The organism is Mesorhizobium sp. M0768, from assembly GCF_040320195.1.
Taxonomy (GTDB): domain Bacteria; phylum Pseudomonadota; class Alphaproteobacteria; order Rhizobiales; family Rhizobiaceae; genus Mesorhizobium.
The window spans coordinates 110,207-163,092 of sequence record NZ_JAMYPD010000011.1 but is presented as its reverse complement, the minus strand read 5'-3'; the positions used below and the strand labels follow the sequence as shown (position 1 = coordinate 163,092).

Genomic DNA, 52,886 nt, shown 5'->3' with positions numbered 1-52,886 from the left:
ATCGATCATCCAGGCCGGAGCGGTAATGACATGCCCGGGCGCGACGACGAGATGAATGATCCGGCCGTTGGCGCGCTCTTCGCTGTTCTCGCAGCGAAGCCGACGTCCGAAATACGGGTGCCAACGGTAATGGACCTCGACCTCCTGCCCAACATGGGCAGAATGACCCCGAGATGTCGAAGTCTCGCAGACAGTTCCTATTCGCGCTAAATGACACGAAGGATCTTCAGCCCGGATTGAGCCTCGCTCACCGGAGGCCGCAGTTCTAGCTGTTGACGAACGCCATCAGCAATTCCGGTTCGGGTACGGGCGCCCGTACTACATTCAATTGACCTCGGTACCGGCGTTCGCCGGCCCCGATTACAAAGCCGCTGGCGATCGGTACTTCGCCGTTGGCGTCGAGTTGGGCAAAAATGTCGGCGACAGGGAGATCCAGCGCCAGCTTGAGATCTAGTCGTGCATCATTGTTTGGTCCGATCGGCAACTGACGCTTGACGAATTGCTGGAAAGAAGCATTGAAAGTCAGGATCTTCTTCGATGACGCCAAGGCAAAAGCGGGCGAGGGGCAGGCAAGCAATATGGCATTGATCGTCCTGATCGATGCAAGCTTCCGCAGGGCCATGTTTTCATCCGCCAGCCCGTGTATGCAAGCCACCCGAATCGCCGATGTCAGGTTACCAGTCTTGGTCGGGCTATCGGCGATCTCCTCGATCAGCATGCCGATTGTGCATTTCCTACTTTCAGCCATCTGCTTCAGAGATATCCAGAAAGCCTTTTCCAGACGAATGCCGCGGCGTATGCCGCCACGCGCGACGACCCGGAATTCCAGCCCGAAATCCTCTTTTGTGATCGTTAGAAGCAGCCGATCACGATTGATGGGAGGAGAGGTGGCGCTAGCGCTCACTCATGGTCTCCTGACGCGCCTTGTTGATCGGCTTTAAAAGGTAACTCAGAATCGCCTTGCGTCTTGATGTCTACTGAGCACATTATGCCCGGGATGGTTGAATAAGTCTCGCCATCCCTCGCGAGCGCCGATTTGTCCGCCGCGACACGAACCTGGTAAAAGGCTCCCCCGTTTTTCTGATCGACCAAACTGTCGGCGATCATGCTAGAGACCTTGCCTTCGATGCCGCCGGAGATCGAGAGGTCGTAAGCGGTGACCTTTATCAGCGCCTCGCGGTGGTCGGGACGAATAGACGACATCGCGTAGCGAGACCCACACTTCGATCAGCAAGGTTTCGTGGGTTGGCACGATGTCAGCCACGAGCACCAGGCTGGACGAAGGCACCGTCGTCCACCCGACAAAAACGACGAAAAGCGCTCCCAGAACGAATATGGACGCCGACGCGCAAAGCGGCGGACGATCTTCTCTGGCAAGCATTCTCCACGCCCCCTTACCCCGCTTCTAATCGATCTTGCGGTAATAGACCTTGCCGTCAGGCTGCTCTATGCGCCGGTAGGAGGAGCTTGGGGCAGGGGGCACCGCTGCTGCGATCTTCCTTTTGGGCGGGCGTGGTGCTTCGACGATATTGCGTTCGGTCGCTTCTTCACCATCGAGATCGCTGACCGGCTCCGCCGTGGCGCTGGTCGTCTCAACAAAAGGCTCCGCCACGGTAGAAACGTCGTCGTTGACCAGCGGCAAGTTCTGTTCTATCCGAGCAATGCTGCCGTTGATCTGGATGAAGCTACCCTGCAGTTGATTGTCCAGTTTTTCAAACCGGCTTTGAAAGCCGTTATTGACCATGTCGAGCCGGGCCGCAATCCGTTGCTCGAACGATCCGAGCTGTTCCAGCCTCCCTTCGACAGAGCGCAGGTCGTTGATGCCGCGGAAGAGATAGACCGCGCCTATTAAATTTGCGGCTGTGATCAGCAAGGTGCCTGCAGCAACAACCCCGATCATCCTGGCATTGCTCGGTTTCCCAGCGACAACTTGCTCTATAGCTTGGGTCGCCGGCCCAATGTCGATCGCCGGCATGTCCGGGTCGCTAATCATCGTCATTGGACCACCACCTTTGCACCGACCGAGACGCGCCTGAAAAGATCGATCACATCGGTGTTGGTAAGACGAAAGCATCCCGATGTGCCGTCGAAGCCAACGCCTGAAGGGTCGTTGGTGCCGTGTATGCGATAAAGCGTGTCGTGCCCGTCTCGGGATAAGTAGAGCGCCCGTGCGCCGAGCGGATTGTAGGGACCGGCCGGCACCATCTCCGGCAGCTCCGGCTGGCGCGCGCGCATTTCTCTCGGTGGGCGCCATTCCGGCCATTCGGTCTTCGCCCCCACTTCCACGGTGCCGGTCCAGCCAAATCCGTCACGCCCGACGCTGATTTGATAGCGCAGCGCCTCACCCTCTCGGGTCACAAGATAGAGCGCCTTCTCCTGCTTGCGGATAATGATCGTGCCCGGCTGTTCCGCGGTTTGGAAAAAAACGAACTTGCGCAGGCTGGGGCCCATGGCTGGCAGCGGCGGCTGGTCCGATAGCCCGGATCGGGCATGGGCGCAGTCCCAGGACGATGCCGCCAATGCCAGGCCCATGATGCAGGCGCCCGCCAGCGTTGGAACGAAGCGATATCTACCGGGCAGTGTCATCGAGCCGCTCTTTGAACATCCGCTTCAGATCCTTGTTGAAGCGTGCCCGCCCGTCCACTTCGGAAGGCATGATGGCTCGGTTCAGCGCATCGGTCAGCAGCGCATTGTCCAAGGCAACCGATTTGATGTGCGGTGCCTTGAATATCTTTTCGAGTTCGCCGCGCGAAAAGTGATTGCCGAACCATTTGCTCTTGTGCTTGTTGGCGACCAGCGTGATGTTCACCGAATTGCCGCGCAAATCGCGGATCTTCTTGTAGAGCCGCTTGCCCTGCCGCAGCGAGGCGACGTTGAGCTCGAACACGATGAAGATCGCGTCGCTCGTGGAAAGCACAGGATTCTGCCAGGGAGTTTCGATGTTGGGCAGGTCGATGACGATGTCATCGAAGCGATAGGCGACGAGGTCCAGCAGCCGGAACACGAAATCTGCGCCCTGCGGCTCGAATGGCAGTTGCGGCCTTTCGAAGGCGTACAGCGTCAGGCCGGACGGGCGCGAGAGCTTGATGACATCCATCAGTTCGACATCGAGCCGTTCCGGCTGGCCGATGATGCCGGCAAGGTCGAACTGGTTGAACAGGTTGAGATAGGCGCCACAATTGGCGCTTTGGAAATCGAGGTCGACGAGGCAGGTCGAAGCTGCACGTTCGGTGGATTTCGAGGCCAGGAACTCCGCCGCTGATAAAGCGAGCGTCGTAGCGCCGGCGCCGCCGCTAGCGCCGATAAAGGTGATGATGCGGCTCTTGGTGCCCTGGTTGCCGGTGTCGTGGAAGGTGACCGCGTTCAGAAGCTCCTTGGCATCAAGTGGTTTGTGCAGCCAGTCCGAGGCGTTCATTCGCACCAGGATGCGCGTCTGTTCAGAGGTCAGTTCGTCGGAAACCGCAATCAGCGGCACGGCCGCCCACAGGGCGCGCCCTTCGATAATGCCAGGCTTGCCAAGCAGCTCGCCATTGGCAAGGTCGAGGATTACGATGCCCGGCCGCGTGTCGGGGGTCGGGCCTTTGAGAAAATCATCCGTTTCGGAAATCCGGACGTCATAGATCGCCAGCGCATCGAGCCGCGTCGCCACGTCATGCTTGAACTGCGAATCAGACGAGAACAGGGCGACCTGCTTTCGTTTGGTTGGGAGAACCTTCGTGTTGATGGCGTTCATGGTGATGTGCTCTTCAGGTCTTCGCCCGTAACCGTGCTTAGCATGGACGGCATGGTGAGGTTCGCAAAGCCCATCAGCCCTTGCAGAAAGAAGAACTGAAAGGTCACGTTTTGAAGACTTACGGTGATTGTTGGCACCGGTCCGCCCAGCCGGGTCTGATAGCTCAAGCCAGTGGCGCTGTAGGTGACCACCACGTTATCGCGGCGCAAGCGCGGAAAGAAATGGCACATCCCGGGCCGTTGATTTGCTGCGAGTGGGGGACAGGCATCATCGTTGGTGTTTGCCGTGTCCCCGCGGAAGATACGGCTGAAGTTGGCGGCATTGAATGTGCCGCCGTTGGTGCAAGCTCCTGTGCCAGCAGTATATCTGCAGACGAAGGGGCCATATGCCGCGGCAACGACTGGCGCACCCGGCGTCGTCGTCGGCGCCGCAGTTGCAAGGGCCGTCGCAATTGGGTCTGAAATCGAGGCCAGCCGGGCGCCGAGTTGGACCGCCTTGGTAGCAGCGTTCCATTGGTAGAAGGCGTGACCGAAATCGATGAAACCGAGGACAAGGGCAAACAGCAGCGTCGAAACGATGGTCATTTCGACCATCGCCGCGCCGTCGTCCGAATCCGCAAAACGCTTGAACATGGTCAGAACCGGATCAGCCGCTCCTCGTGAGAGCCGTTCAACGTGATCGGGCCGATGCCGATGATCGATAGCATGCCGACCCCGCCGTACGCCAAGGTACCCGCAGCCCTGACGATACAGACCTGCGCGGTGGTTGATCGATATTGCGCGACGCCGGCAACCACAGCGTCATGGCAGGAACCGGAGGCGGCGATTGTCACCGTCACATTCGATTTCTGCCAGCCGCTGACGCGTGCACTGCCTGTTCCCGCGGCATTGCCGAACACAGCGATGTTTGCAGCGATGTCGGCGCAGTTGATCGCCGCAAGCCCGGCTTGTGTATACAATTGGCTGTTGCAGCGCGCGGCGAAGCGGCTTGCATCTGAAAGTCCGGCCTCCATCAAGAGTTTTTCGTGAATCAGATTGCCGAACTCGAACACGCCACCCGCCAAAATCAGCATCAGCGGCGTGATCAGCGTCATTTCGATGAGCACTGCACCGCGTTGATCGCATCGAAATCTATCGAGATGACGCAATAGCATTCCAATCATCGCCATCACCGGTAAAGCTGAGCTTCGTCGCGGAGGAAATTGTCTAGCGTGCCCTGGCCGCCACCCCCAGTAACGTCTACCAATTCAACCATCACGGATGCGTCTTCCGATGGCGACGCAACCGGTTCAGTCAGTAAAAAGCTTCCAAAAGCTTCCACCGGCAGATCCGTGCTGTGGCCGGACAGATCGCTGCCGGCAGCTTGGAGTGCATTGCAGTTCAGGATCGCACCGTAAATCAACCGACGGTCAACCGTCGTGACAGGGGGTTGGCAAGCTGCCGACGGGGTTCCGATCTCTCCACCAGTCGACGCCATGCCTACCAACCCGGCCGATATCTCGTAACGGTAGACCTGATAGCGCGTCGGCTTGGTCGTATTCCATGAAGATGGGTAGGCAGCGGAACCAAAGTTGGTGCTCCAGTAACCAGAGAAATTCCAATTTCCATCGCCCATTCGGCCGCCGAGGTATGGAGTGGTCGCGTCGCGTGGAAGGCCCATTGTTCCAGCTTGGGTGAATGAAAGTTGATTCATGGAAGGACATTGGTTTGCGCTTCCTCGGGTCTTGATTGCCCCTTTGCGGACGTTCGCGGCTGGACCGTATTCAGCACTATTGAAATGGTTGCCGCTGGCTGCAATGCCGAAACGAACATTGAAGGCGTCTTGCACTGGGCCGGCGTTCTGGCCAGTTTTCGTGCTAACGTTGGCGGAACTGTAGCAACCAATCGGCCTTGATGTTGCAATCGTCTGAGCGAGGGCTTGAGCACCGTTCCCCACACCGGCCGGAGGTTCGAGGAAGCCGAAGTTACCAGGGCCAGCGGCAGCCCCATTTCCGACCTTCCTCAGTTCGATCAGTCGACGATGTACAGCCGGGTTGGAGACGGCCTGCTCAAGTGTGAATCCGCCCGCTGCATTCGTGCCGTTCACCGTCTCGTAAGGGTTGCACATAAAAACCGGCGTGAAATCGCACACGCCGGAAGTGAAGCCCGCCACAGCGACTGCGCCGACATTGAAATTGTTGCTGGCGCTGGATGACAAGAAGGAAGCCGGGAAGATTGCAGCAAACCCGACCGGGGCTACAGTGACTTCAACAAAACGGGCAAGTTTGGCGTCATTCAGCTCGTCGGTGATCACATTGGCCGGCACAATCGGGAGATTGTCGGTGGCCGGCAATGAGCGAAGATATCGGCGGGTCACTCCGGCGGAAGCGAGCGTTTGAGGAGGGCCGGCGGTCGAGAAGGTGTATCGATTGCTTACCAGCGTAGCGATCGCCCTATCAGCACGGCTGATAGAGCCCGACGTGCCGTCCAGCTCAGCCGCGCCTGCCAGGGCAAACGCATCAGCCCCCTTCTGCAGATCGTTATGCAGATTGTTGAGCCGGCTCATGTCGATCACCAGCAGAGAAAATCCGATGATCGCCGGCAGCATGACGCTGACCAGTATCAGCGCTATTCCCCTCTGATCGTGCCAGAACGCGCGAATAATACGCAGCATGGCCTTGCTCTTTTGCTCCTTGACGCCAGGATCCCTTGTTTACCTGACGCGCTGATCCTTCTGTTCAATCCGCCGTGTCTTGCGGCGTCCCGACATTGACCGTGATGGCCGGCGGCGGCGGTGGTGGCGGTGGAAACTTGTAACTCTGGGCAAGAGCAGCAGCGCGCGCGCCGTCCCCTTCAATGGCGGTCTTTTTCGACGCCGGATTGAGCGGATCGACCGTCTGCAGAAGCGAATTGTATTTCTGGGTGTCGCCTGCGGCCAGTGTCACCGTGTCGTAGCGGTTTAGATAGTCGGCGCAGCCCGCCAGCCCGCTGGCACACAAAAGCATGATCAACACCCTATTTCTTGACATAGATCATCTTGTCCTTGGATTTCAGGTCGAGCATGTGGCCATAGGGGCCGACGACGCCTTCGCCCAGTTCATATTTGCGCACCATGTCCTTGGTTACTTCCAGTTGGCCGAGCACGAAAAACTCCGGGTCGTTGGCCGGCCGTGTCTTGTCGAATGGGGTCGCCAGTTGCTCGCCGGGTTTCGCCGGGCGCACGATATGCGGGGTGACGATGACGACCAGTTCGGTCTCTTCCTTCTGATTGCTTGAATTGTGGAATAGCGCGCCGACGATCGGCACTTGGCCCAGCCATGGCACCTGCCTCTGGATTTTGGTATTCTTGCTGGACAAGAGCCCGCCGACTGCGAAACTCTGGCCGTCGCGCAACTCGACGACGGTCGCCAGCTTGCGGGTGGTGAAGATCGGGTCGCCAGCCGGCGTGAAGCCGTTCAGGTCGCTTACCTCCGGCGCTAGCTTGATATGGATCTTGTCGTCGTTGAGCACGATCGGCGTGAACTGCAGATTCACGCCGAACTGCTTGTACACAATGTTGATCTGGCCGTCGCTGTCGAGGCTGCGGATGGGTACTTCACCGCCGGCGTTGAAGCTGGCCGGCTCGCCGGAAAGCGTGGTGAGATTGGGCTCGGCCAACATGCGCACGACACCCTTTGCCTCAAGCGCCTCGATGATCAGATCGACCTTGATGTTGCTGTCGATGACGCGAGTGATCAGCGCCGCGAACGGATTGGTGTTCGAGAGCAGGCCAGTGAGCAGACCGCCCGGTCCGAGCACCACGTTATCTTCATCGACGGCGGCAATGCCCGTTCCAGTTCGGGTCGTTCCGCTGTTGTTCGTGCTCCTGATCGACACACCAAGGTCGCGACCGGCATTGCGCTTGGCCTCGAGCACGCGCACTTCCAGATTCACTTGCTGGCTGTCATCAACGGTAACGGCATTGATAATCGCGTCGGGACCGTATTGCTGGGCCACTTCCAGGATCGACGCCAGCGTCGCGCCGTCCTTCACATGCCCGCCGAGCCGGACCTTGCCATTGACCGAGCCGATATCGATCCGCGATCTGGGCGCTACCTGCCGAATTGCCTGCGCCATATCGTTGACGTCGACGCCGACCTCGATCTGGATTACGCCAAGCGAGCGCTTGTCTTCGGAAAAGAGATTGACGGTTGTGGTACCGGCGCCCTTGGCAATGACGTAGAGCGTCTTGTCGGTCATCGGCTGGGCATCTGCGATCTTCTCGTCGGCGACGACGATATCGCCAAGAGTGGCATTCACCTCAATCGTCAGCGATTGCGACATGGGCAGGAAGACACGATGGACCTTGGGGTTCGACACGTCGATACGGCGATCGGCTGCCGTAGCCTCAAGGCCGATCGGCAGTAATATCACCGAACAGGCCAGCGCGGCGGCTGCCAGTGTTTCCCGGACCGTTCGCATCTACATTCCCCCCTTTGGCGGCTCTTCGGACGCTCTTTATGCCAACATACCAGAGTTATCTTTGTCGCGGTACGTCATATTTTTCGAGCTTCACGCCCCGAAAAACGCCGATAGTCGCACGGGCTGACGGCTCCGGCTGCACATATTTGATCACTTCCTTAACGACCTCTTGCGCTTCGGGTGCCGAGGTCACGGCCGGAGCAGGCTTTGCTTTGCTCAAGTCGTCGAGCCGGCTTCCGACCTGTTCAACGGCCCGAGTCAGGCCATTGATCTTGTCGTCCGCGCGCTTGCGCTCGGCTGCCGCAGCAGCATCGGCCGTCGCCTGCCTGGCGAGTTCGGCCTGCCTGGCTGCGACGTCGGCCGGCGTTTCGCCGGTCAGGTCTGAAAGCGTGATGCGTTGGGTGATCTCGTCCTTGCCGGCGGCTGCCTGGCGAAGCGCCAGCGACAACTGGCCGGCGCCGGCGGCCAGCGTCAGCTTCTGGGCGTCCTTGATGCTAGCCTCGACGGTCACCGATTTCACCACCGTCGGGCTGTCCGTGCTTTCATCGGCGACCTGGTCGACGGCGAGTACCTTCATGCTCTGCAACAGCACGTCGACGAAACTCTGGTCCGCACCTCCAGGATTGTGCACGGTGCGCGTCAGGAGCACATCGACCCGATCCCCTGGGAAAACGAATCCTGCGACGCCGAGCACATCGTTGACTCTGATGGAAACAGCTTTCATGCCTTCGCCGAGCACCGCCGAAAGCGTGGCGCGCTGGCCGGGGCCGGTAATCTTGGTGGCGAGAACGGGTTCATTAGCGCCGATCGCCTGCAGCGCCTGCTTTGCGCCTTCGCCAGCGAGTAGATCTTTTGTCGTCTTGAAGGCACCGGCCGGAACCGCGCCCGCCGGCCATGTGATTTCACGCAGCTTGTCGGCCGACAGCGTGTCGCCGAATTTCAAAGATACCGCCGCCACCACGACGGTATCGCGCGGCACGTCCGTCTTCGCCATAGCGCTGCGTTGGCTGGTCAGCCAGATATTGGCGAGAACCACTGCGAGCACGCCGAATACGCCGGCGAGAACGATCATGATGACAGTGTTTGCACGCACTTTCTTTTCCCGCCAGACTCCGTTCACCCACCACCTGGATCGACGCCGGGGACCTTCCCGGCGTCAATGATAGGACTAAGCTATCACGGCAATAACGCGTAAAGCCCCGTCCATTGGGTGCTGACCCAGCCACCGACAAGAATAATCGTGGCGATCACCGCCACGGTGATGATGCCGAGTAGGATGGTATATTCGACCATGGCGGCGCCGTGTTCGTCGTCGCGGAACTGCCGGGTCATCGTCATGAGCTTTTTCATGCCAATTTCTCCCTTTGGAGGTTCAAACCCTGACGAGACGAGCCAAGGATGAAATCGCATACCTGAGCATCCTCCGTCGACCTAATCCTAGGGGCCGATAAAAAGCAGAGTCAAATATGTTAGTGGTTCTTTAACTTATTTATACCTGTGCTATGCCTGAAATGGTAATATCGTTTCGAGGTCTCTCTGCAGCAAGACGTTGATTCTGCCTGCTTTTCGCCCGTCTTTAACCATCCGTTCACAATTTCGCCGCGTCTGTGGCAGAAGCGAGGCGATATTAGCAGATAGGCATATGCCATTATATCCAAGGGCTTGCCAGAGCCCGTAAGGGCCATCGTGGCCAAAAAGACGCAGGGCGATGTTTTGGCAGACCCTTGTATATTTACGGTCGGACGCCTCGTTCGAATAGATGAGATGTTTTTTCGACCTGGATGTTAAATATGCAAGAAGTATTGAGTTCGGGAACGTGCTCGGTGCCTGCCGTCTTGCGGGGGTATTCCCCCCAAGGCGTGTCCAAAGGGGTAGCGCAAAATGCTGGGCCGATTCACGAAAGGGCCAAGCGAGCCGCGGGTCGAGCCGAAGCTTGATCCGATCGTGCCGGCAGTCCCCGTACTGTCCCGTTCTGCGGAATTCGAATCGCCGGGGGATGATTTCCTTACGCTCAAGGTCGAGCTCCACCGCCACTTGATTGATCGCTTCAACCTGACGGCCCTTGAAAGTGCGTCCAAGGAGGAAATCCTGAACGAGATCCGCCCCATAGTGCGGGAATTCGTTCGTGCTCGCAACGTGCCGCTTAACGCCCGCGAACTTGACCAATTGACCAGCGACACCGCTGACGAGATGCTCGGGCTGGGTCCGATCGAGCCTTTGCTCAAGGATGATTCGATTTCCGATATTCTGATCAACACCCACAAGCGAGTCTTCATCGAGCGGCGTGGAGTCATAGAGGAGACGGCGATCCGCTTTCGCGATGAAGCCCATCTGCTACGTGTCATCAACAAGATCGTCTCGGCTATCGGCCGGCGTGTCGATGAATCGGCGCCAATGGTCGATGCGCGGCTGGAAGATGGGTCGCGAGTCAATATAGCTGTGCGGCCGATCTCGGTGGATGGCCCGCTGGTCTCGATTCGCAAGTTCTCCAAGAACCCCTATTCGCTCGAACGTCTGATGGCGTTTAATTCGATCCGGCAACCGATGGTCGACCTGTTGCGCATTGCCGTGCAGGCCCGCAAGTCGATCCTGGTTTCGGGCGGCACAGGCAGCGGCAAGACGACCCTGCTCAATGCCCTGTCGAGCTACATCCCAGCCAGGGAGCGCCTGATCACCATTGAGGACGCAGCGGAACTGCAACTGCAGCAGCCGCATGTGGGCCGTCTCGAGACGCGTCCGCCCAATGTTGAGGGAAAGGGCGAAGTTCGCCAGCGCGAATTGCTAAAAAATGCGCTTCGCATGCGGCCGGATCGCATCATCGTCGGCGAGGTGCGCGGCGAGGAAGCCTTCGACATGCTGCAGGCTATGAACACCGGCCATGAAGGTTCAATGACCACCATTCATGCCAACACGCCCCGAGATGCGATATCGCGATTGGAACAGATGGTCGGTATGGCCGGCATGCCGATGAGCCACGATTCAATACGGGCTCAGATTGCCTCGGCCATCGACATCATTGTGCAGACGCAACGGCTTTCCGATGGTGGAAGGCGGGTTGTTTCCATATCAGAACTCACCGGTATGGAAGGCAATGTCGTACAGGTTCAGGAACTTTACCATTTCGTCCGCCGCGATGTGACTGCCGAGGGCCAGATCGTTGGTGAATTTCGGGCGACCGGCATTCGTCCGCGCTTTGCCCAGGAAGCGGCGACCCTTGGCCATCAGTTCGCCAAGGACGCGTTCAACCCACAGGTCCCGCTCTAATGTTGACCGGCCAGACATTGCTCTACTTCATCTATGTACTGGCGGCTGCGTCGCTCATCCTCGCGGCCGAGGCTCTGTATGTGACTTACTCCAAGCGGCGCTCAACGGTCAGCACGATCAACCGTCGACTGAAGCGGCTCGCCGACGACGCTCCGGCCGAACAGACCTTGCAGCGATTGCTGCAAGAACGTGGGCTTACCAGCTCGGGCGACTTTCTTTTCAATGCGGTTGGCCTGAACAGGCTGTACACGCAATCCGGCGTTACCGGAAATCCGCTGTCGTTCGTCGCGACATTTGCTCTCGGTGGACTGGCCCTGGCACTGGTATTTGCGTTCCTGCTGCACTTCTCCGCCGTGGCTTCGTTTATCATCTTTCTGCTCATCGTATTCCTCCTGCCGTTTCTGGTTCTCCGCCGCGCGCGCGCCAGGCGAATCCAGAAATTCGCCAAGCAATTGCCGGATGCCCTTGAGATGATCGTGCGTTCGCTGCGTGCCGGTCATCCGACTTCCGTGGCTATAAGCCTTGTCGCACGAGAAATGCCTGATCCGCTGGGCACCGAATTCGGCATTGTTTCCGACGAGATCACCTTTGGCCTCAGCCTTGAAAACGCGGTGCGAAAACTCTCGCAGCGCGTCGGTTTCGAAGGTCTGCATTTGCTGTCGGTGTCGCTGTCGATTCAGGCCAAGACCGGCGGCAACCTTACCGAAATTCTGTCGAATCTCTCAGTGGTGCTGCGCGAAAGGCAGAAACTCAGGTTGAAGATTAGGGCGCTCTCTGCCGAGGGGCGAATGTCCGCGTGGATCATTTCCCTATTTCCTCTTTTGATGCTCGCCATCCTCACGGGCCTAGCCCCCAGCTACTACGGTGATGTATGGGGCAGCCCGTTGATCATGCCGGTGTTCTTGGTTTTCGGGTTCTGGGCGCTGCTCGGCGACTTCATCATGTACCGTATGGTCAATTTCGATTTTTGAGCGATCGGAGCTATAGAAGTTGTGACCCAGGATCTGAGCCTTCTGGTGTCCATCGCCGTCTTCCTGGCGGCCGTAGCGCTGTTTCTGGTGGGCGCGCTCGTCGTCTTGCCGGCGCTGCAGACGAGGAAACTGGTTGCGCAAAGCCTGCTGGCAGAGGGCATTCCCAACCGCCGCTCGCTTTTGGGCCAGGAAGAACTGGCCAAGATTTCAGCACAGCGGCCGGTCGACGCCTATTTCAGATCGATCGAAAAAGAACGTGACGAGCCCAGCGCGCTGGACGCAAAACTCTTTCGCGCCGGCTTCTATCAGTCAAGCGCGCCATTGATCTATACTCTGTCACGCCTTGGCGCGGTCTGTCTTGGCTTTTCCGTGACGTATGCGCTCCTGTCGCGGATGTTGCCACCCGAACTTCCCGGTCTTGTCGCCTTTGCAGGCTCTGCCCTGCTTGGGCTGGGATGCATCGTGATTCCGAGCATCGCTCTCGATCGGTTCGAAAAGGGACAAAAACAGATATATCGTCGTGGCTTTCCGGATTTCATGGACATGATGATCACCTGTGCCGATGCCGGCATGAGCCTCGAAGCGGCTGTCGAGCGTGTCGGCAGCGAACTGGCTGGCACCCATAGATGGCTCGGCATCCAACTCGCAATCATGAATCTTCAGTTGCGCGCGGGCAAGCCGTTGCGCGAGGCCCTGCGCGAATTATCCGACCGCGTTGGACTGGAGGAGGCGCGCGCGCTGGCTGTGCTGTTCCGTCAATCGGAAGAGCTCGGTACCAGTTTGACGGACGCCTTGCGCGTCTACAGCGACGAAATGCGGGGACAAAGAATTCTCTTCGCCGAGGAACGCGCCAATGCTTTGCCTGTCAAGATGATGATACCGCTGGGGCTGTGCATCTTTCCTGTTGTGATGATGGTCGTGATGCTTCCGGTGATCATTCGAATGAAGGGCATTTTCTTCTAGACAGGGATGTGCTTTGGTCAGGGGACGGGATCGGCAAGATCCCTGGGGGATAAAATGAAAAGGCCAATGTGCCTCGTTGCCGCTGCCAGTTTGCTGGTTGTCGTGCTTTCCGGTTGTCAGTCGAATGCGACGGACCCAACGGGGGTCGTCCGCACTAACGAGCCGGCGAAAGTGGAGCTTACTGCCTTCGGCGATGCCTTCGACGGACTGAAGACGGTCAGCGACGTCGAATATTATGCCTCCGACCAAGCCGTTGCCGAAGCCAAGAACCAGTTTCGCTCGGAAAATTATGGCAATGCGGGCGCCCTGTTCTACAAGGCGACGCAACTCGCCCCCAACGACGGTGCCGCATGGCTGGGCCTCGCCGCCTGCAGCGACCGCATCCACCGCTTCGATCTCGCCGACAGGGCCTATGGCCAGGCCTTCCGGCTCATTGGGCCAACGCCCGAATATTACAACAATGTCGGCTATTCCTATCTGCTGCGCGGCAAGCTGCAGGACGCGCGCAGTAATTTCCTCAAAGCATACGAACTGGCTCCCAATGATCCGACCGTCGGCAACAATTTGCGACTCCTGTCGTCCAGCGTGAAGAATCTCGAACGGTAAGGCGCTAGCATGTTGCTTGCCGGAGCGCTGCTGATGAAGGGGCTAGCGGTTCCTTTGCTGGCAAGGATTGCATGGCTCGACTTCACGACCCAAAAAATATCTAACCGTGACGTGCTGCTGCTTTTGTGTCTTGGGCTGGGTTCGCTGCAGGTTATGTCGATCCTCAGCGGGTCGTGGTGGGACATGGGCCTGAGCGCGGTTGCCGGCCTACTGCTGTTCGTGGCGCTTTTCTTGTTGTGGGCCATGCGCAAGGTCGGCGCTGGCGATGTCAAACTGATGGCTGTGGTTTCGTTTCTGATCGGCGGCGGCGGGCTCCTGGTGTTTTCCGTGCTGTTGCTGGTCTTCGCCTTTGCGACCGCGTTAGTCGTGAAGAATCCCTTGATGCTGCCCGAAGGGGCCTTCCGCGTCTACGTTCAGCATCTGGACCGCAAAGGCGTCGTCCCCTTCGGCGTGCCGATCTCGATCGCTGCTATCTGCACGCTGGCGCTACAGATCTATGGCAACGCACGGTTCTAGTGGTTAAGATCTAACGATTGGTACCCGATCGTAAGCGCGGCCACATCGCGAGCGCCTCCGTCTTCCTATCGGAAGAAAGGTCTGACGCCATCTTGCCGCAAATGTTATAGCTAGCGATCCGTCCTCGATCGAAGAAGGATCGCATCAATGGACGATTGGAGAATCGGGAATATCTGGGTAACCAGAATTCTGGAGATGTGCGACCCTCTGCGGACGCCGTCGGAATGGTTCCCCGACTGCACCGACGAAGCACTCGAACCGCATCTTCATTGGCTCACGCCCCGATTGATATCGCCGGCAACCGGCCGGCTTATTCTTCCCATCCAGAGTTTTCTGGTTCGTACCGGCCACCACACCATTCTGGTCGACAGTTGCGTCGGCAACGACAAGACGTGCGCATACTTCCGGCATTGGCATCGCCGCAATGACGGCACCTTTTTGGCGCGCCTGGCGAATGCAGGTGTTGCTCGCGAGCAGATCGACTATGTGCTGTGCACCCATCTTCATATCGACCATTGCGGCTGGAACACACGATTGGTGGACGGGCGTTGGATACCGACATTCCCGAACGCCCGCTACATCATGGCGCGGCGCGAGTTCGAGGCCGCACAGGCCGCCTCCGGCGATGCCGACGAACGGACCTATGAGGACAATGTGCTGCCAATCGTCGAGGCTGGTCGGGCTGTGCTTGTCGATATGGATTATGAACTCGATGGCGAAGTGTGGCTGGAGCCGACGCCGGGCCACACCCCGGGGCACGTAGCCATCGGCCTGAGATCTCGAGGCGTAGGGGCAGTGTTTTCCGGCGATCTCATGCATTGGCCGATGCAATGCATATACCCCGACTGGAGCTTTCGGTACGACACGGACCCTGACCAGGCACGTCGGACGCGGTGGGCATTCCTGGAGGCTTGCTCGGACAATGGACGTATCGTCATGACATCGCATTTTCCCTTGCCGTCGGTGGGAACTATCTCGCGACGCCAGTCATCATTCTGGTTCGAGGATCATCAGCCGCCGTAATCGCCGAGGACGCCGACCACGCGCTCGGACCCGAGGTGGCCGAGCGCGTGGCGGCGCTGACGCTTGTCAATCTGCCAGGCGAGACGACGCACTGGACCGCCGACATGATGGCGCAAGCGGCTGGCATCAGCGCAAGCGCTGTGCGTCGCATCTGGAAGGCGCACGGGCTGCAGCCCAACCGCTGGCGCCAGTTCAAGCTCTCCAGCTAGCCCCAGTTCGTCAACAAGCTGCGCGACGTCGTCGGCCTCTATGTCGATCCGCCGGCTCACGCAATCATGCTGTCGGTCGACGAGAAGAGCCAGATCCAGGCGCTCGACGGCACCCAGCCCGGCCTGCCCATGAAGAAGGGAAGGCTCGGCACCATGACCGACGACTATAACCGGCATGGCACGACCACCCTGTTTGCCGCCCTCAACGTGCTCGACGGCACCGTTATCGGCAAGAACATGCAGCGGCATCGCCATCAGGAGTTCATCCGCTTCCTCGACGCCATCGAGGCGCAAATGCCGGCCAGCAAGGCCGTCCACGTCGTCGTCGACAACTACGCCGCCCACAAGCACCCCAAGGTGCGCGCTTGGCTCGACCGCCATCAGCGCTTCACCTTCCACTTCACGCCGACGTCGTGCTCGTGGCTCAACGCGGTCGAGGGTTTCTTCGCCAAGTTGTCGAAGCGTCGCCTCAAGCGCGGCGTCTTCCATTCCGTTGTCGACCTCCAAGCGGCAATCAACCGCTTCCTCGTAGAGCACAACCAGCAACCCAAACCCTTCTCTTGGATCGCCGACCCCGACAAGATCATTGCCGCCGTCAAACGCGGGCACCAAGCGTTAGATTCCATCCACTAGGCGGGCTCTCAGCCTGACGGTTTGGCGCGCAAATTACCTTTTCAACTAATCTCCGAGAACCATTAGCTTGCGCTCAAATTGGCGAAGTGCTTGGATTGCGTCTTGCCGGCGGGACGCCGTATGGACATTCTGAATATCAAAGCGCTCTTAATTGCGGTTCTGATCTTCGTTCCGATCGAATACCTGTTCGCTCTGCGCCCCCATCAAAAGATACTCAGGAAAGCCTTTTTCAACGATCTCATCTATGCGCTGTTTAATGGCATCCCGATAAGCCTTGGCCTGATCGCGGCTATCACGCTAGCAACGAGCACGGTGGGGCGGCTGGTGCCGGCCTATGTCGGCAGCGCAGTATCATCGCAACCTGTTTGGCTCCAGGTATCAGAGATCATTGTCATTGCGGATGTTGGCTTTTACCTGGCCCACCGCACCTTTCACGCCGTTCCGTTTTTGTGGCGCTTCCATTCGATTCATCATAGCATTGAAGAACTGGACTGGTTGGCGGCGCACAGGATTCATCCTGTTGACCAGGCTCTGACAAAGAGCGCGTCGCTCGTGCCTGTATATCTGCTGGGTTTCAGCAGTCCGGCGATCGCCCTGTTTGCAATAATTTTTCACGTCCACGGACTTTTGCTGCACGCCAACGTCAGGCTGAACATCGGCCCGCTTCGGTGGTTGATCGCGTCACCCCAGTTCCATCATTGGCATCACGCTCACGAGCGCGCGGCATACGACAAGAACTTCGCAGGTCAACTTTCATTGATCGATGCGCTCCTCGGAACCATGTACCTGCCCGGTAACGCTGTCCCGGAGCGCTATGGCGTCGATGATCCGATTCCATCAACTTACGTCGAGCAACTCGCCTATCCAGTGATCCCGAAGGGCAGAATCAATGAAGCTCCCTCCACCAGAGATACGTGATTTCGTCGGGCGTGCAACGATGACACTCTACTTCACGTTCTGCGCGACTTTGAAGGCCGAAACGTTCTTGGTAGCTCTTGCCGGCGCAGAATGGACAGTGGCGTGGATTATCGATCTCACCGCAGATGTCGCCGCTGGCGGCTTTCTCGTGCTCATCGTTGGAATGACAGTGGCGCGTCTTCCGCCCCTGGGAACAGCGCAGGGAATTGAACCGCGAATCTCCGCGCTCATCGGATGCTTTGCCACCGCAACTTTGATCGCGGTCCCTCGCACCCAGGCAGCTCCGCAGATCGAGTTTGTTGCGGACCTGACCACCATAGTTGGTTTCGCGCTTTGCATCTTGTGCCTGTGGTGGCTCGGCAGATCCTTCAGCATCACTGCGCAGGCCAGACGGCTCGTCACGGCAGGCCCTTACCAGATCGTGCGCCACCCGCTCTATGTCTGCGAAGCGATCGTCCTGCTCGGCATTCTTCTCGGCAATGCGACATGGGCAACCGTCGCAATCTGCGCCATTGCCCTCGCTTTCCAATATCGGCGGCTCGTGAACGAGGAGAGGGTCTTGCGAGCGGTGTTCCCCGAATACAACGCGTATGGGCAGACCACGCCAATGCTCATTCCATCTTTATCCTCATTGTACTGGTGGCAGTGACTGTGCCCCATGCTGATCCGCAGTCTACTCGAAACCACTTAGTAATTATTGCCTTGGTTACAGCTCTTTTCGGGTTGATTGACATTTTGTGGCTGCCACTTTCTACAGTCGATTTTTCACCGAGGAACTGGATTGACATAGGCAAGGTGGCCCTTGTCCTCAGTGCATCTTGGATGGCATCGGCAATTGCGCTCCATAGGGTGCGATCTGACACAAGCCCAATTGCGAGCGTAATCAAATATCTTTGTGGCTGCCTGAGAATTGTGGTCGTTTCCGCAGCAGCTTTCATTCCGCTCGCCATCACCACGACCGTGTTCATGTACCTGGCGTCGGCCACCTCAAGGCCTCTGGCGGACCCGGTTCTAGCTTCTATCGATTCCGCCCTCGGTTTCGACTGGCAGTGGTTCCTCGCCACGACCAACAAGCCAATTACAGCGTCCGTCCTGGTTTTTGCTTATCACGCGCTCGCGTTCCAAATGCCGTTCGTTCTGTTATTCCTCGCGGTGAGAAACCAACGTGAACGAGCACTGGAGTTTGTCGCTCTTCTAGCGGTTGCTTCGGTCTTCACGGGCGCGATGATGGCTTTGGCGCCAGCAGAAGGCGCTTATGCCTATTTCAAGCCGGCGCCGGGGCAATTTTCGAACTTCACCACTAATGCCGGAATGTGGCACCATCATGTGCTTATGGCGCTGCGATCAGGCGAGCCGTTTGATCTGATTATGACTAAAGGCACAGGGCTCGTAACGTTCCCGTCGTTCCACACGGCACTTGGATTGGCAGTGGTCTATGCCGCGCGGACCATCCGGCCACTCTTTGTCGTGTTGGCTATGGTGAATGCCGCCATGATCGTGGCCACTCTGCCTGAAGGCGGTCATCATTTAATAGATGTAATCGCCGGCGTAATCATCGGCATTCTCTCCATCATTGCAGTCAAGATGCCTAGCTATGCGCGCGGAAAGGTCGACCGCGTTGCGAGATCAGCCGTGGGATCGGACGCGGACTACTGAGTTGGCCACGGGCCGTTGCCCTCCGGCTGCCTGGCAATGACGTGGCGGCGGCGAGACACAAGGAGAAGGAGCGCCGCCCTGCGGCGGCATCTGCATGCACAGCAAGAAGATCAACATCTCCACCGTGCTCGCCGGCCAGAGGCTCGGAATCACGAAGTCGACGACGGCATTTGGCTCGTCTCCTTCATGCACTATGATCTCAGATATATCGACTTGGAACAGAGGACCTTGCAGACCTACGACAACCCCTTCGGCACGAGGGTGTCACCCATGTCTTAGGTACAACCGTTACCCATGTCTCCGGGCCGCACGGTTTGAAGATGGTAGCGGAAGGCCGCTACATCGCAAGACGCCCCCATTGAGAAGGCATTCTTTTGCTATCGGCCAAGCGGCCTGACAGCAAATCGAGATCGAGCACCACGAAACTCGGAAGCGAGTCGGGACGATGATGGACTGGGCGGAAACAAATAATTAGCGAGCGATGTGCACATGCCGTGCACACGGGTTTGCACCTTTTCTTTTGTTTCTGTTTCGTCGAAACACCGAAACACCGAGCCAAAGCGTGATGAGCACTCGATGATTGCCGCAGTAGGTGCCCCGTCACAGCCGCATGGCCAATTGACCACGCAGCACCACTTCATAGTGCGACGGCGAGTAAACTTGTCCGGGGGCGTGTGCAGAGAGGGCGCAACCAGCGGCGATTGGAGCATTCGCTAAATTGTAAGCCTCTCCTCGGCGCACCTGCATCTGGTGCGAACAGAAAGGAGAAAACATGTCACGATCAGACACCTTCCCCCTCGTCTGTTCAAGACGGAGGAGGCCGCCAAACTTGTCGGCCTTTCCCCCGGACGCTTGAAAAGCATGGCACGTACGGCACCGGACCTCCCTATCCAAAGTTGGGTGGTCGCGTGGTCTATGCCCGCAAATCCCCAAGAATGGGCCGACAGGGGGTTGAAGTCATCGGCCTCTGATCCGGGTGTCGGCCGCGTTTATCCGGCCAAGCCTACAGGTCGAGTGAAGTCCAGGAGGGGATAGCTTGTGCAACCTGCGGTGGAGCATGACACTGCACTCGCAGGCGCCAGCGCCCGACATCGAGGGCGAGAGCTGCCCTCCGAAGGCAGAGGTCACAGGTGATGCGCCTGCCCACAGTAGCGATGATCGCCACCAAGGATGGCGTCGGGAACGTCGCGCTCTCAATCCGAATTGTGTTACTCGGGCCGTTCGGCAATAAAGAGAGTATCGGGGAGAAGCCCAAGACGCTCGCGATCGGCGGCAGGTATACGGTCTGAATGTATTCGAGCGACCGTAAAACCCACGTCCTCGATACGCTCCTTGATATCGGGACCGTAGGCTCGCACGTGATCTGATCCGCCGAAGCGCTCGTCGCGCTCGCTCCGTGACATGGATGGCGGCGCTTCGAGCGTTTGACGATAGATAAGCGGTACTTGGATCCAGACCTGTCCTCGAGGCTTAAGGGATGACCAAATTTGCCGAAAAGCATGCCGATCGTCAGGTACGTGCTCCATGACATGACACAAGACGACAATATCGAGATCGCTGATGCCGTTCATGTTCATTAGGTCAACCTGCACGGTATCGGGGCCGTACCGTCCGGGCTCGATATCGCCTTTAATGAGGTTGCCCGCCTGAGATAGTCTCTTTGAAAGCCCATTCTCGCTCGGCGCAATCTGGAGAATTCTAAGCGGCCCCGCCGGAAGCCGGAGAAGCTTACGGTCTAGAGCACAAATCAAAAACCGCTCACGATCCAGAGCATGACAAAGCGGGCAAATAAGCGTGTATCGCCCGAAACGGTAAAAAGCCGCCACACCGCGATCGCAGGCATTGCAGTGATGAGCCTTCCTCGTCGGGAAGAGTGTCAGGGTGAGGGCTCTCAGCCAATCTCCGTACGAATCAAGTTTGCGTGTGACCCGCCGCGTTGTGATACGATCAGCATAGCTGCGAAAAAGAGATAGAAGTCGGCTTCCTCGAGCGTTGTTCCACGATGGTTTCAGCATGTCGGCCTTCTAAGGTTTTTGACCCGAGGACCGATAATTAGCGCCCCCTGATATAACGTCGAGTCAGCGGAGCAGCAGGAGATTCGCCCCGTCATGGCATCGACCCTGATATCGAGCAGACCGGCGATCTCAGCCAGCGGCTCGTCAAGCACATCCTTCAGGATAAAGACGCTGCGCTGGAGGATCGGGAGTTCCGTAAAGCGAGACACCGCAGTTTGGATCGCTGCATCAAAATCTTCACGGGGTCCGGAGCGGCGTCGACAACGACCGCAAGGGCCGCCTCGATAGGCTCTGCTGCGCGGATCGCACGGCTGCGCAGCAGGTCCAGCGCACGGGTATGGGCAATCCGGAAGAACCAGGGTCGCAGCTGCGGAATCTTGCACACCTGGTCGAGCGCAACGAGGGTTCGAGCAAAGATCCTGCACAACGTCTTCGCCGTCGATGACCGACCCCATGAGACGCGAGCAATAGCGGTGCAGTTCAGGCCCTAACGAGACGGCAAGGGTGAGGAACCCGGCGAGGAACTCCTCCCGACGGTCGCGGTCCATGGTAGATCCTGCATCGATCAAGGCGTCGCCACCCTGTGCCTCCGTCATCACCCAACCGAGTTGGTCGTGGTCTGCCGAGACCAGCCAGCCACACGCCCGTGATTCCAACCTGAGCCGATGTGCCAATCAGCAACCTTCGCCGGTCTTTTTCACCTGGCCCGGCGCGGCGGTGTTGGCTGCCGTGTTCTGCGCTGACTAGGCGCCGCCTGCTGCGCGCTGCCAGTCTGCTGGCCGGGCGCGCAGTCCCTGGCCGAGTTCGGATTTGTGGTGCCGCTGGTGGTCGTCTTGTCGGTGCCCTGATCGCCGGACATGTTGGTCCCGCTGTTCGTCGTGCCGGTGCCCTGATCCGTCGTGCTGGGCATGGTTGTCGTGGTCGAGCTTCCGCTCCTCGAGGTTCTTCGGTGCGCGAGGTCGATGAGGAAGTGAGACGGACGCGACCGCGTAGAAAGACGTCCACGTTTGCCCATAATCTACCGCGAACAGCTCCTTTGCCGGGGCGGCGGGCCCGATTGCGTGCTGGGCCTGCGCCGGTCTGCTATCTGCCAACAGGGGTCGGCCCGTCGTTTCCGCCGACTGCCGTGGTGCCTATGTTGGGAACCAGCGGCGCCTCCGCTTCTTCATCAAACGGCAAGATTTGAGTTCGTCGATCTGGTAATCGCGCTGCGAGATGCGGCCCCGGAGGTTAGTGATGCGCTCGGTCAAAAAAGTGCCGAGCCATTTAGTAGCGTGACCTGCCAGGTCGTTCACAACGGGGTCCGCGCTAGCCTACTGAACGGCTCTTTTGTGCAAGAGGTCAGTGGAGAAGTACCCAACTCCCGAGCTTGCGAATCTTGATTGGGCATACTCGTTCGATGTCGATATCACTGAGGGTACCGGCGCCTATTATAATCCGCGGTCCGCAATCAATGGCGCTCCGGGAGTTCTAACGGATGGGCCCTACACGGCTGTGTTGAGCGATTCGCATGTTCTGAAAATATTCAAGTGAAGGTGGCGTGCTGTGAACAATGAAACCATCGCGGGCGTTTGGGCCCCACTCGTTGTGCTTCCTGATCGCGGGCACTACGGCTGCCGAGGCGGAGTTGGCGTACAGTTTTGCGGTATTATGGCGCAACCGCCACAAGAATTGGCCCCGATCTTGGCCTACCTTTTGGCCATGGATCACAAACCAGCGCTCTAGGCGCTAATCCGCCTTCACGGTGAGATCGGCGCGAAAATCAGGCGCGACGAGAAGCAGGCCGCGAAGCTCATTGAAGAGATGAAGCATGTCGAGGCGGTCTTGCATCTGTTGGAACCTGGCTTCAATGCCCCGCGCCATCTCCGTCAAGCGTCGCAACAATCCAAACCCGCTGTTTCATGCGTGCCGCCGTCGACGTTCTGAGGACCGCCACGGCGCCAATGAGTGCTGAGGAGATAGCGCTGGTCCTACTCCGCGCAAAGGGCATCGAAGCGCCCACAAAAGCGGAAACGCATTTGATGTATGGTGCGGTGAGCGCATCGCTTAAGATCAACAAAGATGTGACCTTGCATGATGGGCGTCCGCGCGTTGGACCCCTGTCTAAACCCTGGATTTCCGCCATCCCGCTTTGCGCGCGGCTTCCTCCGAGCAAAACCAGCGCTCGCCTTTCAGCAGATTGATGCGCGTCTCCCAATAATATTCCTGTCCCGGAACGTGATAGATTTTCTCGCCAGTGTTGTAGCTGATGTTGCCCTTGATGCCGCAGCCTACAGCGGCGGAACCAAATTCAAAGGCAAGCAGGCCAGCCAGGATCGTGCCGCCAGTCGCGATCTTTGCCCATAACGGCGTGTCACGCGAACGATGGCGCCTGCCATACCTTCGGCGATTGTACTCATTGTCTTGATAGCGACGTTTGCCCACGCCCCTCTCCCCAAGGGGAGAATGCGACCGTAGCAAATTTAAGTCCAGCCATTTTGGCAGTCGTACCGGCGAGGAAACCGCCGCCTCAAGGAAAGCTACCCCGAAGGCGGCGGGCCGACAGGTTATGCGGTTGGACGCGGCAACCGGATGCCGGTTTTCTTGAACAATTCAAGTTGCGTCTTCGCGAACTTGTCTGCGTCTGGCCGACGTGGACCGCCACTTTTGTAACCAGGAAAGACTGACTGGAAATTCGTACTGTGCGACGAGTTCCTTCAGCTTTTCCAGAAGCCGCAGCATCGATACCTGCTTGCCTTGGATCGCCATGCCTTCGGCATAGAGCAGCCAAGCCTCTCCTATGAGTTCCATCTTGCGGAGTTCATCCGGGGAACAATAGTTCTTAGCAATCGTCACATCCGCAGCTGTCGGCTTGCGGTTGCCTAGGGCTGTCAGGCCCATGTTTTGGCTTGGTCGCGTCGGCTCTTGACATGATAATTTGGACAGCTGTCTGCTCAGAAGCCGCGAAATGAAAACTGTCCTGGCTGGTTGCGAAGAAAGTCCGCGCCGCCGGATCATCCTGATCGTAGTCTGTAGAGCACTCCGCGAATGTCTCGCGAACCTGGGTGTAAGGTTCGTTTCGGAAGTCCGGATGGCCCGGACCTCTCGGGCCAACTTCGCCCTCGGATCGCTATTCAGCCGCTTTCCGTTAAGCGCGTAACCGTCCTGAATGTAACCCTTGAGAACGGTGGCCGACCACTTTCGGAACTCCGCCGCCTTCTTGCTGTTGACCTTGTAGCCCACCGCAATGATGGCATTGAGATCATAGAGGCTCGTTAGATAGGCCTTCCCGTCTGCCGCAGTTATCCGGGATTTCCGGAGAACTGTTTCTTCGGACAACTCGCCCGACTTGAAGAGGTTCTGGAGGTGTTCGCTAATTGTCTTCAGCGAAACACCAAAAAGCTCAGCCATTTGCGCCTGAGAGGAAAGGACTTCCCAAATATCCGCCAAGTGATCACGACGCCCACCGCTAGGTGGTGAAATTAGGCCCGGATGTGCGCTAACACGTCCGGGCCGCCCAATGTCTACCGACGCTATTTCCGGTACAACTGGAGTAGGGTCTGGAGTAGGGTATGGTCTGCAATGGCGATCGATGATCCATCACGACCGTCATCACGCCGCTTATGTGAATGCAATCAACTCGTGCCGCTTTGGCCCGAGCTCGCCAGCACGCCGATGGACGCTATTCTGGCAGATCTGGGCAAGGTCGCCACAGCGGGCATGCTGTCCAGCATCTCGGTCAGTTCAGTGCTGATGCGACGTTCAATCATCCTTGCAATTATGGAGTATAGTTCCAGTTTTGCAAGGACACCCGCAGCCTAGCGGGCAAGACGCGCAGAGGCAAGGAGCTAAAAGCGCCGACGCCTGGGTGAGGCCGCTGTGGGCTATGGCCAGATCTCAGTATTGACTCAGGCTGAGCAATCCAACCCTCCTTACAAGAGCAATACTGAAAACACCGTGCATGGCCGCACTCGTTTCGGAATGGTTGGCCGCAAGGCCAACCGTTCCCGAAACGAGTGCTGCTGTGTCTACTCCAGTATTGGAGGCTCCAATTGGTGGGGGAATCTTGTCCGTATCTTTGCATGATGTGCTTGCCAATGGCACTACCAAGATTTGGCGAGTGACAGCACGGGTCAGTCGCACGCATCATCGCCCAGTGCCATGCTGAGGAGATGATGCGGTGACACAGACAAGCACACCGAGATCCGGCCAGCAGACACATTCGAGCAACATCAAAAACGAGACTGTCGCATGGCCTCTGGTGGTAGGAGTCGGTCGGGCACACGCCCACCACGGGGAATTCCTCCAAGGCGTCTTTGAAGCGGACAAGGGACGGCTTTGTCGCGGACTCGTCACGCTTCCGCTGACGTCGCAAGGGTCGCTAGCGACCTTCTGGCCGGATGAACAAGATGGCATTCGGCCGCGACCCGCAAACCGGATCAAAGCGGCGCGCGCGGCGGCCCTCACGCTCGAGCATGTCGGGGTAGCTGGAAGAGGGGGAGAATTGACGATCGAAAGCTCTATCCCGGTAGGGCACGGCTACGGTTCCTCCACGGCAGACGTCATTGCCTCGATCCGCGCGGTCGCGGCTTCGGCGCGCGTCACGCTGCGCCAGTCAACTGTTGCGCGACTGGCCGTTGCCGCGGAAAGCGCAAGCGACGCCATCGCTTACTGCGATCAAGCTCTCCTCTTCGCTCACCGGGAAGGCCGTACAATCGAACATTTCGGAGGCGAGTTCCCGCCCTTTCTCGTGGTGGGTTTCAGGGATAGCAATGCCCGGCCAATCGACACGCTAGGCATGCGACGAGCACGCTACGATAGTGAGGAAATCGGGCTGTTCCGTGTTCTGCGCGGATTGGCGTATCGCTCAATCCGGCAACAAGATCCCCGCTTGCTTGGACGTGTCGCGACCATCAGCGCCAGTATCAGTCAGAAGCACCTGCCGAAGGCATCCTTCAACACCGTTTTGGATATAGCGCGGGCGCATGACGCGTGCGGTGTGCAGGTGGCCCACAGTGGCACGTTGATCGGCATCCTTCTGGATGCGACTGCGCCCAGGGCGGCCATGCGCGCTGCTGAGCTCGCAAGGCAGGTGAGCGGCACAGGTCTCCAAGGCGTCCATACGTTTGCCCTTAATGCCGAAACGAGGCTAATCCAGTGAGCGCGGCGCAAGACTATTTACGCGCCTACGAGACGCCGCGTTTTGCCCAACTCGCACCTAACCTCAACGCCGCCTGCTTTTCCCTTATGAAGCTGATGCCCGCCCGATTCATGGTCGATCAGGCGGAAGCGTCAGGGCGCCTCAGGCGGGAAGGTCACATCATCGAAACGACGTCGGGCACGTTCGGCCTGGCCATCGCCATGCTGGCTGCCGCCCGTGGCTATGGGCTTACGCTCGTCACGGCCTCCAGCCTCATCGACCTGAAACTCAGGCGACGACTGGAACAGCTTGGTGCCAAAGTCATGGCCATCGACGATCCTCAAGGAGACGGCAATCAGCGCGGTCGGCTCCAGTATCTTCAGCAGACGCTGCAAGATAGCCCGGGCACGTATTGGCCTCGGCAATACGACAGTCCGGAAAACCGCCTGGCATACGCGCGCCTGGCCGACCTCGTTGTTCGATCATTCGGCCGTATCGATTGCCTCGTCGGCTGCGTGGGCACTGGGGGATCGCTTTGTGGAACCGGAGGCTTCCTTCGTGAGCTCTTTCCTGATCTCAGGATGATTGCAGTCGATACCCACAGAAGCATGCTCTTTGGCCAGCCTGTCGGACGTCGCATGTTGCGCGGGCTGGGCAACAGTGTTTTGCCGGAAAATGTTCGTCATGAGATGATCGACGATATTCATTGGGTGGGCGCATTGCCGGCCTACGCAATGGCGCATGGGCTGTTTCGCGATCACGGGCTGTTCATGGGGCCGACCAGCGGCGCCGCAGCCTTGGTCGGCGCCTGGTTCGCCAGGCACAATCCGGAAGCCTCCACCGTCGTGATAATGCCACATGAAGGGCATCGTCATTCAGATACAGTCTACAACCCCGACTGGCTCGCCGGTTTGAAGGATTGGCCAATTTCAATTCCACTTGACCCAACGGTTCTCAAGCGAATTCATCCGGCCGAGGAGACGGCCTGGACCAGATTTCCTTGGGACCGTAGAACTCTAAGCGGCGTTCTCGCAGAGTTTGAGGGCCCGTCCCCTGCGGAGCGACAGGTCTGAATTCGGAGCCTTGACGCGACAAGGCAGCGCTGGCCAACACTCAGACGGGGTGCATAACCCGATGAAGAAAGTCCTTAGTGCGTTCGTGTCTCGGATTTCGAAGCAGTTCCTTGGCCGGACCTTGCTCAACGATCCGGCCGCCGTCGAGAAAGAGGACGCTGTCGGAAACCTCGCGGGCGAACTGAATTTCGTGCGTAACCACGAGCATGGTCATGTTCTCGTCTGCGAGCGCGCGCATGACCTGCAGGACCTCGCCGACCGTTTCCGGGTCAAGTGCGGAGGTGGGCTCGTCGAAAAGAATGGCCTGTGGGCGCATCGCCAGGGCGCGGGCGATGGCCACGCGCTGCTGTTGGCCGCCCGACAATGACGCGGGATAGGCATTCGTCTTATCGGCCAAGCCGACGCGATTGAGCAATGCCGTGGCCCGCTCCCGGACCTGGTTCCTATTTTCCTTCAGCACGTAGAGCGGCCCTTCCATGACATTTTCCAGGGCTGTGCGGTGCGGAAACAGCTTGAAACGTTGGAAAACCATGGAAACGCGGGTGCAGATGGCGTGAACCTGGGGCGAGGCGGCATCGACCACGGTGCCGTCGATGCTGATGCGACCGCGCTGATAGGTCTCAAGCCCGTTGACACATCGCAGAAGCGTCGATTTGCCGGAACCCGAGGGTCCAATCAGACATACGACCTGTCCTTTGGCGATCTCGGCGTTGATCCCCTTGAGGACTTCGTGGGAGCCGAAGGACTTGTGCACGTTTTCAAAGGTGATCATCCCGCCGCCCCAAGATAGCTTTCGATTCTACGCATAAACAGGTTCAGCGGAACCGTCAGGCACAGGTAAAGCAGTGCCACCAAGGTAAAAACTGTCATGTTGTCGAATGTGGACGACGCGAGCATCTTGCCCTGCATGGTCAACTCCTGAACCGAAATCACCGAGACAAGCGAGGAGTCCTTCAGCAGCATGACCATATTGTTGGCGTAAGGCGGCAGGATGATCTTGAATGCCTGCGGCAGCACGACGCGGCGCATCATCAACGGACGCTTCATCCCGATCGATTTTGCCGCTTCGACCTGACCCTTATCGACCGCCTCGATGCCAGCCCGGAAGGTTTCCCCGAGATAGCAGGAGTGAGCCAGTGCCAGCCCGATCGTGCCAGCCTGGAGCGCAGTCAGGTTGATGCCGATCTCGGGCGCGACAAAGTAGATATAAAAGAGAACCACCAACAATGGTATGCCGCGCACGAAGTCGACAAGGAGCCGCGTCGGCACGGCGAGACAGCGTATCCCCGATGTCCTGAACAGCGCCCAGACAAGGCCGAGCGCCGTTGCAAGACACAGCGCAAGAAGGGTTATCATGACGGTCAGCCAAACGCCGTTAAGAAGAAGCGGCAAATATTCCGTTGCATGCGCGATGAATTTGGTCATGGCCGGCTTCCTCTTGGCACGTACCCCGGCCGTCAAAGCCGGTCATTCCGATGCGATCCTTTGGTCCTGCCAGCCGGCGCTTCTGTCGAGGTCAGTGCGGGTCGGCCTCAAAGGCCATATTTGGCAAATATTCGGCTTAATTCGCCGCTTTCCTTCAGCTTGGCGATGGAGGCATTCACCTTTTCGAGAAGCAGTGGATTTTCCTTGGCAACCGCCAACGCGACCTCGCCTTTTTTCATCGGCTGATAGCCGTCGACGAGGCGAACACCCAGGCCGGGATTCTTTGAAAGCTGATATGCGACGATCGGGGCGTCACCGAAACCGGCCTTGATGCGGCCCAGAACCACATCGCGCATCATGTCAGCGATTGAGTCGTAGAGCTTGACTTGACCGAAGACGCCAAGCGCTTCCAGAGCATCAGCATAGGTCGAGCCGATCTGCGCCCCGACGGTCGCACCTCTGAGTTCCTCGATCGTGTAGTTTTTGCTATCGCCGGCAGCAACAAACATCGCCTCGCCATAGGCGTAAACCGGCGTGCTGAAATCGATCACCTGCTTTCGTTTGTCCGTTATGAACATGCTGGCGGAAATCAGATTGATTTTGTCGGTCGTCAATGCCGGGATCAGGGCTGGAAAAGCGTTTATTTGAAAATCGGCGGTCGTGCCAAGGCTCGCGGCAATCGCACTTGCCAGATCGACCATCGCGCCTGTCGGCTTTTGGGTTGCGGTGTCGACAAACGTGAACGGCACTCCGGTTGGCGTGACGCCGACTCTGAGCGTTTCCTCAGCCATCGTCTGAGTTGCCATTGCGACACTGAGGGCTGCGACCCAGCCGATGAGCGTTTTCCGAAGCATGAACATTCCCCTTACATCATGTTTGAATCGAGATTCCGCTCGCTAAGCGAGTTGAATTTGCCTCTCCTGGATAGCTTTTAGGAAGTCGCAATACCGTCCAATGGTGGACGAGATCATCAATCGATCAGAAAAAATCGCATCCGTTCATGATCGCCTCTATCTTCTCTTCAGGACATCTTGGTCGCGCGCCGTTCAAGTGAGGGCGTGAAATAGTCACGGCCCTCGGCAACGTATTCCCACGCTTCGGCAACCGACTGAAACGATGGTTGTGCTTTGTTGGGACCGGTCGAACGATCCAAATCCTTGAGGCCGCTCGCTGTCACGATGGCAACGACGCTGTCCGACCGCGCGATGGTGCCTTCTCGCCTCAAGGATTCGATAGCTGCAAATGGCGTCACCGAGGCAAGCTCGGCAAAAACACCCTCGGTGGCCGCAAGCTGCTGCTGCATCGCTATCAAGCCGATATTGCCGACCGGCATTGCCGTGCCGCCAGATTCACGCAGGGCGTTGAGCGCCTGAAACGTGCTTCGTGTGGTGCCGATCGAGATGGCAAGCGTGTCGAAGCTTGCGGGGACTTCGGCAACCAGATCTCCCTTGCCGGCAAGGGCTCTGGCCAAAGATCCATGCACTTCCGCCGCCACGAGTCTCGGCAACCGCTCGATCTTGCCTTGGCTGAGAAGATCCTTGAATCCGGCCCACAGGCCGGCAAGCGCGTCCCCGTAGCAAACAGGCAAGGCGCACCAGTCCGGCACTGCACCGTGCATTTGTTCGACGATTTCGTAAGCCAGGGTCTTGTAGCCCTCGATCCCGACAGGATGACTGCCCACCACGGGGCTGTGAAACGGTGACGTTGCAAACCATCCGAGGCGCTCGGTACCAGCGGCAAGCAGTGGCCAGCGATGGGACTTGTCGGCCAGGGATACGACGCTTGCGCCGTATTTGCGGATCTGCGCCAACATTGCGCCGGCGGTGCCTGAGAATGTGACAACGACGCATTTCAGGCCCGCCCGTGCAGCATAGGCGGCAAGTGAGGCCCCGGCGTTCCCCGACGAAGCAGTCGCCACCACGCGTGCGCCACTCAAACGTGCCATCGACACCGCCACCGTCGAGAAGCGGTCCTTGTGGGACCAGGTAGGGTTTGCGCCCTCGTCCTTGATAAGCAGCTTGGGGACGCCGAGCTGCTTTCCCAGCTTCTCGGCGCTCAGCAACGGCGTCAGGCCCTCGCCCAAGGAGATTGCATCGCTGAGTCCACAAGGAAGCATGTCGGCATAGCGCCAGAGCGAGGGCAGGGCGGCACCCGCTGCGGAAGCGGCCGATGTAGCTCCGGACGGATCGTAGACGACCTTAAGATTGGCCGGTGCTTCGGCACAGCATTTCGGGCAGCCGCGTGAGTCGATTTTGGTATCGATCCGGAACAAGGCGCCGCATCGAATACAGGAAAACCCTGCCGCGCGGCTCATAACGGCACCCGCGTGATTGCATCGTGCGTCTGCGTCAGCCGCTCCACTCCGCGCTCGCGAACAACCACCATGTCCTCCACCTGGAGTCCCCAGCGGCCGATTTCGTAGTAGGGGGTCTCCACGCACAGCACCATTCCTTCTTCAAGGATGTCTGTACTGCGCGCCGAGAGCGTCGGCGCATCATAACCATCAAGGCCGATGCCATGTCCGACGTGATCGCGCTCGTAGCGGGCAATTCCTTCGCGCCTCACCACACGCACGACCGTCTCGAAGAGCTGTGCTGCTGCCATGCCCGGACGGATAATGTCGCAGGCATGCTGAACGCCGCGCAGCAGCGCTTGCTGAAGTCGATGCGCCTGCGGCGGCGGCTCGCCCAGCGTGGCGATGCGGGCAATGTCGGCGCGGTAGTGCCGGAACCGGCCACCGACGTCGAAGCGGATGATTTCTCCAGCGCGCAACCTGCGGTCAGACGGCTGGACGTTCATGAGCGCGCTGCGCTCGCCAAAGCCGATGCATCCCAGTACGGGCAGGGCGCCTTCCTCGACCGTCCTGACATGAAAAGCGCGCGCCAGATCTGCTTCGGTGGCGCCTTCCTGAGCAACGCCGAGTGCTGCTTGAATGGAGCGTTCGGCAATCTGGGCAACTTGGCCGAGCCGTTCGATTTCATCTGCCGTTTTTACGGCACGAACCTCGCGAAGCAATGCGGTGGCTGGTAGGAACGACGCATTGGGAAAATGGGCTCTGAGGGCTTCCTGGTATCCTGGTGCGAGCCCGGCCTCGTCTATGCCGATCCGCCCACGGCCGAGCTGAGCTTCTTCCAATGCGGCGACCAAAGCCGCGATGGCATTGCCATGCCTCGGCAGGTCTCGAAGCTGGAGGTGCCGTTCATTGGCGAGGTCCACGGTCGTCGAGGAACCGACATCGGCGTAAAAGTCGCCGTAGCGCCGAACCTTGCTTACCCACAGTTCCTGATCGGCTACGAGGTCGAGCGTGCTGGGGCTGGCGATGATTTCAGGCGTGCCCTTGTCAGGAGCCGGCCACACCACATAAGCCTGCGGGCCGCGACGGATCCATTGCGGCAGAGCCCAGAAGCCGCTCATATAGGTCACGTTTTCCGGGGCAGTCGCTATTATTGCGTCAAGCCCGGCCGCCGTCATGCATTGTTTCAGGCGCGCTTCGTTAAGCAGCATGATGGGAATCCCGAGCCTGTTTTGCTTCCAGAAAGCCGAGGCCGGTGGAAATGCGCGCCGCAGCCGCCATTACTGCCTCTCCAATCTCAGCGATCTCCACATGCGGTCCCACTGACCGGGGGTAGGCCGCACTTATAGCCGCGATGATTGTGCCTGATGCATCGCGAAGCGGTGCGCCGACCGCAATCAGCCCGGTAAAGTTCTCGTCCAGGGATGTTGTATAACCAATGGGCTCGGACGCTCTGATTTGAGCAACGAGCTTGTGCGGATCGGTGACTGTGCGTACGGCAACCTGCTCCAGTGGACCTCGTCCAAGAATCGCAATGACCGCCTCGCCGCTCAGCTCCATCAGGAGCGCCTTGCCCAACGCGGTGGAATGCAAGGGGAAGGTCTCGCCAGGTGAAGAACGAATGACGACCGGACTCTTGCTTTGCACGGTCAGGAGATAAATTCCGCAGCTGCCCCGCCTGATACCGAGGAATGCGTTGAAGCACCCTTCGGCGGCCAGCGCCTGCAGTTCGATTTCAGCCAAACCAACCAGGCGATCTCTGCCCAGGACCTTCCGCGCCAGCGCCAGCACGGAGTGACCCAGCCGGTAGCGCCGCGAGTCTGGCGACTGCTCGACATAGCCCTGCTCTGCCAGGGTATTCAGAATTCGCTGCACGGCGGGAGCACTCTGCTCAAGCCGGCGGGCGAGTTCGCGCACCCCGACAGCTTCGTCCGCTTCCTTGAGGACATTGAGAACCGCAAGCCCACGTTCCAACGAAAGATTTCCTGTCACTGGCGTTCCTTATTTCGGAATGGCGTTCCTTAATATGATGAGAAAAGCAGCAATGGCCGCGCCTGTCAATGACGAATGTTCATTATAGTGTGTCGTCCTAAAGTGTGCCCAGCGACGACCATGCCGTCATGGACCTACGGTTGGTTGTCGGCCTCAACGTACAGAGGATTCGGCGCGCACAGGCCCTCTCTCAAGAGGAACTGTCGTTCCGTTCAGGATTCACGCGCGCCTATCTGAGTGGTCTCGAGGCCGGCCGTCGCAATCCCACACTCCTGTCGCTCGCAAAGCTTGCCACCGCATTGAGCGTCGACATCGAGGAGCTGACGAAACGGCCCGGCAAAAACGCCCGAGCCCCAGCTGGTAATTGTGCTGTGGCGCCGCGTGAGCGGCGCAAGGGAAAATCCTGATGCTCTCGGCGGCCTGCTGACCGGTGCATCACGGCGAGTTTCGACGGATGAGCTGCTCCACGTCAACTTGCAATGCCAACGCCAGTACCTCCAGGGTGTCGACGGTCGGTGAGTTTTCCTCCCGCTCGAGCTTGCCGACATAGTTGCGGTCGAGGCCGGCAAGGTCCGCGAGCTGCTCCTGCGACAAGCCGATGCCCTGGCGAAGCAACCTCAGATTGCGAGCAAAAACAGACCTCAGCCTCATGCGGCGAGGCAGTCAGAACGCGCCCTTTAGTGCCACCTACTATAGTAGTCAAAAGTCATGCCGGACGTTGCGGTCGGACCTAAGTTATTTATTTTGTTTTCTTTGTCTCAGTACATTGAAAGGGCCTACAATGGCGGCGGTTCACGGGGGCGTCTTACAGGACCAGCTAATACAAATCTTTGAAGCAACCGCGCAGATTGACCGTGCAACCAGCGCCGCCGAGATCATTCGGCAACTGCGCAAGAGCATCGAATGTCACGGCTACGCAGCCTGTCTCGTCACCGAATTGCCACGCCAGGACACCGGATCACTGGATGGACACATCCTTGTCAACGGTTGGCCGCAGGAATGGTACGACCGCTATATGGCTGCCGGACACTATCGCCATGACCCTTGTGTTGCTGTGTGCCGTGGTGCGATTGGGCCTTTCCTCTGGCGGGACGTCCATCATGGCTTGACGGACGGAAATGCCAGGAGGGTGATGGATGAAGCGAAAGAGTTTGGGCTTTGCGACGGGATCTGCATCCCGATCCAGCCTGCGTTTGGCGATCCGGCCTGTGTAACGGTTGCCGGAAATGAAATTGATTTGGCGCCGACGGTGCGCTGCACCATTCATGCCCTTGCGCGCCATGCCTATTCGGCTGCCGAACGCCTCGTTGGCAACTCGCGCAGGCGGCCGAGACAAAAGCTTTCCCAACGAGAGCGTGAAATCCTGCAGTGGGTCGCGGGAGGAAAGACCGCATGGGAGGTTTCCCGCATACTTGGCATCTCAGAAAACACTGTGACGACCCACCTGCGCAACATCAAGCAGAAGCTCTGCACCGCCAACGTTGTGCACGCGATCGTGGAGGCTTTTCGCAGGCACGAAATCGAACTTTGATCCATCCCCAGATCTGGGTATTTCCCGGGCAAACGTCGCGTGGTCGGATGGGGTTCCATCTCGAGGAACCGCAATGATTCAGGTCCACGTCGTCGACGCGTCAAACAGCTTTGCCTATCGAGGGGATCTCGACAGCTACTTCCGCCTGCGGCATGAAATCTATGTCGATGAACGTGGATGGCAGGACCTGAGACGCCCCGACGGTCGCGAGATCGACGCGTTTGATACTCCAGAAGCGATTCATCTGCTCGGCATCGAGCCAGGAAGAGGCGTCGTTGCCGGATCCCGTTTCGTGCCGAGCCTTCGGCCTCATCTGATGAGCGAAACCTTTCCGCAACTCGCCGAGGGCGGCGTTCCGCGCCGACCCAATATCTTTGAATGGACCAGGTTCTTCGTGGCGCGGGATCTTCGTGAGCCCGGCCGACCTTGCCAGGCAGCCGGCGTGATCTACTGCGGAATTTTGGAATTCTGTATCCAGCGACATATCAGCAATCTGACAATCGTGTGCGAGGAGTACTGGTTCGACCGCCTCGCATCGATTGGCTGGAATCCGAAGCAGCTTGGGCCTGCGCTCGCGCATGGTGATATGACGATCATCGGTCTGATGGTTGATGTCAGCCCGTCAGCCTTGATCGCGACGCGACAGTTCTACCGCATAACCGAGCCTGTGCTTTGGGCCGAAACGCCATTCAAGCGGCTGGCCTGACCGCGGGCCGTCCGCTTTTGGGCGTCACGCCTCGAACGAACATGCTGCCTGGCACTCGCAGAGGGCGGCGATGTACTATCGCGTGCAAATCGGCTGTCTGCCTCGCGCCATAACAGCCATTCAAAGGCGAAGGTGTCCAAAGACGGGCGCGTGCTCAGGCGGGGCAAGCGGTACCAGCCTTGGCATCGAAATCGAAGAAGAAGGTCTGGGAAAAGGACACACCGGATCTTGGAGAGTACGACTTCTGCTTCGATCCAATTTCTTTTTTTGGGCAGTTCACGCCCGAGAGCCTGGTGAAGGCGACGGACACAATTCTTGAGGGCCTGGCCAAATTTCCCGATGCGTCGCTGTTATCGTGCGGACTGGCTTGGGACCCACTGGCCGCATCCTCGCAGGCCTCCACGTGACCGCCAAGGGTCGCGGTGCGGCAGTGCTCGATCGCTATGATGGACAACACAGACATCAAGGCAGGTGAAGCCCAGATCGGCGAGCTGAAGGGCAACATGGACGCGATCAACGCAGCCCGACGAAAGGGCGGCTGTGTTGCCGGCACTCTGTAAGCCGCTCCAACGTTAAAATTGTCGGCCTGCTTCCCGCCCTCGCGACTGCGGAGTGGTCGTTCCATCGATTGACTCGCGTAATGCACAGGCAGTTAATCTCCCAGCAAGGGCAAAAGAGGGGCTATGAAACTGGGAGAAAACGATGACTGTCCAAAAAGAAGACTATCGAACCAACAGAGCCGACTTCGCCATAGCTGCCATGCATAGCCGAGCGACCCCTGAGGGCGATCGTGACGATTTGGTGGCGAGGAAAAAGTCCCTGTGGGTAACAGATCGGCGATCTGCAAAATTGGCTGCAAACCCGTCCGAAAGCTCGCCAGAACCCAAGGCAAAAGCGCGCGGTAAGTGAATCGTGCCAGTCAATTTCTTACCGCCGAGTACTTCGTTCACATTGTTCGATTACATTACATTTATCTAATGTACTAACCAGCCAGTCGGGCATTCCCGAAGGCTCGCTGGTCAGGCTCAGCGGCCCCCTAACCCAAGCTGCTGGGCCGCCCGCTAAGGAAGTGCGTGTATCGCTGATACGGTCGTCGGTGACCCCCCTCCGTACCGCGGCCGGGATCGCAACCACGTCACCGACCGGACTGGGCGCTCAGCCGCGACGGTTTTTTTGGCGCTGGCCGCCCGGGGTGCGCTGCTGCGGCAGGAAGGTCTTGCCGCCAACCATCTCGCCTGCCTGCATCTCGGTGCGAAAAACATTCGGCGCGAGCGGCGGCGGGCGCGCAATCGGTCCGACCGGTTGCTGGCCTTGCTCGATGCCATTCACGACGCCGCGCTCGTGGGGCTGAAGGAGCACGACCGGCTGGTGATGGCGAAAAGCCAAATGGAGCGAAACTCCGCGATCGCCGCGCCAGCTCCAAACTGTCCGACGTGGTCGAACTCGTGCTGTCGCGGCCACTTGTCTCGGGAGGCATGATCCAGGAGCGGCTAAAGGTGACAAAAACAGGGGGCGCTCAATGTGGTCGGCGAGCTTGGGCAGCGCGAGATCATAGGGAGGGGGAAGGTTCCGGGCATGGGGCGTCGTGTGATGTAGCTGGCTGACACGACTATACGAACTTTACGGAATTACCGAACTTGACGAACTGCGCTCTGTAGGCATATTGGTGACAGCAACAGGTTGTCATCATGGCCGCTCCAAAACGCAACAATCATAGCGGGAAGCATCGCATACGGGAGTCGCCGCCCTGAGCTTCACCACGAAGCTGCCGGCACAGGCCGACTTCAAGAAGGTATTGCTCGAACGCTATCAGGAAGCGATCGCACGCAGCCGCAAGATCGGCCACCGCGTATCGTTCCGGGTAGAGGTCGATCCGGCGGCTGATGCGCAGACGATCACGCCGGTCGAAGAGCAACCGATCGCTTCGGATGTGTTTCCCGTCGAGGACACGGGCATGCCCGATGCCGAACTCGAGGCGGCTCTTGCCAGAGCGCGCGCGCGTGGCCATAAGCGTGTCGCCGAAATTGTCGCCGGCGAGGAGATGCTGAGCGCGGAAGCCTTTGCCAGACTGCTCGGCACGTCGCGCGTGACCGTCAACGCCAGGCGGCAGAGTGGGCAGGTGCTCGGCATCGATGGTGCCAAACGCGGTTTCCGCTTTCCTGTCTGGCAACTCGACAAGGACGGTCGTCCCTTCAAAGCATTGCCGGGGCTGCATGCCATGTTGGGCAACAGTGCCTGGGCCGTCTATCGATTTCTGGTGTCGCGCCATGGCGCCCTCGATGGCCGGACCGGCCTTCGAGCCCTTCAACAAGGCGATGACGCCTCGGTTTTGGCCGCGGCGGAAGGCATGGCCAGGGGCGATTTCGACTGAATGCCCGGCGTTCCACCTCCACCCGATTTCGCGCGCGCAAAGCTCGAAATCGAGACCGTACCGCCGGACGGCCATTCGGCCGGATCTACTGGAGCACCTATCCTGATCCATTGGGGTACGGGAAGTCGCCGAGCCAGTTCAGCGATCCTCGACGCCGTCTTGATGCCAACCGGTTTGGCGTTCTGTACCTCGGTGACTCTCTGAAGGTGTGCTTCCTCGAGACCGTGCTCCGCGACCGCCGCGAAGGAATCCTTGCCGATCTTCCAATAGAGGAGGTGGAGTTGACGCGACGGCGCTATGCGGAGATCGCGACCACAGCGGACCTACGCCTGGTCCACCTCACAGGCGACAATGCCCATTCGGATGGGTGTGCCGACCGATGTCGTTCGGGCACAGCGCCAGAACCTGGCACGCCGGTGGTCACTGGCGTTTCACGAGCACCCATCTGAGCCCGACGGGATCATTTATCCCTCGCGCCTCAACGAGGCGACCAATCTTGCCATTTACGATCGCGCGGTACCGAAACTTCAGGCGAAGCGTGTTATGACCCTTCTCGGCGCGCCAGGACTGGCTCAGGTTCTGGAGGATTCAGGGTGGGGTTGGTGTGAAGATGCAGCACGTATCCGTATCGCTTGGCGAAGATGGCTGTAGCGCCAGAAGCGTCCACTAAGCCGGAGCAACGGAACGACCGGCCGGGAGCCGTCGGTCTGCTTCGGATCAGCGGCTGGCCAAAGCCGAAGTAGCTCGTCGGAAGCTCGCGAGCAAATGCCGGCTTCCTGATTTCCACGCCCGGAAGCGAACCGTCACAAATCCGCCATCTCAGGCATCACCTTGCAGACGGCCGGTTCGCCTTTTCGACGGCATAGGGTGTATGGAGCACCCGACGCCTCCGCCCCTACCTCTGGAAATGCCCCAACCCGTTCTCATTGAGATAGTCCACCGTCATCACCCGCGCGCGAATGCCGCCGGGGGAACCAACGAACTTCACCGATGACAGCGAGCCGGTCGGCGCGTTCTCTCCGCGGGGCGTGAGGGCGTAGGTGTCGCCGTCCCAGTGCTCGAGCGTGAACTGCATGGGCTTCGGGCCGAGTTCGAGCATCAGCTTGTCGCCATCGGCCCACACGGTGGCGGTGTCGAAATAGTTGCTCGTATATTGGCCCTCGTAGAAGGATGGACTGCGCGCCTTGGCGGGGTTCGTCGGCTTGTCCTTGCCGGCGAGGTCGCCCACCGGCTTGTAGTAGGCCATGAACCGCGGCTTGATGTAGGGATACCAGTCGCGGGTGACCTGGCCATATTGCACGATGTCCATAAAGCTGGCGGCGACCGCCTCGGCGGCGCCGACGGGGGAGCCGTTGGTGAGCACGACGATGCCGATATCGGCCGAGGGCAAGATCTGGAAGGTGGTGCCGGCGCCGAGCAGGAAGGCGCCGGAATGGCCCATGGTGGTGCGCCCATTGGCGTTCACCCCCACATTGAAGCCATAGCCATAGGAGCTGGCCCGCGTATCGGGCGTCTCGCCGCGGTAGGTCACGCTCTGCGGTGTGATGGCGGGCTGCAGGATCTTCGGGTCGATCATGGGCTGGCCGCTATAGGTACCGTCGCCAAGCAGCAGGATCATCCACTTGGCAAGATCCTGGGCGCTGGAGGAGACGCCGCCCGCCGGCGCCTGCTGGTCGGGGTCGCGGTCAAAGAGCGGCTCGAACACATTCTCCGCCACGCGCGCATGCAGCAGGGCGCGGTTCTTGCCGGCGGCAATGAAGTCCTCGTGCCGATAGCTGCTCGAGCGCATGCCGAGCGGATCGAACAACAGGCTCTTGGCCAGCGGCTCCCAAGGCTGTTTCTCGGCGTGGGCCACTGCCTCGGCGCCGATCGTCGTGCCGAAATTGGCGTAGTGATAGGAGATGCGGAAGGGATCGAGGGGCACCATCCACAGGCTCCCGACGATCTGCTTGCGCTGGAAGCCGAGATCCTCGAGTTCGTCGCCCGCCGCCATCGGCAGGCCCGAGCGATGGGCGAAGAAATCGCCGATGGTGGCGTTGCCCGAGACATAGTCGAGATTGAGGCGAAAGCCGTCCCAGACCTTGCCGACCGGGGTATCCCAGTCGAAGCTATGGTCCTTCGTCATGGCGATCGCGGCCACCGTGGCCGAGATCGACTTCGACACCGAGGCGACCTGGAAAATGGTGGTGCTGCTGACCTTAGAAGTGTCGTCCCGGTTGTCGCGAAGGCCATAGCCCTCGTCAAAGATCATTTTGCCGCCATGCACCACCGCCACGGCGAAGCCGGGAACGTCGGATGCTTCCTTGACTTTCTTGACGATGTCCGGCAGCGCGGCCAGGGCCTTGTCGACACCGCCGGGATACAGCTGCATAGCATCCTGCGGCGGCGATGGCCCAAGCTCCGGCACGTAGGACTGCGCGGCTGCCATGGCGGGCAGCATGGCTACGAGGGAAAGCACGACGAGAGCAGCGGCGTTCTTCATTGCATGTCCTCAAACTTGCACCGGCAGATGATCGGACCATACGCGGCAAGATGAAAGATGGTTGCGGTATTTTCCAATGATATGTTTAACCTCCGTGCTGGGCGGCTTCAGGGCGACATGCGAAAGCACCTGTGGGATCACTGTCAGGGTCGATGGAATATATCCTCATTACCTTGTTATGGACCGGCCCCACCAGGAACTCTTTGGATAAGTGGCCGTTTCCTCGACATACGGAAAAGCCTATCGGAGGTTCACATGTTTATACGAATAGTAAGCGCGTCGGCGCTCGTCCTTGCTTTCGCGTCGCCGGGCTTTGCCGACTGCGGCCAAGAGTTGAAAGTGCTTGAGCCGAACGTCATCACCGCCGAAACGGGCGCGAGCCCAAATAAATCAGGCATCCCGGCGACGAAGCACCAAGAGGAGGTCATGGCCGGCAAGCAGCAGGGGGGTAATCCTGAAATCACCGGATCAACGGCGGGAAATGTGAAGCCAACCACACCTCATCAGGAGCAAGTGACTGGCAACCGTAGCGCCCAGAATGCCGAACATCCTAGCCAGCTGATGGCGGAAGCTCACAAGATGTCCCAAGCTGGCGACGAGCAAGGCTGCATGAAAAAATTGGCAGAACTCAAGGACGCCCTTGGCGTCAAGTGAACGCCAGATTGCCGGATGTTTCGAAGGCAGACACCGCCAGGATCGCTAGCTTAAAAGCCTGATGGAGTCGACACCGCGGAGCAAGCGCCATCCGCCACCCTTCGATTTGAAACTGCTCGCATTTCTACGGCGGCAGCTGCCGTCTTCTGGTCACTGCATCGACCAGTTCGCGAGCGCGATTTAGACGATTTTGCGAGTATCAACTTCGCGACGCCTTTCGCCAAAAGACGCCGCGCGGTGACCGCCTCGTGGAAGGCAAGGTCAGGTCGGCGTAACGGATTTCCACGGTTCCGGTCCGAACGGGCACGGCTGGGCGAGACATTTGAGTTTCGGGTGCACGGACGGGTGTTCGAGGTGCGGGTGGATGGCGAAACCTGCGCAACAAGCGAGGCCAGCGCCAACGCCCCGGCTGCGGTGTTCACGATGACTGCGGAAGGCGTTGTGTTGGGCCAGCGCTACCTGACGGCGTCGTAATCCCTCGACCAGATCGACCTGCGGCGGCAGACTTTTTGACGGATCTTTGAACCATTTCTGAAGCCGCGCGAGTGCTTGTGCGAGGGTGCCGTGAATAAGGGGGCCGACGCTCGGTGTCGTAGCTGTCAGGCAAGGCAGAGCCCGGTTCTCGACGGATGACCACGGCAAGCTTCCACGCGAGATTTTGAGCATCATGAATGCCTGAATTGCCGCCGAACGCCCCGTCGGAGGCGTCAGATACGCCGCGTCGCGCCATGTAAGTTCCCTCGTTGGGCTGGGCTGACTGGAACGCTGACAGGAACCTCTCCTCGTCGCTGGTGCGCCTTGCCGCTGTCGGGACGAACTTTCTTCCATCCGGCTTGGCGCTGCCGGTGCCTGCGCACGCACTGCTCAGTGATCAGGGAGAGTGTTCTCGGGCATTCCGCTATCGCGACCTCGTTTCGAACGTTTTAACACGCCCCCTCAAGCTTGATCTCGCCGAGCGCTGCACTAGCCCTTCCGATCTTGGCTATTGCCAATGCGTATTCGACCAGGCTTGCGCAGACGAACGCTTCAACTCTCAAAGTCACGACGCCGCAATGTTTGCATCACTCGTCGTAGCAATTTCTGGAAATGCGCAACTCGACAACCGCCTGCTACAGTCAGGCGTGTTCGTCGTCCAGCCTTCACGAAGGGGACGCGCTGGCGGACGAATCCCCATCACCCAGTTCACGATGACTGCGTCCCACCCGCTCACCGCTTGGCGCTGTCACTGTCGGCTTCGGCCCGAACAAGGAACTGCTCGGTCGTGGAGGGAAGACGGGATTTCAGCCAATCCGCCATCGCGACTTCCTCTTGCAGATTCTCTTCGCAAGCCCGAAGAACCTCGGTTTCGCCGAGCGATCGAGCGGCGGCAATCAGGATCGTGTAGGAGGCGATTTCCATGTGCTCGAACGTGTAGCTCGCGAGCGATCCTTTCATCACCTCGTCTCCAGCGAAGACGCCGCTCAGCGATTGCGCCATCGCCGTCAGCTTACCGCCAGCATCCTTCATCATGGATGAACCCTCGTCCATCTGATCGAGACAAGTCTTCAGCCGGGCAGCCTGCTGCTTGGTCTCGTCGAGGTGCTGTCGGATCCGGTCGCTCAGTTCGGGATAATTCTCGATACGGCTCAACTGCCCGTTCAACATCGTTTCTGCCTGCTCTTCCATGGCATGAGCGTCTCTAAGCCATTGGACAAACCATTCCCGGCTTTCTGACATTTCGAATCTCCTTTGCTATTTAAGGAAAAACTTTCAGAAGAAGACATTGTTCCGGAGCAAAGCCGCGGGACAGGCTTGATCCTGCCAGAGGATCCGCGCCGTCGGCGGATCTCAATTCACCTCACGAAATCCTCAGCAATGCGGGTGAGGGCCAAGATCGCGGAAGATCGGCGCCAGGAAAACGGGCCATGGACGCGAGACGCGCCGATCAACCACACGTGCTCCCCGCTGCGCGTTCCATTACAAAGTCCAACTGGCACTGTGAGGGCGAAGGATCTAGCCTGTCAGTTTAGTGAAGTCGTGGCGCCGCGCGCGAACATGTGCCAGCAAATTCGTTTCGTTTACGACCCCTGATTGAAAGAGATTCAGCGTGGTCGAGGCCAGAATCTGACCGTCTATCGGGGTGCTGTACCATTTGGCGTCGGCGGTTACCTGGTCGACAACCCGCTGGCAGATCGCCCGATCTTTAGGTCTAAGGAACTGATTTTTCAGTGCTCGTAGCATCTCGACGCCTTGAAACCGAGAGTCACCTGTCTCCCGCGCGATACCCATGCGTGGTCTCCGAGCATGGACCCTAAACGCATTCAGACAGAAAATTGCCATTCGTTTGAGTGGTACCGATGTCGCGTGGATAAGCGGCGGTCCGCGAGCTAATCCACCATGTCGCGCAGCGGCTTCTTGCGCTTTGGCGTCCTGTACTTCTCGACCAGCCTGACCTTGTCGATGTCGATCGTCACCAGCGGTCCCAGATCGACAGTCACCCTGCCGCCTTCCTCGTCTACGCGCGTGATCTCTCCGGTAAGCTCGATCTGCTGCCCCTTCTTCACCTTGGTATGATCGATGATCGAATGCGGAAAGCTATAGCTCGGAAGCTCGGAATCGAGACGTTTACGCAGTGCTGAGTGACCCGTTTGCGAAGGCGGCCGGGATCGCCACCTCGTCACGAATGGAAATTCCGCGCGCCGTTCCATTAGTCTGGTGCGCTCGGCGCCTTACTCAAAATATTGCTAATTATGGATGAGCCCGCTTCCTCCAATCGATGGATGAAGCCGATCGTGGGCCGGTGCTACTTTGATGCATCGCGCGACTTACCCGACAAGAACTGGCTCCAGGGGCAAAATATGAGCAAGACGACTCTCATTGCTATCGCAATCCTCGCGATCAGTGTCGGCTGTGCCGAAGCCAAGGACCGTAAGGTCGAAACCGCGACCCTCGGCACGCACGCCAATTCGAAGAACCTGCCGGTTTGTACCGCGGCAAGCTCACTCTTCGAAGCCCTCGGTGATAAATGTTTTCTCGTCACAGGTTCGATGATCTATGGCGACATCGCCGAACTCTCCCGGACAATCACTTTGAGTTGGTAGCCGAAGCAACAACCTCCCAGCGCGCCCTCCATTCTCCGGTATGAAGTTGCGTCGCACGGGCTGCCTTCGCCCAGATATCGACCCAGTCTTCGCGCGTCGCCAATACCGGCGCAATCCCCAGTCACCACGGGCCTCTCCAAAATTCTTATGCCGTCCGCACCTGCGGTCGAGCCTGTCGCGCCAACAGCAGCGCCTCTGCATCGTTTGGGCAACCCAACGCATAGCTTCCGGTCCGGAAACTCGCTTACGCGTTTCATCGTCCATTCGGCAGTGGAAAATTAGGCCGATTTGGCAGTGCTCAGAATCGCGTAGCTGTCCTGCGATCCGCTCGGAGAGGATGGCGAGTGGTTGCGGCAACTGCGCCTCAAGCTGGCTGGCGACCGCCGTCTGCAGCCCGCTGCTGCGGAGCAGCGCTGACGCTGCGTTCGTCCGGACCGTCGCAAAACCGCTTGATTGTATCCGGCCTGGAGACAGACAAACGCCGGCGCAACCTCACCCTGAAACCAAAAGATAATATCGATGACCTCCAACAGCTATGCTCCCAAGGTTCAAGCGCCTGCAAACATTCACCATGCCAATTTCGCCATCGCCGCTTCGATAATGACGGCCTCATCAATTTCATGGAGCAAGCTTTGCTGCCAAGGGGTTCTGCCTGATGGCGGCGATCAGGCTCGTGCATACCTCGATCACCATCACCAAGACCCTGCGAGACGCAGAAGAGGCGAGCCGCATGAAGCGGCTAGAAGCCCCAAACCCAAAAGCCGCTGATCGATTTGAGCCGCAGTAACGAAGTGTAACCGGGTTCCCACTACAAGAAGCTCAAACCGCGCAAGACCGCTGATCGATACGGCCACGATCTTCAACGGTCTTGCCCAATGGAAGCCGCCCCAATGGAAATCGCCACGAACGGCCTTACGACTAGCCATCTGATGACGTCACGGCGCTTTGCGCCTCTCTTCTGGACGCAGTTCCTTTCCGCCTTCAACGACAATTTCCTCAAGAACACGCTGGTGTTCCTTATTCTGTTCACCCTGGCGGCGGACAAGGCTGCATCACTGGTTACGCTGGCGGGTGCCGTCTTCATGGCTCCTTTCCTGCTCCTGTCCGCCGTTGGTGGCGAGATCGCCGACCGGTTCGACAAGGCGCTCATCGCCCGTCGGCTGAAATTCACCGAGATCGCCGCTGCGGCTGTCGCTGTCGTTGGAATCACCCTGTCGTCGATCCCGGTGCTGATGATCGCGTTGCTCATGTTCGGCATCATCTCGGCGCTGTTCGGACCGATCAAGTACGGCATCCTGCCGGATCATCTCGAGCGCAAGGAATTGCCCCGCGCCAATGCCTGGATCGAATCGGCAACCTTCGCCGCCATCCTCGGCGGCACTATCGCCGGAGGCGTCGTCTCGGCCGATGGCATTGGTGTCTCGGTGTTCGGACCGATCATGATGATCCTTGCCGTGGCCTGTTGGTTTGTCAGCCGCTACATCCCGTCCACCGGTTCTGCGGCTCCCGACCTAGTCATCGACAAAAACATCTTTCGCTCGACCTGGCGACAGGTGAACGGTTTGCGTGCCGACAAGCGGATCTGGCGCGCCGGACTGATGACGTCGTGGTTCTGGCTGATCGGGGCCATTGTCCTTTCGATCCTGCCTACACTGGTCAAGGATTCGCTCGGTGGCGGAGAAATTGCCGTCACCGCCTATCTCGCGGTGTTCGCCGTGTCGATCGCCATTGGCTCTGCCGTAGCCGCATGGATGTCGCAGGGCCGCATCGTGCTCTTGCCAGCACCGGTTGGCACTGCGTTGATGGCACTGTTCGGCTTGGACCTGGCCTGGACAATCTGGAGGATGCAGCCTTCGATCGGGGCCGAAACGCTCGCAATATTCTTCGCCGGGCCAAACACGGTCCATGTTGTGATCGACCTTGCCGGCATGGCTATTGCCAGCGCCTTTCTTGTCGTACCAACCTTCGCCGCCGTACAAGCCTGGGCGCCCGAAGCCAGCCGCGCTCGCGTCGTCGCCGCGGTGAGCATCGTCAATGCAGGCTTTATGACGGTGGGCGGCATACTTGTCGCCGCGATTCAAGCAGTGGGCGTCTCCACTGGAGGTATCCTGTTCGGCCTCGCCGCACTCAACGTGGTCGCCGCCTGGCTGATGCTGAGATATCTGCCAACCAACGCCTTCCGCGACTTCGTTTCCATTCTGTTCCGAGCCTTCCATCGTCTGGAGGTGGAGGGGCTGGAAAACCTTAAGGCGGCCGGCCCGGCACCCATCCTGGCGCTCAACCATGTCAGTTTCCTCGACGGCCCATTGGCTTTGACGCTGACGGATGAGGAGCCGGTGTTTGCCATCGACTACACCATCGCCCAAGCCTGGTGGATGAAGCCGTTCATGAAACTTGCGCGCGCCCTGCCGCTCAATCCGGCCAAGCCGATGTCGACCCGCACGCTTATCAAGGCCGTGCAAGGCGGCAATCCGCTTGTCATCTTCCCCGAAGGCCGGATCACCGTGACCGGCGGCCTAATGAAGGTCTATGACGGTGGCGCCATGGTGGCCGACAAGACCGGCTCGATGATCGTGCCAGTGCGCATCGACGGCCTGGAGAAGAGCTATTTTTCGCGGCTGAGTTCGCTCCATGTGCGCCGCCAGCTGTTCCCAAAGGTCAAGGTGACGATACTAGAACCGGCCAAACTTGAAGTACCGCCGGATCTCAAGGGCCGGAAGCGCCGCGCAGCGGCGGGTGCTGCCCTCTACCAGGTCATGTCGGATCTCGTCTTCCGCACCCAGGACATCGACAAGACTGTGCTGGAGAAGATCATCCAGACGGCGAGCGAACGCGGCATGAAGCAACTGGCCGTGCAGGACCCCGTCACCGGTTCGCTGAGCTACGGCAAGCTGCTGACAGCCGCCGCTGTGCTTGGAGAGAAATTCAAGAACCTCTATGCCGGCCAGCAGACGCTCGGCATCATGCTGCCCAATGCCAACGGCGCCTGTGCGACGCTGCTCGGCGTCATGTCCGCCGGCAAGGTTCCGGCGATGATGAACTTCACTGCCGGTGCGGCCAACATCCTCTCCGCTTGCAAGGCCGCCGAGGTGCGCACCGTGCTGACTTCACGCGCCTTTGTCGAACAAGCGAAACTTGGCGCCGTGGTCGAGGAACTCGGCCGCTCGGTCGATATTGTGTGGCTTGATGATCTGAGGGCCACCATTGGCCTCAAGGACAAGCTGCTCGGCCTATTGCGCAAAAATACACCCCGGGTCGCCCGCAAGCCCGGCCAACCGGCGGTGATCCTGTTCACCTCAGGTTCTGAAGGCACGCCTAAGGGCGTGGTGCTCACCCATCGCAACATCCTGGCTAATGCCGCCCAGGCCGCCTCGCGTATCGACTTCCATTCGGGCGACAAGGTCTTCAACGTGCTGCCGATCTTCCACTCGTTCGGCATGACAGCAGGTACGGTGCTGCCGCTGATATCGGGCGTGCCGGTCTATTTCTATCCCTCCCCGCTGCACTATCGCATGGTGCCGGAGTTGGTCTACGCATCGAACGCGACGATCATCTTCGGCACCGATACGTTCCTCAGCGGCTATGCGCGTACGGCACACCCTTACGACTTCCGCTCAGTGCGCTATTGCTTTGCCGGCGCGGAACCGGTCAAGGCTTCTACGCGCGCGACCTACCTGGAAAAGTTCGGCCTGCGCATCCTTGAAGGCTATGGCGTGACCGAAACCGCGCCCGTGATCTCCATCAACACGCCGATGTACAACCGCTCCGGCAGTGTCGGCAAAATCATGCCGGGTATGGAGTACCGCCTGGACCCGGTGCCTGGCGTCGAGGATGGCGGACGGCTTTTCGTGCGCGGGCCCAATGTCATGGCGGGCTATCTGCGCACCGAGAAGCCGGGCGTGCTCGAGCCGCTCGAAGACGGCTGGCATGACACCGGTGACGTGGTCGCCGTCGACGACGTCGGCTTCATCACCATTCGAGGCCGCGCGAAGCGCTTTGCCAAGATCGGTGGCGAGATGGTTTCGCTGGCCGCCGTCGAGGCACTGGCGGGCGAATTGTGGAAAGGCTCGCTCTCGGCAGTCGCTGCCGTGCCAGATGCACGCAAGGGCGAAAAGCTGGTCCTCATTACCGAGGCTGTCAACGCCACGCGTGCCGAATTCCTGGCCTTCGCCAGGGCCAACGGCGCCATGGACCTGATGGTGCCGGCCGAAGTGCGCGTCGTTGCGAAAGTGCCTGTCCTCGGCTCAGGCAAGCTCGATTTCTCCGCTGTGATCAAAATGGTGAGCGGCGAAGACATGAAAACCCAAGCGGCTTGAACGACTCGCTTTTACGGGTAACTTTTGTGTATCTCGGTTGAGAACACGGGACCGCCGCGAAAGTTCGGTGCACGCAGCGCCATGCGAACGAGCTGCAGCTGGCGAAAACGATGGTGCAGGGTCGATGCGCTCATTTGCACATGCCGCGAGCTCGTCGATGCTGAACTGTCGAGGCGGCGGTCATAGAACTGGCAAGCGAGGACCATTGGCTTGTCCGACTATCGTTGCGCCTTCAGCAGACGCTCGAGCGTTGAAAAGTCACTCATGTCGCGGTAGGGCGTCAGGTCAAGATCCTTGGGGATCTTCTTGAGCTTCTCTTCGGAGATCGGTTTTTCGTTCTTTTTGTTGAAGGCCTGGTAAGCGGACCAGCCAACACCCGCCGCCTTCACTGCATCGCGTTCGGCTCGAAGAGCGATTTGATGCGCGTGCAGATAATGAAGCCCGAGTTCGTCTAGGAGCGCCTTTTCAACGATTTCGTGCGTTAGCAGAAATGGGGCAAGCCGGACCTTGGCCGATTTCCAATCCATAGTGCGAGGCATATGGCGATCGATATAAATCGTTCTGCCATCTTTGCTGTATCCAGCAATGTAGGGGATATCGAAATCATGAACGATCTTCACCCGACGATGCAGCGCCCGCACAGCGTCACTCAGTACATCATCGTCCAAGTCTTCGGAAACGTGGCGGACTTCATCTTCAAGCTTCATTTTTTCCACACTGACACCAGCGGCGCTTTGCTCCCATAGACCCGATCCTTGCGTTGACGGCCAACGTGGGAATCGTTCGTAATGCCCGCTCATGTTCCTGGGCTCTCGTGCATTCGTCATAAGCGTCGGATGCGGGAAAAGCGCCGACCACCAGGAAACCAGCAGACTCGGAGAAACATTGGTGACCGGTGCCGGCCGGAAGAACTGCCATATCGCCGGCCTTCCAGGACAATGTACGGCCCCTGTTGCCCCCGAACCGAACCTTGCCGGTGCCGCCCGCAACCCCAAGCACTTCATTTTTGCGGGAATGGTAATGGACGTAGTGGTAGATGCCGTCCCGCCAGCCGCTACTCCAGCCATTGGCCTCGAAAAGCTCTTCCAGCACGGCTGCGGAATCAAATTGTTCCACCGACCTTACGGCGCCGCGACAGACGACAAACGGCCAGAAGGGGTGGTTCGGCACGAGGCCGTCATCCTTGAACCGAAATTCGAGTGGCTTCTTCATCTTCACGAATTCGGCGAGTTCTTGCTTTCTCGGTCGCGCGATACCCGTCGCCTGCTCGGTAGCTTTCTTCAGGCTCTCGAGAATGCCCACGGCGAATCCTTGCGCTGGATGAGACAGCGGCGAAAGCCTCCGCTCTGGTCTCAACAAATCTCAACCAGCGACACCGCACTTTGTTCCTTTTGTCGAATGGCCGCTATTAAACTGCGGCCCGCGAGGAGAACTGAAACTCAGAGAAGCGCCCGCATGTCGGCCGCTCAGTTGGTGCCTGCCGGAGTTGAACGAGAATTGTCTTGGCGGTACTGCGCCAGAAGGCATTCGCGTCCTCCAGGTTTTTGGATTCCAGGACCCGGGCGATACCTTCGACCTAATTTCCGCCGCCGATTCAGCGGAAACGCGCTTGTGTTGAATGATCGATCACCTCACCCGGATCGCCCAAGCTTCGAAGGCCGCAACCTGTTGCTGATCGCTTTCCTGATTATCACCGTGCAAGGCAGCGACGTGCTGCAATTTATCTTCGGCAAGCTGTTCGGCCGGCATCTCCTGGCGCGGTGGCGGAAGCGAAACTCACCGCCGTGCCGTACTTTACCTGGGACAATCGCGACCCCGGCGAGATGCTGGTCTGGCTCAGAAGCGCGGGGTAGCTCTATCGCCATCTGAGCCGCGTTGCATGCCTTGAATTCGCCTGGGCGCGCGTCATCTAGCTTTGAGTGGCGCCAGTCACTTGAACGGGTGGAGGCAGATTGTGGCGCTCGAAGCTGTCGCGCGTCCGAACGCCGGTGGCCGCTTTATTGCGGTCGTGGTGGTGCCGCTGCTATTCGTCGTCGGTGGACTGGCCATTCGCTATGCGGCATTTGCCTCGATCTCGGCGGAACCAGGCTTCGCAGCCTATGCCCAGGCGCTCTGCCGGTGGGATTGCGCGTGGTATGTCGACATTTCCGAACACGGTTATGAGCGCTTTCCCATTCCAAACCAGAGCAATGTCGGACGCTGGGGCTTCTTTCCACTCTATCCGATGCTGGTGGCGGCAATCCGGTCTGTTTTCCCTTTGCCGACGATACTGCTCGCGTCGATCACATCGGTTGCGTGCAGCTACGCGGCCTGTCTGGTGGCGTGGCCGCTGCTCGAGAAGAACATGCGCGCTTATGTGCTATATTGCGCCTTTCTGCTCAGCGGCCCGTTCTCCTTTCACTTCACGACTTTCCTGACCGAACCTCTTTTCGTGCTCCTGACGTCGTGCGTTTTTCTGGCACTCAAACGCTCTAGCTATCTGACCGCGGGGCTGTCATCGGCTCTGCTGTCGGCAACCAGGCTCGTCGGAGTGCTTGTTGTATTTGCGACCGTCATTCAGATGTTCAGGGATTACCGCGCAAAGGGCGGATCGGCGCTTTCGTTCCCACGTTGGGTGCTTGGCCGACCGGATCTGCTCGTTGCAATTCTCATCTCGCCTGCCGGCTTGTTCGCCTACATCCTGTTCCTCTATCTGACGGTCGGGGACGGCTTTGCCTTCCTGCACGTCCAGCGTGCGTTTGGACGTGTGGCGGGCAATCCGCTCGCCTTCATATGGGATGGACTCTCGGCCGTTCCGACGACTGGGTGGCTGCCTACGGCGCCGCAATGGAGCGCGCTCGCCGCACTCATAGGACTGGCGCTATCGGCGGTTCTGGCGGTTCGCAGGCAATATGGCGCCGCGTTGTTCTGCGCCTGCTGCATCATCCTGCCGCTGATCACGAACCTGGCCTCGATGGTCAGATACGTCATTGGGCTTGCGCCTCTGACAATGTTGCTGACCACGTTGTTGTCGGCGTCGAAGCTGACTTTTCTTGCGGCTCTGGGTCTCTTCCTGGGCGCCTGCTATTTCATGACCGTCGCATGGATCGGGGGTTATCTTGCCCTGGTCTGACATTTCGGGCCGGTATTGGGGCGCGGCCAGATTTGGTGGCTACGCGCTGGCGGCGGTTCTGGCCGGGACAGAAATCATCATGCTTGCGCTTGCTCTCAATCCAGACGTCAATGCCGACTATCGCGCCTATTACATCGACCGGACGACGACCTGCCTCAATCGCGATGCGGTCGGCAGCTACACACTTGGCGAGACGGTGTCGTTCCGGTCCGACGGAGCCAAAAAGGCAACCGGCATGATGGTCTGTGGCTGGTCGGGGCCGGTAGCCGACGGCACCCATTCGCTGGGCGAGACCTCGCGGCTTCGCCTGGACATACTGCCGCTTCGCGACGGCCTGACTGCCACGCTGCAAATGGCCGCCGTCATTCGTCCGCCACAGATCACGCAAAGGGTTGTGATCTCGGTGAACGGCGTTCGGGTGCATGCGGTGACGCTGTCCGGCAAAGAGCCACGCACCGTCTCGTTCGTCATTCCACCGGCGGCTCTCGGCGAGGCCAAGACACTCGACATTGCCTTCGACTACCTCGACGGCATTCCGCAAACTCCTGCCGCCAGCAACATCTATAAGCGCTCCATCAAATTGTTGTCGCTCCGGCTCGATCCCATTGACGCGGATTAGGGCGGGCGATCGCGCTGCTGGCCGCGTCTTCGCTGCGCAAAAACCCAGCGGTCGAGCATGAGGAGATTGACCGCTGGAACAAGCAAGCATGTAACCAGGATGGCAATGATCGGCGGCAGACTGAGTTTCGCAGTCAAAAGCGCCGGCGCCGCGTAAGCCACCGCGAAGCCGGTTGCCGTCAGCAAGAGAAAACGCGGAGCCTCCGATCGATGCGATCCGCTCGACGCGAAGGTCACGAACTTATGCGCGAGATAAGAAAACAGGGCGGCAGCGGTATAAGCTGCGAGCGAGGCACCGACCGGCGAGAGGCCGAACCGTTGCCATTCGACCAAAGCGGTGGCCATCACTGCATATAGGATCGTTGCAGCGATGCCGACCGACCCGAAACGCACCAGCAGTTTCAGGCCGGCGTCGCTGGTCGAGGGGCCCTCAGACTTGCGCACTGCAGGCATACTGCGCTCCAAGCGGCAGCGACGCGAGCGCGCGCTCGACTCTTCTGGCGAAAGGCCTTGCCGAGGGTAGCAGCAGAAAATGCTCGGAGCGGATGTCGCTGAAGCCTGTTTCCTGAAAGAGGGACCTTGCTCTGGCGGCTTTGAGCAGGACTGCGTCGTGATCGAAGGGACACCGGAACACCGCAAGGCGCGTCAGCGGATTATAGGGATTGTGCTCGATGATGCAGGCGACCCCGCCTGGACGCACGACGCGCCGCATTTTCAGGAAGAAATCGAGCCAGGAGGAGGGCGGAACGTGATGGACGACGCAACTGGCGAAAGCCAGATCGAACGTGCCGTCCTCATAAGGCAGCCCCTGCGTGCTGCAGGTCCTGTAGGCCACACGCGGATTGTGTTGGCTGGCGCGCAAAATCGAGTCTTGCGAGACGTCGCAGCCATCGAGGCTGTCGAAAGCGCCGTCGAGATAGCGGTGGAGCGAACCGACGCCGCAGCCGACATCCAGCGCCCTTACAGCCGAGCCATCCTGCCGAAGCTTTCGCTCGACCACCAGACGCCGCAGCAGGTCCGCCTTGGCGACAAGGAAGAAGTCGTGCCTGAGTCCGGAAAACCGGATGGACCCTTCGACCGCCTCGCCATAGTTGGAATTATAGCTGTCGAAGAGTTCGGCCATTGGCGGGGACTCCACTCCTGGGCTTGTGAAACGATAGGCGGCGCT

The 52,886-nt window shown here is 59.1% G+C and carries 60 protein-coding genes and 5 pseudogenes (1 of these 65 cut by a window edge); 31 read left to right on the top strand and 34 right to left on the bottom strand.

The genetic code is table 11. From position 1 onward, the window contains the following. Positions 1–210, top strand: a 210-nt coding sequence (locus NKI08_RS16935) for a hypothetical protein (protein WP_352770983.1), incomplete at its 5' end; no start/stop codon positions are given. A 55-nt stretch (positions 211–265) separates the two neighbouring features. Here NKI08_RS16935 and NKI08_RS16930 read toward each other — a convergent pair. The 12 genes from NKI08_RS16930 to NKI08_RS16875 all read right to left on the bottom strand — a co-directional run bounded on the left by NKI08_RS16930 (position 266) and on the right by NKI08_RS16875 (position 9,522). Further along, entirely contained in the window at positions 266–904 is a 639-nt protein-coding gene (locus NKI08_RS16930) for a ribbon-helix-helix domain-containing protein (protein ID WP_352542689.1), read from the bottom strand. Beyond that, entirely contained in the window at positions 901–1,203 is a 303-nt protein-coding gene (locus NKI08_RS16925) for a beta-barrel domain-containing protein (RefSeq protein ID WP_352770981.1), read from the bottom strand. The genes NKI08_RS16930 and NKI08_RS16925 overlap by 4 nt, the downstream gene beginning before the upstream one ends. A 202-nt stretch (positions 1,204–1,405) precedes the next feature. Beyond that, positions 1,406–1,999, bottom strand: a complete 594-nt coding sequence (locus NKI08_RS16920) for a hypothetical protein (protein WP_352770979.1) — start codon at positions 1,997–1,999, stop codon at positions 1,406–1,408. Next, positions 1,996–2,586, bottom strand: a complete 591-nt coding sequence (locus NKI08_RS16915; protein ID WP_352473004.1) for a L,D-transpeptidase — start codon at positions 2,584–2,586, stop codon at positions 1,996–1,998. The genes NKI08_RS16920 and NKI08_RS16915 overlap by 4 nt, the downstream gene beginning before the upstream one ends. Next, positions 2,570–3,733, bottom strand: coding sequence for a CpaE/TadZ family protein (locus tag NKI08_RS16910; RefSeq protein WP_352542686.1), 1,164 nt, complete (start codon positions 3,731–3,733; stop codon positions 2,570–2,572). The genes NKI08_RS16915 and NKI08_RS16910 overlap by 17 nt, the downstream gene beginning before the upstream one ends. After that, positions 3,730–4,365: a TadE/TadG family type IV pilus assembly protein gene (locus NKI08_RS16905; RefSeq protein ID WP_352473002.1), complete on the bottom strand. Its 636-nt coding sequence runs from the start codon at positions 4,363–4,365 to the stop codon at positions 3,730–3,732. The genes NKI08_RS16910 and NKI08_RS16905 overlap by 4 nt, the downstream gene beginning before the upstream one ends. A 2-nt stretch (positions 4,366–4,367) precedes the next feature. After that, the gene (locus NKI08_RS16900; RefSeq protein WP_352473017.1) at positions 4,368–4,886 is read right to left on the bottom strand and encodes a TadE/TadG family type IV pilus assembly protein; all 519 of its coding nucleotides are present in this window, start codon (positions 4,884–4,886) and stop codon (positions 4,368–4,370) included. 14 nt (positions 4,887–4,900) lie between these two features. Then, positions 4,901–6,385, bottom strand: coding sequence for a TadE/TadG family type IV pilus assembly protein (locus NKI08_RS16895; protein WP_352770977.1), 1,485 nt, complete (start codon positions 6,383–6,385; stop codon positions 4,901–4,903). Between the two features lie 64 nt (positions 6,386–6,449). Further along, positions 6,450–6,716, bottom strand: coding sequence for a hypothetical protein (locus tag NKI08_RS16890; protein ID WP_352472999.1), 267 nt, complete (start codon positions 6,714–6,716; stop codon positions 6,450–6,452). A gap of 10 nt (positions 6,717–6,726) precedes the next feature. Next, positions 6,727–8,172, bottom strand: coding sequence for a type II and III secretion system protein family protein (locus NKI08_RS16885; protein WP_352706322.1), 1,446 nt, complete (start codon positions 8,170–8,172; stop codon positions 6,727–6,729). 55 nt (positions 8,173–8,227) lie between these two features. Then, positions 8,228–9,265, bottom strand: coding sequence for a Flp pilus assembly protein CpaB (gene cpaB, locus NKI08_RS16880; RefSeq protein ID WP_352770974.1), 1,038 nt, complete (start codon positions 9,263–9,265; stop codon positions 8,228–8,230). Positions 9,266–9,348: 83 nt separating this feature from the next. After that, positions 9,349–9,522, bottom strand: coding sequence for a Flp family type IVb pilin (locus tag NKI08_RS16875; RefSeq protein ID WP_352472996.1), 174 nt, complete (start codon positions 9,520–9,522; stop codon positions 9,349–9,351). Between the two features lie 531 nt (positions 9,523–10,053). Between NKI08_RS16875 and NKI08_RS16870 the strand changes: the two genes are divergently transcribed. The 12 genes and pseudogenes from NKI08_RS16870 to NKI08_RS16820 all read left to right on the top strand — a co-directional run bounded on the left by NKI08_RS16870 (position 10,054) and on the right by NKI08_RS16820 (position 19,966). Further along, the gene (locus tag NKI08_RS16870; RefSeq protein WP_352472994.1) at positions 10,054–11,436 is read left to right on the top strand and encodes a TadA family conjugal transfer-associated ATPase; all 1,383 of its coding nucleotides are present in this window, start codon (positions 10,054–10,056) and stop codon (positions 11,434–11,436) included. After that, positions 11,436–12,407: a type II secretion system F family protein gene (locus NKI08_RS16865; RefSeq protein ID WP_352472993.1), complete on the top strand. Its 972-nt coding sequence runs from the start codon at positions 11,436–11,438 to the stop codon at positions 12,405–12,407. Before NKI08_RS16870 ends, NKI08_RS16865 begins: the two co-directional genes overlap by 1 nt. A gap of 45 nt (positions 12,408–12,452) precedes the next feature. After that, positions 12,453–13,370, top strand: a complete 918-nt coding sequence (locus NKI08_RS16860; RefSeq protein WP_502898822.1) for a type II secretion system F family protein — start codon at positions 12,453–12,455, stop codon at positions 13,368–13,370. A gap of 54 nt (positions 13,371–13,424) precedes the next feature. Further along, entirely contained in the window at positions 13,425–13,976 is a 552-nt protein-coding gene (locus NKI08_RS16855; RefSeq protein WP_352770971.1) for a tetratricopeptide repeat protein, read from the top strand. Between the two features lie 9 nt (positions 13,977–13,985). Then, on the top strand, positions 13,986–14,492 hold the full coding sequence (locus NKI08_RS16850; RefSeq protein ID WP_352770969.1) for a prepilin peptidase: 507 nt from the start codon (positions 13,986–13,988) through the stop codon (positions 14,490–14,492). Between the two features lie 147 nt (positions 14,493–14,639). Further along, the gene (locus tag NKI08_RS16845; RefSeq protein WP_352770967.1) at positions 14,640–15,515 is read left to right on the top strand and encodes an MBL fold metallo-hydrolase; all 876 of its coding nucleotides are present in this window, start codon (positions 14,640–14,642) and stop codon (positions 15,513–15,515) included. Between the two features lie 23 nt (positions 15,516–15,538). Further along, a pseudogene (locus tag NKI08_RS16840) lies at positions 15,539–16,357 on the top strand (IS630 family transposase); the annotation flags it as partial. Between the two features lie 120 nt (positions 16,358–16,477). Further along, positions 16,478–17,275: a sterol desaturase family protein gene (locus NKI08_RS16835; protein WP_352770965.1), complete on the top strand. Its 798-nt coding sequence runs from the start codon at positions 16,478–16,480 to the stop codon at positions 17,273–17,275. A gap of 19 nt (positions 17,276–17,294) precedes the next feature. Further along, positions 17,295–17,924 carry a methyltransferase family protein gene (locus NKI08_RS16830; protein ID WP_352770963.1) on the top strand — a complete coding sequence of 210 codons (630 nt, stop codon included), beginning with the start codon at positions 17,295–17,297 and terminating at the stop codon, positions 17,922–17,924. 263 nt (positions 17,925–18,187) lie between these two features. Further along, positions 18,188–18,931, top strand: coding sequence for a phosphatase PAP2 family protein (locus NKI08_RS16825; protein WP_352472987.1), 744 nt, complete (start codon positions 18,188–18,190; stop codon positions 18,929–18,931). Positions 18,932–19,010: 79 nt separating this feature from the next. After that, positions 19,011–19,210: pseudogene (locus NKI08_RS34685) on the top strand (hypothetical protein); the annotation flags it as partial. 501 nt (positions 19,211–19,711) lie between these two features. Further along, positions 19,712–19,966, top strand: a pseudogene (locus NKI08_RS16820) (helix-turn-helix transcriptional regulator). 173 nt (positions 19,967–20,139) lie between these two features. Here the strand turns inward: NKI08_RS16820 and NKI08_RS16815 are convergent. The 5 genes and pseudogenes from NKI08_RS16815 to rhuM form a co-directional block, all read right to left on the bottom strand. Next, on the bottom strand, positions 20,140–20,946 hold the full coding sequence (locus NKI08_RS16815; protein ID WP_352770961.1) for a methyltransferase domain-containing protein: 807 nt from the start codon (positions 20,944–20,946) through the stop codon (positions 20,140–20,142). Positions 20,947–21,023: 77 nt separating this feature from the next. Then, positions 21,024–21,515 (bottom strand): annotated as a pseudogene (locus tag NKI08_RS16810) (RNA polymerase sigma factor); the annotation flags it as partial. A gap of 128 nt (positions 21,516–21,643) precedes the next feature. Further along, positions 21,644–21,856, bottom strand: coding sequence for a hypothetical protein (locus NKI08_RS16805; RefSeq protein ID WP_352503920.1), 213 nt, complete (start codon positions 21,854–21,856; stop codon positions 21,644–21,646). Positions 21,857–23,049: 1,193 nt separating this feature from the next. Continuing rightward, entirely contained in the window at positions 23,050–23,370 is a 321-nt protein-coding gene (locus NKI08_RS16800; protein WP_352503919.1) for a sunset domain-containing protein, read from the bottom strand. A gap of 168 nt (positions 23,371–23,538) precedes the next feature. Then, positions 23,539–24,336, bottom strand: a complete 798-nt coding sequence (rhuM, locus tag NKI08_RS16790) for a RhuM family protein (RefSeq protein WP_502899620.1) — start codon at positions 24,334–24,336, stop codon at positions 23,539–23,541. A 171-nt stretch (positions 24,337–24,507) separates the two neighbouring features. On the opposite strand from rhuM, the gene NKI08_RS16785 reads away from it, so the two are divergent. From NKI08_RS16785 to NKI08_RS16775, 3 genes are all read left to right on the top strand, one after another. Then, positions 24,508–24,747, top strand: coding sequence for a hypothetical protein (locus tag NKI08_RS16785; protein WP_352503479.1), 240 nt, complete (start codon positions 24,508–24,510; stop codon positions 24,745–24,747). A 358-nt stretch (positions 24,748–25,105) separates the two neighbouring features. Next, complete coding sequence (locus NKI08_RS16780) at positions 25,106–26,086, top strand: GHMP family kinase ATP-binding protein (protein WP_502899619.1); 981 nt, start codon at positions 25,106–25,108, stop codon at positions 26,084–26,086. Further along, complete coding sequence (locus NKI08_RS16775; RefSeq protein ID WP_352770958.1) at positions 26,083–27,138, top strand: pyridoxal-phosphate dependent enzyme; 1,056 nt, start codon at positions 26,083–26,085, stop codon at positions 27,136–27,138. The genes NKI08_RS16780 and NKI08_RS16775 overlap by 4 nt, the downstream gene beginning before the upstream one ends. Before the next feature lie 40 nt (positions 27,139–27,178). Here the strand turns inward: NKI08_RS16775 and NKI08_RS16770 are convergent, their stop codons facing one another. From NKI08_RS16770 to NKI08_RS16745, 6 genes are all read right to left on the bottom strand, one after another. Continuing rightward, positions 27,179–27,910, bottom strand: a complete 732-nt coding sequence (locus tag NKI08_RS16770; protein WP_352770956.1) for an amino acid ABC transporter ATP-binding protein — start codon at positions 27,908–27,910, stop codon at positions 27,179–27,181. Beyond that, the gene (locus NKI08_RS16765) at positions 27,907–28,563 is read right to left on the bottom strand and encodes an amino acid ABC transporter permease (RefSeq protein ID WP_352472982.1); all 657 of its coding nucleotides are present in this window, start codon (positions 28,561–28,563) and stop codon (positions 27,907–27,909) included. The genes NKI08_RS16770 and NKI08_RS16765 overlap by 4 nt, the downstream gene beginning before the upstream one ends. 107 nt (positions 28,564–28,670) lie before the next feature. Then, positions 28,671–29,417, bottom strand: a complete 747-nt coding sequence (locus NKI08_RS16760) for a substrate-binding periplasmic protein (RefSeq protein ID WP_352770954.1) — start codon at positions 29,415–29,417, stop codon at positions 28,671–28,673. 167 nt (positions 29,418–29,584) lie between these two features. Next, positions 29,585–30,877, bottom strand: coding sequence for a threonine synthase (locus NKI08_RS16755; protein WP_352472980.1), 1,293 nt, complete (start codon positions 30,875–30,877; stop codon positions 29,585–29,587). Next, a complete protein-coding gene (locus NKI08_RS16750) occupies positions 30,874–32,067 on the bottom strand; it encodes a M24 family metallopeptidase (protein WP_352770952.1) in 1,194 nt (397 codons plus the stop codon). Before NKI08_RS16750 ends, NKI08_RS16755 begins: the two co-directional genes overlap by 4 nt. After that, positions 32,057–32,848 (bottom strand): IclR family transcriptional regulator, encoded by a 792-nt coding sequence (locus NKI08_RS16745; protein WP_352770950.1) that lies wholly within the window; start codon positions 32,846–32,848, stop codon positions 32,057–32,059. The genes NKI08_RS16750 and NKI08_RS16745 overlap by 11 nt, the downstream gene beginning before the upstream one ends. Before the next feature lie 140 nt (positions 32,849–32,988). Between NKI08_RS16745 and NKI08_RS16740 the strand changes: the two genes are divergently transcribed. Next, positions 32,989–33,255 (top strand): helix-turn-helix domain-containing protein, encoded by a 267-nt coding sequence (locus NKI08_RS16740; RefSeq protein WP_352770948.1) that lies wholly within the window; start codon positions 32,989–32,991, stop codon positions 33,253–33,255. 28 nt (positions 33,256–33,283) lie between these two features. On the opposite strand, the gene NKI08_RS16735 is transcribed toward NKI08_RS16740, so the two are convergent. Next, positions 33,284–33,499 carry a helix-turn-helix domain-containing protein gene (locus tag NKI08_RS16735; protein ID WP_352770946.1) on the bottom strand — a complete coding sequence of 72 codons (216 nt, stop codon included), beginning with the start codon at positions 33,497–33,499 and terminating at the stop codon, positions 33,284–33,286. Between the two features lie 130 nt (positions 33,500–33,629). On the opposite strand from NKI08_RS16735, the gene NKI08_RS16730 reads away from it, so the two are divergent. From NKI08_RS16730 to NKI08_RS16700, 7 genes are all read left to right on the top strand, one after another. Next, positions 33,630–34,379, top strand: coding sequence for an autoinducer binding domain-containing protein (locus NKI08_RS16730; RefSeq protein WP_352770944.1), 750 nt, complete (start codon positions 33,630–33,632; stop codon positions 34,377–34,379). Between the two features lie 73 nt (positions 34,380–34,452). Beyond that, the gene (locus NKI08_RS16725) at positions 34,453–35,085 is read left to right on the top strand and encodes an acyl-homoserine-lactone synthase (RefSeq protein WP_352770942.1); all 633 of its coding nucleotides are present in this window, start codon (positions 34,453–34,455) and stop codon (positions 35,083–35,085) included. Between the two features lie 179 nt (positions 35,086–35,264). Further along, positions 35,265–35,492, top strand: coding sequence for a hypothetical protein (locus NKI08_RS16720; RefSeq protein ID WP_352770940.1), 228 nt, complete (start codon positions 35,265–35,267; stop codon positions 35,490–35,492). A gap of 766 nt (positions 35,493–36,258) precedes the next feature. Continuing rightward, positions 36,259–36,564 (top strand): DUF1612 domain-containing protein, encoded by a 306-nt coding sequence (locus NKI08_RS16715; RefSeq protein WP_352770939.1) that lies wholly within the window; start codon positions 36,259–36,261, stop codon positions 36,562–36,564. After that, positions 36,519–36,689: a helix-turn-helix domain-containing protein gene (locus tag NKI08_RS16710; RefSeq protein WP_352770937.1), complete on the top strand. Its 171-nt coding sequence runs from the start codon at positions 36,519–36,521 to the stop codon at positions 36,687–36,689. The genes NKI08_RS16715 and NKI08_RS16710 overlap by 46 nt, the downstream gene beginning before the upstream one ends. Positions 36,690–36,832: 143 nt before the next feature. After that, positions 36,833–37,456 carry an XRE family transcriptional regulator gene (locus NKI08_RS16705; protein WP_352771000.1) on the top strand — a complete coding sequence of 208 codons (624 nt, stop codon included), beginning with the start codon at positions 36,833–36,835 and terminating at the stop codon, positions 37,454–37,456. Positions 37,457–37,662: 206 nt separating this feature from the next. After that, on the top strand, positions 37,663–37,905 hold the full coding sequence (locus NKI08_RS16700; protein WP_352770998.1) for a hypothetical protein: 243 nt from the start codon (positions 37,663–37,665) through the stop codon (positions 37,903–37,905). A 446-nt stretch (positions 37,906–38,351) separates the two neighbouring features. Here the strand turns inward: NKI08_RS16700 and NKI08_RS16695 are convergent, their stop codons facing one another. Further along, positions 38,352–39,938, bottom strand: coding sequence for a serine hydrolase (locus NKI08_RS16695; protein ID WP_352770935.1), 1,587 nt, complete (start codon positions 39,936–39,938; stop codon positions 38,352–38,354). A 255-nt stretch (positions 39,939–40,193) separates the two neighbouring features. On the opposite strand from NKI08_RS16695, the gene NKI08_RS16690 reads away from it, so the two are divergent. Next, positions 40,194–40,592 carry a hypothetical protein gene (locus NKI08_RS16690; protein ID WP_352612663.1) on the top strand — a complete coding sequence of 133 codons (399 nt, stop codon included), beginning with the start codon at positions 40,194–40,196 and terminating at the stop codon, positions 40,590–40,592. A gap of 418 nt (positions 40,593–41,010) precedes the next feature. On the opposite strand, the gene NKI08_RS16685 is transcribed toward NKI08_RS16690, so the two are convergent. The 4 genes from NKI08_RS16685 to NKI08_RS16670 all read right to left on the bottom strand — a co-directional run bounded on the left by NKI08_RS16685 (position 41,011) and on the right by NKI08_RS16670 (position 43,135). Further along, positions 41,011–41,322, bottom strand: coding sequence for an FAD-dependent monooxygenase (locus tag NKI08_RS16685; RefSeq protein WP_352770933.1), 312 nt, complete (start codon positions 41,320–41,322; stop codon positions 41,011–41,013). 476 nt (positions 41,323–41,798) lie between these two features. Further along, complete coding sequence (locus NKI08_RS16680) at positions 41,799–42,308, bottom strand: ferritin-like domain-containing protein (protein ID WP_352612666.1); 510 nt, start codon at positions 42,306–42,308, stop codon at positions 41,799–41,801. Between the two features lie 276 nt (positions 42,309–42,584). Next, entirely contained in the window at positions 42,585–42,860 is a 276-nt protein-coding gene (locus NKI08_RS16675) for a hypothetical protein (RefSeq protein WP_352472968.1), read from the bottom strand. A gap of 98 nt (positions 42,861–42,958) precedes the next feature. Beyond that, entirely contained in the window at positions 42,959–43,135 is a 177-nt protein-coding gene (locus tag NKI08_RS16670) for a hypothetical protein (protein ID WP_023680685.1), read from the bottom strand. A 216-nt stretch (positions 43,136–43,351) separates the two neighbouring features. Here NKI08_RS16670 and NKI08_RS16665 point away from each other — a divergent pair, with 216 nt between their 5' ends. Both NKI08_RS16665 and NKI08_RS16660 read left to right on the top strand, forming a co-directional pair. Continuing rightward, positions 43,352–43,672: a hypothetical protein gene (locus tag NKI08_RS16665; protein ID WP_352770930.1), complete on the top strand. Its 321-nt coding sequence runs from the start codon at positions 43,352–43,354 to the stop codon at positions 43,670–43,672. Between the two features lie 890 nt (positions 43,673–44,562). Next, entirely contained in the window at positions 44,563–47,988 is a 3,426-nt protein-coding gene (locus tag NKI08_RS16660; RefSeq protein WP_352770928.1) for an acyl-[ACP]--phospholipid O-acyltransferase, read from the top strand. Between the two features lie 218 nt (positions 47,989–48,206). Here the strand turns inward: NKI08_RS16660 and NKI08_RS16655 are convergent, their stop codons facing one another. Together NKI08_RS16655 and NKI08_RS16650 are read right to left on the bottom strand one after the other, a co-directional pair. Beyond that, positions 48,207–48,695: a hypothetical protein gene (locus tag NKI08_RS16655; RefSeq protein WP_352503494.1), complete on the bottom strand. Its 489-nt coding sequence runs from the start codon at positions 48,693–48,695 to the stop codon at positions 48,207–48,209. Further along, positions 48,685–49,290: a cupin domain-containing protein gene (locus NKI08_RS16650; RefSeq protein WP_352770926.1), complete on the bottom strand. Its 606-nt coding sequence runs from the start codon at positions 49,288–49,290 to the stop codon at positions 48,685–48,687. The genes NKI08_RS16655 and NKI08_RS16650 overlap by 11 nt, the downstream gene beginning before the upstream one ends. A 336-nt stretch (positions 49,291–49,626) precedes the next feature. On the opposite strand from NKI08_RS16650, the pseudogene NKI08_RS16645 reads away from it, so the two are divergent. From NKI08_RS16645 to NKI08_RS16630, 4 genes and pseudogenes are all read left to right on the top strand, one after another. Next, a pseudogene (locus NKI08_RS16645) lies at positions 49,627–49,746 on the top strand (phosphatidate cytidylyltransferase); the annotation flags it as partial. Positions 49,747–49,748: 2 nt separating this feature from the next. Then, positions 49,749–49,841 (top strand): hypothetical protein, encoded by a 93-nt coding sequence (locus tag NKI08_RS16640; protein WP_352542336.1) that lies wholly within the window; start codon positions 49,749–49,751, stop codon positions 49,839–49,841. Between the two features lie 101 nt (positions 49,842–49,942). Further along, positions 49,943–51,100, top strand: coding sequence for a putative hexosyltransferase (locus NKI08_RS16635; RefSeq protein ID WP_352770924.1), 1,158 nt, complete (start codon positions 49,943–49,945; stop codon positions 51,098–51,100). Continuing rightward, complete coding sequence (locus NKI08_RS16630) at positions 51,087–51,719, top strand: hypothetical protein (protein WP_352770922.1); 633 nt, start codon at positions 51,087–51,089, stop codon at positions 51,717–51,719. Before NKI08_RS16635 ends, NKI08_RS16630 begins: the two co-directional genes overlap by 14 nt. On the opposite strand, the gene NKI08_RS16625 is transcribed toward NKI08_RS16630, so the two are convergent. The 3 genes in view from NKI08_RS16625 to NKI08_RS16615 are tightly spaced (each overlapping or abutting the next) and all read right to left on the bottom strand, a layout consistent with a single transcriptional unit that may run on beyond the window. Then, on the bottom strand, positions 51,716–52,171 hold the full coding sequence (locus tag NKI08_RS16625; protein WP_352770920.1) for a GtrA family protein: 456 nt from the start codon (positions 52,169–52,171) through the stop codon (positions 51,716–51,718). The genes NKI08_RS16630 and NKI08_RS16625 overlap by 4 nt on opposite strands. After that, positions 52,149–52,841, bottom strand: a complete 693-nt coding sequence (locus NKI08_RS16620) for a class I SAM-dependent methyltransferase (RefSeq protein ID WP_352770918.1) — start codon at positions 52,839–52,841, stop codon at positions 52,149–52,151. The genes NKI08_RS16625 and NKI08_RS16620 overlap by 23 nt, the downstream gene beginning before the upstream one ends. Further along, on the bottom strand, positions 52,816–52,886 hold the 3' portion of the coding sequence (locus NKI08_RS16615; protein ID WP_352770916.1) for a glycosyltransferase family 2 protein. It continues 970 nt past the right edge of the window; the window shows 71 of its 1,041 coding nt (coding positions 971–1,041); the start codon falls outside the window, past its right edge — the gene reads right to left on this strand; it ends in the stop codon at positions 52,816–52,818. The genes NKI08_RS16620 and NKI08_RS16615 overlap by 26 nt, the downstream gene beginning before the upstream one ends.

Bases quoted from the DNA above. Each gene is read 5' to 3' on its own strand.
- NKI08_RS16735 (WP_352770946.1), bottom strand. From the start codon at position 33,499: ATGAGGCTGAGGTCTGTTTTTGCTCGCAATCTGAGGTTGCTTCGCCAG.
- NKI08_RS16725 (WP_352770942.1), top strand. From the start codon at position 34,453: ATGATTCAGGTCCACGTCGTCGACGCGTCAAACAGCTTTGCCTATCGA.
- NKI08_RS16855 (WP_352770971.1), top strand. From the start codon at position 13,425: ATGAAAAGGCCAATGTGCCTCGTTGCCGCTGCCAGTTTGCTGGTTGTC.
- NKI08_RS16765 (WP_352472982.1), bottom strand. From the start codon at position 28,563: ATGACCAAATTCATCGCGCATGCAACGGAATATTTGCCGCTTCTTCTT.
- NKI08_RS16675 (WP_352472968.1), bottom strand. From the start codon at position 42,860: ATGGGTATCGCGCGGGAGACAGGTGACTCTCGGTTTCAAGGCGTCGAG.
- NKI08_RS16925 (WP_352770981.1), bottom strand. From the start codon at position 1,203: ATGTCGTCTATTCGTCCCGACCACCGCGAGGCGCTGATAAAGGTCACC.
- NKI08_RS16835 (WP_352770965.1), top strand. From the start codon at position 16,478: ATGGACATTCTGAATATCAAAGCGCTCTTAATTGCGGTTCTGATCTTC.
- NKI08_RS16690 (WP_352612663.1), top strand. From the start codon at position 40,194: ATGTTTATACGAATAGTAAGCGCGTCGGCGCTCGTCCTTGCTTTCGCG.
- rhuM (WP_502899620.1), bottom strand. From the start codon at position 24,336: ATGGCTGAGCTTTTTGGTGTTTCGCTGAAGACAATTAGCGAACACCTC.
- NKI08_RS16730 (WP_352770944.1), top strand. From the start codon at position 33,630: ATGGCGGCGGTTCACGGGGGCGTCTTACAGGACCAGCTAATACAAATC.
- NKI08_RS16625 (WP_352770920.1), bottom strand. From the start codon at position 52,171: ATGCCTGCAGTGCGCAAGTCTGAGGGCCCCTCGACCAGCGACGCCGGC.
- NKI08_RS16895 (WP_352770977.1), bottom strand. From the start codon at position 6,385: ATGCTGCGTATTATTCGCGCGTTCTGGCACGATCAGAGGGGAATAGCG.
- NKI08_RS16830 (WP_352770963.1), top strand. From the start codon at position 17,295: ATGACACTCTACTTCACGTTCTGCGCGACTTTGAAGGCCGAAACGTTC.
- NKI08_RS16875 (WP_352472996.1), bottom strand. From the start codon at position 9,522: ATGAAAAAGCTCATGACGATGACCCGGCAGTTCCGCGACGACGAACAC.
- NKI08_RS16805 (WP_352503920.1), bottom strand. From the start codon at position 21,856: ATGCCCAGCACGACGGATCAGGGCACCGGCACGACGAACAGCGGGACC.
- NKI08_RS16770 (WP_352770956.1), bottom strand. From the start codon at position 27,910: ATGATCACCTTTGAAAACGTGCACAAGTCCTTCGGCTCCCACGAAGTC.
- NKI08_RS16870 (WP_352472994.1), top strand. From the start codon at position 10,054: ATGCTGGGCCGATTCACGAAAGGGCCAAGCGAGCCGCGGGTCGAGCCG.
- NKI08_RS16760 (WP_352770954.1), bottom strand. From the start codon at position 29,417: ATGCTTCGGAAAACGCTCATCGGCTGGGTCGCAGCCCTCAGTGTCGCA.
- NKI08_RS16660 (WP_352770928.1), top strand. From the start codon at position 44,563: ATGGAAATCGCCACGAACGGCCTTACGACTAGCCATCTGATGACGTCA.
- NKI08_RS16695 (WP_352770935.1), bottom strand. From the start codon at position 39,938: ATGAAGAACGCCGCTGCTCTCGTCGTGCTTTCCCTCGTAGCCATGCTG.
- NKI08_RS16620 (WP_352770918.1), bottom strand. From the start codon at position 52,841: ATGGCCGAACTCTTCGACAGCTATAATTCCAACTATGGCGAGGCGGTC.
- NKI08_RS16685 (WP_352770933.1), bottom strand. From the start codon at position 41,322: ATGGCGCGACGCGGCGTATCTGACGCCTCCGACGGGGCGTTCGGCGGC.
- NKI08_RS16665 (WP_352770930.1), top strand. From the start codon at position 43,352: ATGAAGCCGATCGTGGGCCGGTGCTACTTTGATGCATCGCGCGACTTA.
- NKI08_RS16655 (WP_352503494.1), bottom strand. From the start codon at position 48,695: ATGAAGCTTGAAGATGAAGTCCGCCACGTTTCCGAAGACTTGGACGAT.
- NKI08_RS16890 (WP_352472999.1), bottom strand. From the start codon at position 6,716: ATGCTTTTGTGTGCCAGCGGGCTGGCGGGCTGCGCCGACTATCTAAAC.
- NKI08_RS16865 (WP_352472993.1), top strand. From the start codon at position 11,436: ATGTTGACCGGCCAGACATTGCTCTACTTCATCTATGTACTGGCGGCT.
- NKI08_RS16915 (WP_352473004.1), bottom strand. From the start codon at position 2,586: ATGACACTGCCCGGTAGATATCGCTTCGTTCCAACGCTGGCGGGCGCC.
- NKI08_RS16885 (WP_352706322.1), bottom strand. From the start codon at position 8,172: ATGCGAACGGTCCGGGAAACACTGGCAGCCGCCGCGCTGGCCTGTTCG.
- NKI08_RS16815 (WP_352770961.1), bottom strand. From the start codon at position 20,946: ATGCTGAAACCATCGTGGAACAACGCTCGAGGAAGCCGACTTCTATCT.
- NKI08_RS16785 (WP_352503479.1), top strand. From the start codon at position 24,508: ATGGCGATCGATGATCCATCACGACCGTCATCACGCCGCTTATGTGAA.
- NKI08_RS16920 (WP_352770979.1), bottom strand. From the start codon at position 1,999: ATGACGATGATTAGCGACCCGGACATGCCGGCGATCGACATTGGGCCG.
- NKI08_RS16755 (WP_352472980.1), bottom strand. From the start codon at position 30,877: ATGAGCCGCGCGGCAGGGTTTTCCTGTATTCGATGCGGCGCCTTGTTC.
- NKI08_RS16750 (WP_352770952.1), bottom strand. From the start codon at position 32,067: ATGCTGCTTAACGAAGCGCGCCTGAAACAATGCATGACGGCGGCCGGG.
- NKI08_RS16905 (WP_352473002.1), bottom strand. From the start codon at position 4,365: ATGTTCAAGCGTTTTGCGGATTCGGACGACGGCGCGGCGATGGTCGAA.
- NKI08_RS16680 (WP_352612666.1), bottom strand. From the start codon at position 42,308: ATGTCAGAAAGCCGGGAATGGTTTGTCCAATGGCTTAGAGACGCTCAT.
- NKI08_RS16845 (WP_352770967.1), top strand. From the start codon at position 14,640: ATGGACGATTGGAGAATCGGGAATATCTGGGTAACCAGAATTCTGGAG.
- NKI08_RS16850 (WP_352770969.1), top strand. From the start codon at position 13,986: ATGTTGCTTGCCGGAGCGCTGCTGATGAAGGGGCTAGCGGTTCCTTTG.
- NKI08_RS16910 (WP_352542686.1), bottom strand. From the start codon at position 3,733: ATGAACGCCATCAACACGAAGGTTCTCCCAACCAAACGAAAGCAGGTC.
- NKI08_RS16900 (WP_352473017.1), bottom strand. From the start codon at position 4,886: ATGCTATTGCGTCATCTCGATAGATTTCGATGCGATCAACGCGGTGCA.